Raw genomic sequence first — 42,757 nt, 5'->3', positions numbered from 1 at the left:
ACCGGGCCCGAGCCCGCGGCCACGACCACCCGCACGCCGTCCGCATCCTCGCCCGCGCCTGGCTGTTCGTGATCTGGCACTGCTGGCAGGACGGCGTCGCCTACGACCCCACCCAGCACAGAGCCCTCCAACGACTCCTCAACCAAGATCAACCGGCTGCTGCTTGACACAGGGCTACTCATGCGTTCACCCCTTCCTGCTCGCACAGCCAGTCCACGATGCCCTCGACCGCGTCGCGGCAGGTGCCGCAGCCGGTCGTGGCCCTGGTGGCCGCGCTGACCGCGGCCAGGTCGCGGGCGCCCGCCTCCCAGCAGGCGCGGATCTGGCCCTTCGTGACGTTGTTGCAATGGCAGACCTTGGCGGCGTCCGGCATCCGGACGGGGCTGTCGGCCACCGCCCCGGCGCCCGCCAGGCCGGGGAACAGCAGTCCTGCACGGTCGCCGGGCAGCGGGCCGCCGCGGTCGTAGAGCTGGGTGAGGGTGCCGACGGCGTCGCTCTCCCCCAGCAGGATCGCGCCGACCAGCCGGCCGTCGCGGACGACGAGCTTGCGGTACGTGCCGCGGGCGCGATGGCTGAACCTGACCACCTCGGCCTGGTCCTCCTCCAGGTGTGTCTCGCCCATGGCGGCCAGTTCCACGCTGCGCGCCTTGAGCCGGGTGACCAGCCGCGAGCCCCGGTAGCGCGACTTGCCGCCGGTGATGACGTCGGCGGCCACCGCGGCCTGCTCCCAGGCGGGGGCGACCAGGCCGTAGACGGTGCCGTCGTGCTCGGCGCACTCGCCGACGGCGAAGATCGACGGGTCGTCGGTGCGCATCTCGTCGTCCACGACGACGGCCCGCCGTACCTCCAGACCGGCGTGCGCGGCGAGTCCGGTGAGCGGACGCACGCCGCAGGCGAGCACCACGAGGTCGGCCTCCACCAAGTCCTCCGCCGCTCCCAGCTGAACGCCGGAATCGGTGATCGCGGTGACGGTGACGCCGGTGCGGATCTCGACGCCCAGCTCGCCCAGCGTCTCGCCGAGCATGAGCCCGGCCTCGGCGTCGAGCTGGCGTTCCATGAGATGGCCCGCCAGGTGCAGGAGCGTGACGGGCAGGCCGCGCCCGGCCAGGCCGCGCGCCGCCTCGACGCCCAGCAGCCCGCCGCCCACGACGACGGCGCGCCGGGCGTGCTCGGCCGCGGCCACGATGCGCTCACAGTCCCCGAGCGTGCGGAACGGCACCGCCCGCGCCACCCCCGGGATGGGCGGCACGACCGCCTCGCTGCCGGTCGCCAGGACCAGCACGTCGTACGGCTCCCGCCGCCCGTCCCGGGTGATGACCGCCTGGGTATCGCGGTCGATCTGGACGACCTCGGCCCCTAGCACCGCCTGGACGCCGTGTTCGGCGTACCAGGCGGCGTCCAGCAGGCGTACCTGGTCGGGCCCCGAGCTCCCGGCCAGGACGTTGGACAGCAGCACCCGGTTGTAGGGCTGCCACGGCTCGGCGCCGAAGACGGTGACCTTGGCCCGCGGGTCGCGCGCCCGTACCTCGCTGACCAGGCGCGAGCCGGCCATGCCGTTGCCGATGACGACGAGCCTCATGCCACCTTCTCCAGTCTCACGGCGCACACCTTGAACTCCGGCATCCGCGAGGCCGGGTCGAGCGCGGGGTTGGTGAGGCGGTTGGCGCCCTCCCAGTGGAACGGCATGAATACGGTGTCGCGCCGGATCGTGTGGGTGATGCTGGCGACGGCCTCCGTGCTGCCGCGGCGGCTGCGCACGCGGACCAGGTCGCCGGCGCCGATGCCGAGCTGGGCGGCGAGGTCGGGGTGGAGTTCGACGAACGGTTCGGGGGCGGCCTCGACGAGGGCGGCGACGCGGCGGGTCTGGGCGCCGCTCTGGTACTGGGCGAGGACCCGGCCGGTGGTCAGGTGCACCGGGTAGTCGTCGTCGGGTTCCTCGGCGGGCGGGCGGTGCTCGACCGGGGTGAAGCGGGCGCGTCCGTCGGGGGTGGCGAAGCGGTCGAGGAAGGGGCGGGGCGTGCCGGGGTGGTTCTCGGCGGGGCAGGGCCAGAACACGCCGGTCTCGGCGGCGATCCGGTCGTAGGTGATGCCGGCGTAGTCGGCGATGCCGCCCGCGCTGGCGCGGCGCAGCTCGTCGAAGACGGCGGGCGGGCTGGCCGTCCAGGTGTGGCCGAGCCCGGCCGCGATGCCCTGGATGATCTCCAGGTCGGTCCTGACCTCGCCGGGCGGCGGGAACGCGCGCCGCCGCAGCAGCACGCGGCCTTCGAGGTTGGTCATGGTGCCGTCCTGCTCGGCCCACTGGGCGGCGGGCAGGACGACGTCGGCCAGCGCGGCGGTCTCCGACAGCACCACGTCGGCGACGACCAGCAGGTCGAGGCGGCGCAGCCGGTCGGCGAGGGTGCCGGAGCGCGGCGCGGACACGACCGGGTTGGAGCCGAACAGCAGCAGCGCCCTGGGCCCTTCGGCGGTGCCGAGCGCGTCGAGCAGTTCCTGGGCGGAGCGGCCGGGTCCGGGCAGCGCCGACGGCTCGACGCCCCACACCGCGGCCACGTGGGCGCGCGCCGCCGGATCGTCGATCTTGCGGTAGCCGGGGAGCTGGTCGGCCTTCTGCCCGTGCTCGCGGCCGCCCTGCCCGTTGCCCTGGCCGGTCAGGCAGCCGTAGCCGCTGCCGGGGGTGCCGGGCAGGCCGAGCGCGAGTGCCAGGTTGACGAAGGCGGAGACGGTGTCGGTCCCCTTGGCGTGCTGCTCGGCGCCACGCCCGGTGAGGATGTACGCGTTATCCGTATTTTTCAGCATGTGTACGGCGGAGCGCATCCGAGCCACCGGCACCCCGGTGATCCGCTCCACCCGCTCCGGCCACCAGGACGCCACCGACGTCCGCACCGCGTCGAACCCGGAGGTCCGCGCCGCCACGTACGCCGCGTCCACCCCGCCCTCGGCGATCAGCAGGTGCAGCAGCCCGAGCGCCAGCGCCAGATCGGTGCCCGGCGCCGGCTGCAGGTGCAGCGCCGCCAGCTTGGCGGTGGGCGTCAGCCTCGGGTCCACCACGATCAGCCTCGGCACGCCCAGGTGGCGGACGAGCGGCGGCATGGTCTCGGCGATGTTGGCCCCGGCCAGCAGGACGACGTCGGCCCCTGCCAGGTCGGTCAGCGGGAACGGCAGGCCCCGGTCCAGCCCGAACGCCTTGTTGGCCGCGGCCGCCGCCGAGGACATGCAGAAGCGGCCGTTGTAGTCGATCTGGCTGGTGCCGAGGGCGACGCGGGCCAGCTTGCCCAGGTGGTAGGCGCTCTCGTTGGTGAGCCCGCCGCCGCCGAACACCGCCACGCCGTCGGGGCCGTGCGCGGCGCGGATCCCGGCCAGGCTTCTGGACACGTGGTCCAGGGCCTTCTCCCAGGTGGCCCGCCGGCCGTACAGGAGGGGGGTGGTGAGCCGGGCGCCCGGTTCGAGCAGTTCACCGGCGGTCCAGCCCTTCTGGCACAGCGCCCCGCCCCCGTGCCCGTTGGCCGGGATGTCGGTCCTGGGGGCGATCGTGACCTCGCCGCCGCGCGCGGTGACGGTCATGCCGCACTGCAGCGCGCAGTACGGGCAGTGCGTCTTCACGGACGCGCCGTCGGGGGGTGAGGTCACGGGTTCGATCGTGCTTTCGGGTGGTTTCACCCCTGGGTCCCTTCTGTTACCTCTGTGCTAACAGCGGCTCACCGCGCGTGTGAGCCTCACACGCGGGCGTGGGCCAGGCTGGGCAGGCGGGCCGCGCCGAGCGTGCGCAGGTAGCACCACCAGGTCAGCACGGTGCAGGCGGCGTAGAAGAGGGCGAAGGCCAGGAAGGCCGAGGCCGGGCTGCCGGTCTGGGCGAACGACATGCCGAAGCCCCGGTTGATGAGGAAGCCGCCGAAGGCCCCGACCGCGGAGATGACGCCGATCGCGGCCGAGGCCTGACGCTTGCCGTACACGAGGGCCTGTTCGCCGTCGCCGCGCTCGGCGCGCGCCTTCGCCTGGAAGATGGCCGGGATCATGCGGTACGTCGAGCCGTTGCCGATGCCCGAGGTCACGAACAGCAGCTGGAAGGCGAGGAAGAACGCCCAGAACCCGCCACCCGCCGCGGCCGCCCACGTCAGCAGCACGCCCGCGCCCATCGCGGCGAACGTCCAGAACGTCACCCGCGCGCCGCCCAGCCGGTCGGCCAGCCACCCGCCCACCGGCCGGATCAGCGAGCCGACCAGCGGCCCGGCGAAGGCCACCGCCGTCCACGGCGCCGCCGGATACAGGCTCTTGGCCAGCAGCGGGAAGGCGGTGGAGTAGCCGATGAACGAGCCGAACGTGCCGATGTAGAGGAACGACATGATCCACGTCTGGCCGCTGCGCGCCACCGCGAGCTGCTCGCGCGGCTCGGCCTTGGCGGTGGCCAGGTTGTCCATGAAGAACCAGGCGCAGACCGCCGACACCACGATGAACGGCACCCAGAACCAGCCCGCCGCCGCCAGCCCCAGCGCGCCGATCACCAGCGGCACCACGAGCTGCACCGAGCTGACCCCGATGTTGCCGCCCGCCGCGTTGAGCCCGAGCGCCGAGCCCTGCTTACTCTGCGGATAGAAGTAGGTGATGTTGGCCATGCTGGAGGCGAAGTTCCCGCCGCCCAGCCCGGCCGTGGCCGCGATCACCAGCAGCACCCAGAACGGCGTGGCCGGATCGCTCACCGCGAACCCCAGCGCGATCGCCGGGATGAGCAGCAGCAGCGCGCTGACCACCGTGAACGTCCGCCCGCCGAACCTGGCGGGCCCGAAGGTGTACGGCAGGCGCAGCGCCGAGCCGATCAGGTTCGGCAGCGCCACCAGCCAGAACAGCTCGTCGGTCGACAGGTCGAGGCGGCCCGTCTTGGCCGCCACCACGCTCCACAACGTCCAGACGGTGAAGCCGAGGTGCTCGGCCAGGATGGAGAAGACGAGGTTGCGCCGGGCGACCTTCTTGCCGGTGCGCTCCCAGAAGGCGGGGTCGTCGGGGTGCCATTCGGCGATCCATCGGGTCATGGCCGTGACCGTAGGCAGCGCTCGTTACGCACGCTGACGGTCTGTGACGGTGCGGCGGTTACAGCGGACTCACCGCCGTAACCCCGGCAACACGGATGTAACGCCCGGCTCCAGGTTGGCGGCGATCATTGCTGGGAAACTGTTCCCTGACATCGCGCGAGATCTCGGGGAGTTGCGTGTGAGGGTCCAGGCGATCCGGCTGTTCGGCGATCCGGTGCTGCGTTCGGTGGCGGAGCCGGTCAAGGATTTCGACCGGGAGCTTCGGGGACTGGTGAAGTCCCTGACCATCACGATGCGGTCGGGAGCCGGCCGCGCCGGGCTGGCGGCGCCGCAGATCGGGGTGCCGTCGCGGGTGATCGTCTACGACTACGACGGCAAGGCCGGGCACCTGATCAATCCCCGGCTGGAGCTGTCGGAGCGAAAGGTGACCGCGGACGAGGCCTGCCTGTCGGCGCCGAGTGCCTGGTGGCCGCTGGAGCGTTCCTACATGGTGGTGGCGCGCGGGCGGGACATGTTCGGCAAGGCGGTCTCGGTCCGGGCGCTGGGGGTGCTGGCCAGGGTGCTGCAACACGAGTGCGACCACCTGGACGGGGTGCTGTTCAGCGACCACCTCCCGGCCGACGAACGCGAGCGCTTCCTGGCCACCGTCGCCCCATGAGCCCTCTGAGGGTCTTCACCAGCGGTTCCAGCCCACCGTGCGCGCCCAGTCGGCCAGGCCGGCGCCGCGCAGGCCCGCGCCCGCGAGCACGGGTTCACTGAGGACGCGGTCGGCCACGTCGTTGAGGTCGGCGGCGACCTCGTCGGCGGCGTCGATCTCCTCGGGCCTGGTCAGCGGGGTCGGCACCAGGATGCCGCGGGCCCCGGCGGCACGCGCGGTCTGCATGTCCTTGCCGAGGTCGCCCACGACCATACAGTCGCGCGGGCTGACGTCCAGGATGGCCGCCGCCCTGATCACCAGGCCGGGGGCCGGCTTGCGGCAGGTGCAGCCGTCACCGTCGGCGTGCACGCAGATCGCCCACGCGTCGAACGGCCCCAGCAGCGCCTCGACCGTGGAGTTGACCTGGTCCATGTCGTCCGGCGAGAGCACGCCGCTGGCAACGTCCGACTGATTGATGACCACCCCGACCGGCACGTCGGCGCGGCGCAACCGGCTGAGCGCCGCGCCCGCGCCCGGCATGGGCACCACGCGCCCCGGGTCGCCGTTGTGGGGAACATCCCTGATCAGCGTCCCGTCGCGGTCGAACAGGACGGCCGCGGGACGATGATGATCGAACACTTTTCGCACCTCCGTCAGAACGCCGCCCAGCTACCCGCCGGACCACGCCCCAAACGACCACGAGGCGCCCCTCACAGATGGAACCAGTGGATGCGCCGGCACGTGGCGCAGACGAAGCAGGTCGCGTCCCGGTTGGCCCAGTCGAGGTTCATGAAGGTCATCCCCGTGGTCTGCAACTTCCAGCGGTGCTGCTCGAAGGTCGAATTGCCACAGGAGTCGCAGGCGAGCGTCTGGCCGTTGAGGAGGATGACCTCCTGAGGTTCCGACATGCCCGACATCCTAGGCAAACCCCATCAAGCACTTCAGCGGGCCGCGCGCGAAAGGCGACCCGGTTCAGAGGCGCACGCCCAGGAGGGCGTCGGTGAGGGCGCGGACGAGGGCGGGGGCCTCGGGGTCCGGGCCAGGTCCGTCGGCCAGGGCCTGGGTGACCCAGGTGTCCACGGCGGCCAGGGCGCCCGGGGCGTCCAGGTCGTCGGACAGGCGGGCGCGTACCTCTGCCAGCAGGTCGTCGGCGCGCGGGCCCGAGGGCAGCGCGGTCGCCTCGCGCCAGCGGGACAGCCGGGACTCGGCGGCCACCAGCTGGTCGGGGGTGTATTCCCAGTCCGCGCGGTAGTGGTGGGCCAGCAGGACCAGGCGGATGGCCATCGGGTCGTGCTCGGCGCGCAGGCGGGAGACGAAGACCAGGTTGCCCTTCGATTTCGACATCTTCTCGCCGTCGAGGCCGACCATTCCGGCGTGGGTGTAGAAGCGGGCGAAGGGCCACTCGCCGGTGGCCGCGTGGCCTTCGGAGGCCCCGCACTCGTGGTGCGGGAAGATCAGGTCGGTGCCGCCGCCCGCCACGTCGTAACCGGGGCCCAGGCTGGCCAGGGAGATCGCGGTGCACTCGATGTGCCAGCCGGGGCGGCCGCGCCCCAGCGTGGTGTCCCAGGCGGGCTCGCCCGGCCGCTCGGCGCGCCACAGCAGCCAGTCGAGCGGGTCGCGCTTGCCCGGCCGGTCGGGGTCGCCGCCACGTTCGGCGAACAGCGTCAGCATCTCCTGCTCGGAGTAGCCGGACACCTCGCCGAACTTCGGCGCGGCGGCCCGGCTGAAGTAGATGTCGCCGCCGATCTCGTAGGTGTACGGCCGCAGCCGCCCGATCAGCTCGGCCACCTCGCCCACGACCTCGGTCACGCCCACGTACTCGCGCGGCGGCACGATGCGCAGGGCCTCCATGTCGGTGCGGAACAGCTCGATCTCACGCTCGGCCAGGTCCTGCCAGGCGATGCCGGTCTGCTCGGCCCGCTCCAGCAGCGGATCGTCCACGTCGGTGGCGTTCTGCGTGTAGTGGACCTCGTGCCCGGCGTCCCGCCACAGGCGGCCGACCAGGTCGAAGGCGAGGTAGGTGTTGGCGTGCCCGAGGTGGGTGGCGTCGTAGGGCGTGATGCCGCACACGTACATGCGGGCCACGGGGCCCGGATCGGTCTGCCTGACCTGCCTCGCGGCGGTGTCGTAAAGCCGCAGCGGGACGCTCTCGCCGGGCAGTTCAGGAATGTTCGGGGCAGACCACGATCTCATGCCTGTGAGCCTATCCGGCCGGTGAGGTCGCCGAACTCGGTGGTCACCGCGTCCGCGGAGAGCGTGACCATGGTCACCGAGAGCGAGGCGAAGACCCGGCCGTCCGGCAGGACGTGGCGCAGGATCAGCGCGCCCGGCTCGGCGGAGTGCGGGTCGGCGGTGAGGGGCCACCAGTCGCCGGTGGCGGCGAAGCGGGGCCGCTGGGCGATGACCCGCGGGTCGTCGGGGTCCAGGCCGCTGTTGACGATGACGCTGACGCCTTCGGGCAGGGTGGTGGCGGCCTGCCGTACGCCGTCCCAGCTCCACAGGCGTGCGCCGGACGGGTCGGCGAGCACCAGGTGGAAGGGGTCGTAGACGGACAGGTCGCCCGCGGGCAGGCCGCCCTCGGCCAGGGTCCTGAGCGGCAGGTCGCCGCGGGAGACGCGGATCGTGTCGGGGGCCGGGACGCCGCGGCCGTTGAGCAGGGCGGCGGCGCGGCGGGTGGCGGGATCGACGGCGAGCCAGGTGCCGCCCGCCTTGAGGTCACGGCCGCCGACGACGCCGGGATGGTCGGGCCAGTGCTCGCCCGGCCCCTCCCAGGGGCGGTCGGCGAACTCGTCACGCACGCCCATCAAGGTCAGGGGGTCGCCGGTTCTCACGATCACCGTGCACATGGGGCACAGCGTAGTAAACGCTCTACTACCGGATCAGATGGGGGGCCAGGGTATGGCGGGCCAGTCCTCCGACGGATAGGGGTGTACGCCGGTGTCCAGCAGGCGGCGCACGCGGTTCCAGGTGGCCTCCACCTCGGCCAGCGTCAGCAGCTGGCGCAGGCGGCGCCCCAGCGCGCCCGACTCGATGTCGCGTTCGAGCTTGGCCAGGACCGCCACCGCGTCGCGGGCCAGCGGCTTGCCCCGCCACTGCCACAGCACGGTGCGCAGCTTGTCCTCGGCGGCGAAGCAGACGCCGTGGTCGACGCCGTAGACGTGCCCGTCGGGCAGTGGCAGCAGGTGACCGCCCTTGCGGTCGGCGTTGTTGACCACCGCGTCGAACACCGACATCCGGCGCAGCCCGGGGTGGCGGCTGCGGACCAGGCGCATGAGGTCGATCTCGTGCTCGGAGTCGATCCACAACTGGCACATGCCGGGTCCGAACGGCCCGTCCCGGTAGACGGTCGGCGGCACGATGCCCCACCCGGTGGCCTGCGAGACCTCGAAGGCCGCGACCTCACGGGCGGCGAGCGTGCCGTCGGGGAAGTCCCACAGGGGACGCTCCCCGCGCACCGGTTTGTAGACACAGGCCGCCGTGCGCCCGCCCAGGGTCAGCGAGCAGTACAGCGTCATGTTGGTGGCCTCGACCAGGCGTCCGGCCACCTCCAGGCGGCCGTCGCGCAGCAGCCTCAGTGCCCCCTCGTCCTGCACGGCCGAGGGCTGGGCGTTTCTGAGTACCGGCTCGCTCTCCTGGGCACTGCTCACGACGCTGCCTCACCCCCGCGGTATCCGTTCAGGCGCACGCACACATGTCCTTCGGCGTCGAGCGGCTGCCCGCACAGCGGGCACGGCGGCCGCCCGGCGGCGACGATCTGCAGGGCCCGCGCGGTGAAGGCGCGGGCGGCCCCCGCGCTCATCCGCACCCTCAGCATGGCGGGCTCGGGAGCCGCCTCGTCCTCCTCGTCGACGATCTCCTGGGCCTCGATGACCACCTGGGAGGTGTCGGGATCCCAGGCGAGTGCCATCGTGCCCACCTTGAAGTCCTCGTCGAGAGGGGTGTCGAGCGGGCCGTCGTCGGTCAGGTCGGTCGGAGCCAGGGCGGGAATCTGGGCGGTGCCTCCACTGCGCCGCAGCACCTCGTCGAGCAGCTCGTCCAGCCTGCCCGCGAGCGCCGCCACCTGGAGCTTCTCCAGCGCGACCGTGGTCAGCCGACCTTCGGCACGGGCCTGAAGGAAGAAGGCTCGCGCCCCCGGCTGCCCCAAGGCACCGGCCACGAACCGCTCGGGTGGGTCGTAGTCGAAGACCGGCATAGCCTGACCTTACGTGGTCCCGGATCCGCCGCCGACGGCGGCATCGCTCCCGGTGAGTTTTTCTCCCCCGTCTTTCTCCTCCGAATCCTCGGGAAGCCGCAATTCCCCCATATCGTTAACTCTGCTAACAAAGGGACGCAAGGGTGTATAGCGAATCACGGTGATCGCCGCCGGATCCGACGTAATGCGCTGAAACTGATCGAGATGGAGCCCCAGAGCGTCCGCCACGATCGCCTTGATCACGTCGCCGTGGCTGCAGACGAGGTAGACACCCTTCCCCCCGAGCCGCTCGTTCCAGTCCCGCACCGCCGCCACCGCGCGCCGCTGGACCTCGGCCATGGCCTCGCCGCCCGGGAAGACGACCGCGCTCGGATGCGCCTGCACGACCTTCCACAGCGGCTCCTCGGCGAGCTCCTTGAGCTCGCGCCCGGTCCACTCGCCGTAGCCGCACTCGATGAAGCGCTCATCGGTCTGTACGGCCAGCCCCCGCCCCTCGGAAACCGCGGCCGCGGTCTCCTGGCAGCGCTCCAGCGGACTGGAGACGATCGCGTCCAGGCGCACCTGGGAGATCCGCCCCGCCAGGGCCGCGGCCTGAGCCCGCCCGGCCTCGCTCAGATGCACGCCCGGAGTGCGCCCTGCCAGCACCGGACCGGTCAAATCGGTCAGCCCGTGACGGGCCAGGAGAAGCGTGGTCACCTGGCAAGTGTCGCAGGCGTCGATCCCCGTGTTGGACGCGGCTGGGCGGTACCCTGGCGGGATCATGGAGCAGCGTTATGTCGGCCGCAGCGGCCTGTCGGTATCCCGGCTCGGACTCGGCACGATGACCTGGGGACGCGACACCGACGCCGACGACGCGGCGGTGCAGCTGCGCACCTTCCTGGACGCCGGGGGCAACCTGGTCGACACCGCCGACGTCTACACCGGCGGCGACGCCGAACGCCTGCTCGGCCGGATGCTGCGCGACGCGGTGCCGCGCTCCGAACTGGTCATCTCCACCAAGGCCGTGGTCACCCCGACCGGCCGCCGGCCCCGCGACGCCTCGCGCCGCCACCTGATCGCCGCCTGTGACGCCTCGCTCAACCGCCTCGGGCTCGACTACGTCGACCTGTGGCAGCTCCACACCTTCGACCCGGAGGTGCCGCTGGAGGAGACGCTCGCCGCGCTGGACGCCATCGTCACCTCCGGCCGCGCCGTCTACGCCGGCGTCTGCGACTACTCCGGCTGGCAGCTGGCCGCCGCCGCGGTCGCCCAGCGCGCGGTCCCGGGCCGTATCCCGATCACCTCGGCCCAGGCCGAGTATTCGCTGCTGGCCCGCGAGCCCGAGCGGGAGCTGCTGCCGGCCGCCGAGCACGTGGGCGCTGGCGTGCTGGCCTGGTCGCCGCTGGGCAGGGGGGTGCTGACCGGCAAGTACCGCACCGGCATCCCGTCCGACTCGCGCGCCGCCACCCCGCACTTCTCCGACTTCGTCCGGCCCTATCTCGACGAGCGTTCGCGCAGTGTGGTCGAGTCGGTCATGACCGCCGCCGACGGCCTGGGCGTCTCGCCGCTGGCCGTCGCGCTGTCCTGGGTGCGCGACCAGCCCGGAGTGGCCTCGGCGATCGTCGGCGCGCGCACGACCGGGCAGCTCAAAGCCGTCCTGCTGGCCGAGGACGTGATCCTGCCGCGGGAGATCAGGGAGGCGCTCGACGACGTGTCGTCGCTCGACTGAACAAGGAATGAGAGCGCCACTCGCGTATCACTAGTCGATACCGAATCGCAACTTTCGCCGAGAAACACCTGCCTCTCGGCGGTGATGTCCATAAAGATTTCCTCCGAGGCGAAGTAGGAGGGCGCATGGGGAGCAGGGCCGCAATCACGACGGGTGTACTCGCCGTGGCGTTGGCCGCCATCCCGGGAGCGGCGCCGGCCGTCGCGGCCGTCCAGGACTGCGCCAAGGGCGGCGGGCTGCTCTCCGGAGTGACCAACAGCCTGTGCGACGTGGTGAACGCCGTCACCGACACCGTGGACGGGTTAACGGGCAAGGCCGCCGAGCCGGTGACCAACGGGCTGAACGAGACCACGGACGAGGTCCTGGGCACCGTCGGCGAGGCGGTGCCGACCGGCAAGCCCGCCCCGGCGCCGTCGAGCACCCGTCCCAGCTCGGCCAAGACCCCCGAACTGCTGCCCGAGACGCTGGGCGACGTGTGCCTGCCCGTGCTGGCCTGCGACGACCAGAGCGTGCTGGACGTCCTGACGCCCACACCCACCCAGACCAGCCGCGAACCCCGCCCGGCCCCGTCCACCCGACCCACCCACCGCCGCGAGGAGACCGAGGTCCTGCCCACGCAGGCGCCGACTCCGCCGCAGAGCGAGCCGTACATGATGGACAACGCGGTGCCGGTCGAGGAGCGCAGGACCGCGGACACCGAGGAGCCGCGCATCGACCTGCTGTGGCCCAACCCTTACGCCGACGAGCTCACGGTCCCGCTGCAGGACCGCCGCCAGGTGGTCCGCCCGAGCACCCCGGCCTCCGACGCGCTGGGCACCGCCCTGACCGCCGCCCTGCTCGCCTCCGCCATCCTCGCCACCCGCGTCGCCCACCAACGCAAACGCCGCGACGAGCACACCATCCCCTTCGAGCCCGCCCCCACGTCAGGCCGCCACCGGCTGGCTTGATCTTTGGCTTCTGGCCGTTCTCGCGTTTCTGGCCTTTTCCGTTACGGCCAGCCGCCCCACCCGCACCGCCGCCGTGGGTGGCCGCCCGTCGAGCGCTGGTCGTGAGGGCTCACGTGGTCCCCGCCGTTACAACGCCCTCTTGGCCGGTTGAGCGCAACCCAATCCCGGGGCCCCCGCCATGACGGCGGAGGCCCGGAAAGTCAGGCGCCGATCGCGTGGACTCCGCCGTCGACGTGGAGGATTTCGCCGGTGGTGGCGGGGAACCAGTCGGACATCAGGGCGACGCAGGCGCGGGCGGCCGGGGCGGTGTCGGACAGGTCCCAGCCCAGGGGGGCCTTGTCCGGCCAGCTGTCCTCGAACTCCTTGAAACCCGGGATCGACTTGGCGGCCATCGTGCGCAGCGGGCCGGCGGCGACCAGGTTCACGCGGATGCCCTGCTTGCCGAGGTCGCGGGCGAGGTAGCGGTTGGCGGACTCCAGGCCGGCCTTGGCCACGCCCATCCAGTCGTAGACCGGCCAGGCCTTGGAGGCGTCGAAGTCGAGGCCGACGACCGAGCCGCCCTCCTTCATGAGGGGCAGGCAGGCCACGGCCAGCGACTTGTAGGAGAAGGTGGAGATGTGCAGGGCGGTGGCGACGTCCTCCCACGTGGTGTTGAGGAAGTTGCCGCCGAGGGCGGTCTGGGGGGCGAAGCCGATGGAGTGGACGACGCCGTCGAGGCCGTCGACGTGCTCGCCGACGCGGGAGGCCAGGGTGTCGAGGTGCTCGGTGTTCTGGACGTCGAGCTCCAGCACGGGCGCGGGCTGCGGGAGCCGCTTGGCGATGCGCTCGACGAGGCTGAGCCGGCCGAAGCCGGTCAGCACGACCTGGGCGCCCTCCTCCTGAGCGATCTTCGCCACGGCGAAGCCGATGGAGGCGTCGGTCAGCACGCCCGTCACCAGGATGCGCTTGCCTTCGAGAATGCCCATGTCAGTGCCCCATTCCGAGTCCGCCGTCGACGGGGATCACGGCCCCGGTGATGTAGGAGGCGTCGTCGCTCGCCAGGAAGCGGACGACGCGCGCGATCTCCTGGGGCGCGGCCTGGCGGCCCAGGGGGATGTTCTTGACGATGGCCTCGCCGTCGAGGTCGGCCGTCATGTCGGTCTCGACGAAGCCGGGGGCGACGACGTTGACGGTGATGCCGCGCGAGCCGTACTCGCGGGCGAGGGAACGGCCGAAGCCGACCAGACCGGCCTTGGAGGCGGCGTAGTTGGCCTGGCCCGCCTGGCCGGACAGGCCCACGACCGAGGAGATGAGGATGATGCGGCCGCGCTTGAGCTTCATCATCGGGCGGATGGCCCGTTTGGCGACGCGGTAGGCGCCGGTCAGGTTGGCGTCGATGACGTCGGTGAAGGTCTCCTCCTTCATCATGGCCAGGAGGGTGTCCTTGGTGATGCCCGCGTTGGAGACGAGCACCTCCACCGGGCCCTGCTCGGCTTCGACCTTGGCGAAGGCGGCCTCGACGTCCTCGGTGCTGGTCACGTCGCAGCGGACGCCGAACAATCCCTGTGGGGGCTCGCCCGATCGGTAGGTGACGGCGACGGCGTCGCCCGCCGCTTCGAGTTCGCGGGCGATCGCGAGGCCGATGCCCCGGTTGCCGCCGGTGACGAGTACTGAGCGTGCCATGGGACCTGACGCTATCTGCTACCCGCTGGTATGCGCTTGTCCAGGGGGCACAAGATCACGGGGTTAGGATCGTTGACATGCGTCAAATCGACCCTGATTTCCTCGCGCTGCCACTTGGGCAGCTCGCGGACGCCGCCCTGCAACGTGCCCGTGACCTGGGTGCCGAGCACGCGGACTTCCGCCTCGAACGCATCAGGGGCGAGTCCCTGAGCCTCTACGACACGCGGCTCGAAGGCGCCGTCGACGCCGACGACCTCGGCTTCGCGGTGCGTGTGGTCAAGGGCGGCACATGGGGCTTCGCCTCCGGCATCGACCTGACCCCCGAGGCCGCGGCCAGGGTGGCCGAGCAGGCGGTGCGGGTGGCCGAGGTGAGCGCCCCCATCAACAGGGAGCCGATCGAGCTGGCTCCCGAACCGGTCTACTCCGGCCTCACCTGGGTCTCGCCGTATGAGGTGGACCCGTTCGAGGTGCCCCAGGCCGACAAGGTCGCGCTGCTGGCCGAGTGGTCGGCAGGGCTGCTCAAGGGCGCCGACCACGTCTCGGCCCGGCTGCTGCAGGTGAAGGAGCAGAAGTTCTACGCCGACAGCTCCGGCACCTCCACCACGCAGCAGCGGGTGCGCCTGCACCCGAGCCTCAACGCCATGAAGGCGTCCGAGCAGGGCTTCGACGACATGTCGACGATCGCGCCGCCGGTGGGACGCGGCTACGAGTACCTGACGGGCACGTTCTGGGACTGGGCGGGCGAGCTGGCCCAGCTTCCCGAGCTGCTGGCCGAGAAGCTGGCCGCGCCGTCGGTCGAGGCGGGCGACCACGACCTGGTCGTCCACCCGTCCAACCTGTGGCTGACGATCCACGAGTCGATCGGGCACGCCACCGAGCTGGACCGCGCGCTCGGTTACGAGGCCGCGTACGCCGGAACGAGCTTCGCCACCTTCGACCAGCTCGGCGAGCTCGTCTACGGCTCCCCGATCATGAACGTCACCGGCGACCGCACGGTCGAGCACGGCCTGGCCACGATCGGCTACGACGACGAGGGCGTGGCCGGCCAGAGCTTCGACATCGTGCGCGACGGCATCCTGGTCGGCTACCAGCTCGACCGGCGCATGGCGCTGATGAAGGGCTTCGGCCGCTCCAACGGCTGCGGCTTCGCCGACTCCCCCGGCCACATGCCGATCCAGCGCATGGCCAACGTCTCGCTGAAGCCCGCTCCTGACGGCCCGGCGACCGACGAGCTGATCTCGCGGGTGGAGCGCGGCCTGTACATCGTCGGCGACAAGAGCTGGTCGATCGACATGCAGCGCTACAACTTCCAGTTCACCGGCCAGCGGGCCTACCGGATCGAGAACGGCGCCCTCGCCGGACAGGTGCGGGACTTCGCCTACCAGGCGACGACGACGGACTTCTGGCGCTCGATGGAGGCCGTCGGCGGCCCCCAGACCTACGTGCTCGGCGGCGCCTTCAACTGCGGCAAGGGCCAGCCTGGACAGGTCGCGCCGGTCAGCCACGGCTGCCCGTCCGCGCTGTTCCGCGGCGTCCGCATCCTCAACACGGTCCAGGAGGGTGGCAAGTGATGACTCCCCAGGAGATGGTTGAGCGGGCGCTGGAGCTCTCCACGGCCGACGACTGCATGGTGGTCGTGGACGACAGTTCGACGGCCAACCTGCGCTTCGCGGGCAACACCCTGACCACGAACGGCGTGGCCCGCTCCGCCCAGCTGACCGTGATCTCGATCGCGGGCCAGGGCGTGGGCGTGGTGTCGCGCGCGGCCGTACGTGCCGAGCAGCTCGCCGATGTGGTGGCCGCGGCCGACGCCGCGGCGCGCGAGGCACAGCCGGCCGAGGACGCCCGCCCGCTGGTGTCGGGCGTGCCGGCCAGCGCGAACTGGGCCGATCCGGTCGTGCCGACCGAGATCGGGGTGTTCGGCGAGTTCGCGCCCGCGCTGGGCGAGGCGTTCTCGGCCGCCGAGGCGGGCGGCAGGAGGCTGTACGGCTTCGCCGAGCACACGCTGACCTCGACCTTCCTCGGCTCCTCCACGGGCCTGCGGCTGCGCCACGACCAGCCCACGGGCAGACTGGAGCTCAACGCCAAGTCGGCCGACCTCAAGCGCTCGGCCTGGACGGGCGTGGCCACGCGCGACTTCGCCGACGTGGACGTCGCCGCGCTCGACGCCTCCCTGGCCATGCGGCTGGAGTGGGCGAAGAACCGCGTCGACCTGCCCGCGGGCCGCTACGAGACGCTGCTGCCCCCGAGCGCGGTCGCCGACCTCATGATCTACGCCTACTGGTCGTCGGGCGCCAGGGACGCGCTGGACGGCCGGACGGTCTACTCCAAGCGCGGCGGCGGCACCCGGGTGGGCGAACGGCTCGCGCCGCTGCCGCTCACTCTGGCCAGCGATCCGGCGGCGGCGGGCATCGGCTGCGCGCCGTTCGTCGTGACCCGTTCGGCCGGGCGCGAGAGCTCGGTGTTCGACAACGGGCTGCCGCTGGAGGCGACCGAGTGGATCTCCGGCGGCACGCTCGCGGCGCTGCGCCAGACCCGCTACTCGGCGGAGCTGAGCGGCCTGGCCGTCACGCCCGACATCGACAACCTGATCATGCGCGGTGACGGCGGCAGGTCGCTGACCGAGATGATCGCCTCGACCGAGCGCGGCCTGCTGCTGACCTGCCTGTGGTACATCCGCACGGTGGACCCGCAGACGCTCCTGGTCACCGGCCTGACCCGCGACGGCGTCTACCTGGTCGAGAACGGCGAGGTCGTCGGCGAGGTGAACAACTTCCGCTTCAACGAGAGCCCGGTGGACCTGCTGGGCCGCATCAGCGAGGTGGGCGCCGCCGAGCAGACGCTGCCGCGCGAGTGGAACGACTACTTCACGCGGGCGGTCATGCCGCCGGTGCGGGTGCCGGACTTCAACATGTCGACGGTCAGCCAGGCGAGCTGAGCGTGAAGGCGAGCACGCGTCGCCACCGTTTCGCGGTGACGACGCGTGCGCTCCCCCCGGGCAGGCCGGCGGTGGGCACCGTGGCCAGGCCCTTCTCGTTGACGCCGTCGAAGGGCGTCAGCGCCGCGCGCGCCGGCCGCCGCCGGTCGGCGAGCGGGCCCAGCCGGAGTCCTTCCTGGCCAGTTCCTCGTCGGTGAGCGTGGCTTCGGGGTCGTAGGAGCCCCGGTAGGTCATCTCGTACAACGGCAGGTCGTCCACCTGGCGCAGGCTGGCGACCGTGCGGGCGATCTCGTCGGCGCTCTGCCGTAACGGCGGCCTCGCCTCAGGCGCGCCGCTCACGGGTCCGTCCCCGCGCACGGCGCTTTCCTCCCGTACGGCGCGGCCCCCCACCGGAAGGGTCCCCGGCACGCGGACCGGCGCCACGGCACGGCGGTGCATCGCGCCCCCCTTCGCTCCGGAGTCTCCGACGCACCGCCGGGAACATCACCCATTACCGCGATGGTCAGCCGTCTTCCAGGCGGAAGCCGACCTTCATCCCCACCTGGAAGTGCGCGACCTCGCCCTGGTCGATGTGACCCCGGACCTCCGTCACCTCGAACCAGTCCAGGTGGCGCAGGGTCTGCGCGGCCCGCCTGATGCCGTTGCGGATGGCCTGGTCGACACTCTCCCCCGAAGTTCCGACTATCTCGGTCACCCGATACGTTCGATCCGTCATCTCCGCCTCCTCTTACTCGAAAGCCATGATCGCATGACCCTCGTTCCGGCACCGGCGCCCCATCGCGTCCTTCACCTCCGAGGTCTACCGTGGGAGGCATGAGGGGGTGGCGTACGCGCAAGCAGGTCCACCAGGTGACGGACGCGCAGCCGTCGCTCTCCGACGACGTGCGCAAGCGCGAGATCAGCTACTTCATCAAGATGGGCATTCGCACGCTCTGCCTCATCCTGGCCGTCGTGGTGCCCGTGCCCTGGCCCTACCGGCTGCTCTTCATCGCCGGCGCGGTCTTTTTGCCGTACATAGCCGTAATCGGGGCCAATGAGAGGTCGAAGGACTCCCCGCCTCCTACCTTTCACACACCGGAGGCTAACCAAAGCGAGATACCCCTGCACCGACGCGAGATCGGGTCGTGACTAAGTCTTGACGCATCCCACGGGTTGTAGGTGTACGCTTTAGCCAAGCGCTCCGGTCCCCCGTCGGAGTGCTGGTGCCGGCGTTCCGGGCCCCCGTCGGAACGCCGATGAAGCGAAGCCGGGTGGTTTGCCCCCGTAACCACCCGGCTTCGCCCTTTTCTGAGAAGACCTCATTACCCCCGCTCAGCGGGTAGGTCTGCTTTCCCGAAATCGTTTACACCTCATCGGTGCGCGAAATTCACAGGAAACCTTCAGGTTCGGTCACGGGTTGACACGGGGAGTTCGCAGGAGTGTCACTCGCCGGTCAGGTTCTCCCTGCTCGCCTCGGTCCAGCTGCCGGCCAGCGCGGTCAGCCGGGCCACGGCGTCCTCCGGCGCGGTGCCCGCTCCCTGGGCCAGTCCGAGCAGGTAGGCGGTGAGCGGCGCGGCCGGTCTGGCCACCCCGTGCGCCACCTCCTTGGTGAGGTCCAGGATCAGGTCCCGGTCCACCCTGGCCGGATCGATGCCGAGTTCCTCGCAGACCAGGGCCGTCCACTCGCTGAGCACGTTCATGTGAGCCTCCTCCAGATCGTCCATAGTGTCGCAGTCGAACCAGGGCCGGCCGGGCAACGCCACCCGCACCGGCTCCAGCGGCCCCAGCAGCCCACGCAAAGACCGCCCCTCATAGCCGCGGAGCGCCTCCCGCAGCACATCGGCTCGCCACACCCCGGCCAGCCACTGCTCCCGCCCCCCGTCATCCACGAGAACCGCCCCGGCCCCGGAGGCCGCGTGATGGAGGGCGGCGACGTGGGCGGGGCGCAGAAGGGGCATGTCGCCCGCCAGAAGCGCCACCCAGGGCGCGCGAACCTCGGCCAGGCCCACGCGCAGCGCCGGCACCGGCCCCCCGCCACGCGGCTCCTCAAGGACGTAGAGGGCACGGGGAGCGCGACGCTCCGGGCCCACGACGATCAACCGCCCGGCATCGGGTACGGCGGCGGCCACGATCTCCAGGAGCGAGCGCCCGCCCACGCTGAGGCCGGGCTTGTCCACGCCGCCCAGCCGCCGGGCAGCACCTCCGGCGAGAACCACCGCGTCATACACCACCCAGCCAAGGTAACCGCCGAGATCACCACCAACCGCCGCGGGTCCGCCCCGGGAGGGCCTGCCCAGGTGGTCTGCTTGCGCTGTGACGGCGCGCGACCACGTCAGACTGCCGGCCATCGGTCGAGCCGCGAGCCCACGACGGCGGGCGGGGGTAGGGCGGCTTGCCGTAACGGATGGAAAGCCCGGAAAGAAAGCCCGAAAGATCAGCCGCCGATGGCGGACATGGGACGGGCGGGCTGGAGGAAGGCCGGGTCGTCGATGCCGTGGCCGGGGCGTTTGGCGGCGACGGCGGCGAGCCAGCGGGCGGCGAGGTCGTCGTCCGAGGCGCCGGCGCGCATCGCCGTCTTCAGGTCGGATTCCTCCCGCGCGAACAGGCAGTTGCGCACCTGCCCGTCGGCCGTCAGCCGCACCCGGTCGCACGCGCCGCAGAACGGCCGCGTCACCGACCCGATCACGCCCACCCGCGCGGGCCCGCCGTCGACCAGGAACCTCTCGGCCGGCGCGCTGCCGCGCTCCTCGCGGTCGTCGGGGGTCAGGTCGAAGGCCGGCGCCAGCATCGCGAGGATCTCGTCGGCGGTGATCATGTTGTCGCGGGTCCAGCCGTGCTGGGCGTCCAGCGGCATCTGCTCGATGAAGCGCAGTTCGTAGCCGCGCTCCAGGCAGTGGCGCAGCAGCGCGGGCGCCTCGTGGTCGTTGACGCCGCGCATGAGCACGGCGTTGACCTTCACCGGCCGCAGCCCGGCGTCGTTAGCGGCGGCCAGACCGGCCAGGACGTCGTCGAGGCGGTCGCGGTGCGCCAGGCGCTTGAACGTCTCGGGCTCCAGCGTGTCCAGCGAGACGTTCACCCGGTCGAGCCCCGCCTCGGCGAGGGCCGGGGCCATGCGGGCGAGCCCGATGCCGTTGGTGGTCAGCGAGACCTGCGGGCGCGGGCGCAGCCGGGTGGTGCGGGCGACGATGTCGGGCAGTTCGCGGCGCAGCAGCGGCTCGCCGCCGGTGTAGCGGACCTCGGTGATGCCGAGGCGTTCGACCCCGATGGTGACGAGCCTGACGATCTCGTCGGCGGTCAGCAACTGGGCGTTGGGCAGCCAGTCGAGGCCTTCGGGCGGCATGCAGTACGTGCAGCGCAGGTTGCACTTGTCCGTCAGGGACACCCGAAGGTCGGTAGCCACCCTCCCGTAGGAGTCGTTGAGCATCGGGGTCATGTGGCACACCCTACGGCACGTCCGCCGGCGCATCGGCGTTCAGGGTCTTCTCAAACCAATGGTGGGCATAGGGCTCCTCGTTGAAGCGGCTCACCTCGGTGTATCCGGCCGTCTGGTAGAGCCGCTTGGCCTCGGCGAGGGCGGCGTGCGTCTCCAGCCGGACCGTCGCCGCGCCGTGCTCGGCCGCGCGCGCCTCCAGCTCGGCCAGCAGCCTCCGTCCCAGCCCCAGCCCGCGTACGGCCGGCGCCACCCACATCCGCTTGAGGTGCGCGCTGTCGCCATGGAACTTCAGCGCCCCGCAGCCGACCGGATCGGCGTGGAGCGTGGCCACCAGGATCAGCCCCCTGGGCAGCGTGAGCTCCCGCTCCCCCGCCGCGATCCCGCGGGCGGGATCGAACCCCTCGGGGAAGCGCCTGCCCAGTTCGGCGAAGTACTCGCCCAGGCTGTGGCGGGCGTCGGGGTGGCGCGGGTCGGTCACGGCCACCTCGACCATGGAGGCGATCAGCAGCCGTTCGACCTCGGTCATGGCGGCGACGAGCCGCGTGCGCTGGCCGTGGTCGAGCGGCCGCAGGATCGACTCGGCCTGCTCGTCGGAGCGCCGGTCGAGCTCGGCCCGCTCGGCTCGCCCCCGCTCGGTGAGCCGGGCCCGGCGTACCCGCGCGTCGCCCGCGTCGCTCTCGACGACCACCAGCCCGTCGCTCTCCAGGGCGCGCAGGATCCGGCTCAGGTATCCGGAGTCGAGGTCGAGGCGGGCGCGCAGCAGGCGTACCTCACTGCCCGCCGCCCCGATCTCCCACAGCACCCTGGCCTGCCCGAGCGGACGCCCTCTGGTGAGGAAGGCGTCCTCCAGGGCGCCGACGCGCTGGGTGACGGTGCGGTTGAAGCGCCGCACGCGCTCGACGAGCATCCCATCCATTCTCTGACTTTAGTCAGAGAATTTCGGATCGTCACCCCTTGACGCAGATGAGCTGACGCAGGTGCGCGACCACCTGCACCAGGTCGGTCTGGGCCGCCATGACCGCCTCCAGGTCCTTGTAGGCCCCCGGGATCTCGTCCACGATGCCCGCGTCCTTGCGGCACTCCACCCCGAACGTCTGCTCCTGAAGGTCCTTCACGGTGAAGGTCTTCTTCGCCTTGGTCCGGCTCATCTTGCGCCCCGCGCCGTGCGAGGCCGAGTTGAACGCCGCCGCGTTCCCGAGCCCCTTCACGATGTAGGTGCCCGTGGCCATCGAACCGGGGATGATGCCCAGGTCTCCGCTGCCCGCCCGGATCGCGCCCTTGCGGGTGACCAGCACGTCCACCCCGTCGTACCTCTCCTCGGCCACGTAGTTGTGGTGGCAGGAGATGGGCTGGTCGTAGGTGATGTCCGGCAGGTGGCGGGAGAGGACGTCGCAGACCAGGCCCATCATGACCGCGCGGTTGCGGCGGGCGTAGTCCTGGGCCCAGAACAGGTCACGGCGGTAGGCGTCCATCTCCGGCGTGCTGCCGAGGAAGACCGCCAGGTCGCGGTCGACCAGGCCCTGGTTGTGCGACAGGCCGCGGGCGACGCCGATGTGGTGCTCGGCCAGTTCCTTGCCGATGTTGCGCGAGCCGGAGTGCAGCACCACCCAGACGTACTGCTCGTCGTCCGCGCAGACCTCCAGGAAGTGGTTGCCGCCGCCGAGCGTGCCCATCTGCACCTCGGCGCGCTCCCTGCGGGCGCGCACCTGCGTCGCGAGCTCGTCGAAGCCCTTCCAGAAGGCCTCCCACCCGGACGTCTTCAGCCCCCGGACCTTGTCCGGGTCGACCGGCAGCTTGTGGTGGCCGAAGCCGACGGGCACCGCCCGCTCCAGCTTCCCGCGCAGGTACGCCAGGTTGTCGGGCAGCTGCGAGCTCTTGTAGGACGTCTTGACCGCGGTCATCCCGCAGCCGATGTCCACCCCGACCGCGGCCGGGGAGACGGCGTCCTTCATCGCGACGACCGAGCCCACCGTCGCGCCCTTGCCGTGGTGCACGTCCGGCATGACGGCGACACCGTGGACCCACTCCAGGTTCGCCACGTTGCGCAGCTGCTGCATGGCCTGCGGGTCGACGGACTCGGGCTCCGCCCACATCCTGATCGGCCGACGGGTGCCGGTCACCTCGTTGTACGTCATCTCGTATCGCCTCCTCCCGGGCACATCCCGAACGTGATCAATGACGCCAGAAGGACACCACCCCGGGCAACCCATTTAACGCCTCCTAGGAGCGCTGAAACTGGAGGCGGCTGGAGAAGTTCACGCTGACGCGGGGGCCGGACGGGGTGGTCTGCTTGGGGACGCTGTGCCGCCAGTCGCGCTGGCAGCGGCCGCCCATCACGATCAGGTCGCCGGCGGCGGGGGTCAGCGCGACGCTGCGTCCTCCGGTGCGCGGCTTCAGGAGGAAGCGCCTGGTCGCGCCCAGGCTCAGGACCGGGACCACGCAGAGTTCGCGCCGGCACGTGGCCCAGTCGCCGTGCCAGCCGGTGCTGTCGTGGTGGTCGCGGTAGAAGTTGATCCACAGGCCGTCGTACGGCACGCCGTAATGGGCCGACAGGACGGCGGCGGCCGTACGCAGGAGCTCGTGGGGGGCGTCGGCGAGGTCGGGGTACTCGGCGGTCAGCCGGGGCTCCACCATCATGCGGTCGGCGATGCGCCGCAGCCGCTGCTCCCACGCCGCGCCCGCGATGAGCGCCCGCAGCAACTGGTCGCTGCCGGTCAGCCAGGCGGGCACGTGCTCCACCCAGGAGGTCTCGTCCAGCCGGACGCGGCGGGCGGTCGCGAACGCGCGGTCGAGGCTCGGCGCCTGCTGCGCGAAGAGGTCGAGCTGGTCCATGCCTCATGGTGTACGGCACGCGCGGCCGGCCTCTCCGGTCATATTCGGCCATCCCCCGGGGGATGATGTCCGAATCCGGCCGGTGAGCGGCCACGCCTCCCGCGTACTGTCGGCCTCATGACGAGTTCCAAGGCTGAGATCTTCGCCGCCCTGCACCGTCCGGGCGATCCGCTGCTGCTGCCCAACGCCTGGGACGTGGGCTCGGCCGTGGCGATCGCCGCGGCGGGGGCCCGGGCCATCGCGACGACGAGCGCCGGGGTGGCCTGGTCGCTCGGGTTCGCCGACGGCGCGGACCTGGGCGCCGACCGGGTGGCCGCGGTGGTCGAGCGGATCGTGGCGGCGGTCGAGGTGCCGGTGTCGGCCGACATCGAGGCCGGGTACGACTCGGTCGAGGCGACCGTGACCGCCGTCGTGCAGGCCGGGGCGGTCGGGGTGAACATCGAGGACCGCCTGGCCAGCGGGATGCTCGACCCCGCCGAGCAGGCCGGACGGCTGGCCGCCGCCCGTGCCGCCGCCGACCGGCTGGGCGTGCCGGTGTGGATCAACGCGCGGACGGACGTCTATCTCGCGGGCAGCGGGCAGCTCGACGAGGTGAAGCGGCGCGCGGAGGCCTATGCGGCGGCCGGGGCCGACAGCCTGTTCGTCCCCGGGCTGGTCGATCTGGCGGCGCTCGCCGAGCTGTCGGCCGGGCCGCTGCCGGTCGCGGTGATGGCGTGGGCGGGGGCGCCGGGGGTGCCGGAGTTCGCCTCGGCCGGGGTGGTGCGGGTGAGCCTGGGCTCGGCGATCGCGCAGGCCGCGTACGCGCTGGCCGCGAGGGCGGCCACGGAACTGCTGGAGAAGGGCGGGTACGACGCCACCGGGGACGGCCTGCCGTACGACAAGATGAATGCTCTCTACAAATAGACGGTGTACTCTCATTTAGGAGTTGGCTCCTAAAGGAGGTGTGCCGTGGGTCTGCATCACGTGGGGCATGTCGTCGGCGACATGGAGGGGGCGGCGCGGCTTTACCGGCGGCTCGGGTTCACGGTGGCGCCGCCCGCCTATCCCGTGCTGCCCGGTGTCGAGCAGCCGTTCGGGGTGGCGAACGCGCACGTCTACCTCGGCGACGGGTTCGTGGAGCTGGTGGCGGTGCTCGACGGCGTGCCCGGTGAGGCGCGGCCGATCCCGCTGCGGGTGCCGGAGGACAGGCTGCCCGCCCTGGTGGCGGCCATCCGCGCCACGTCCGCGGCCATCGCCGGTTTCCTGGAGCGGTTCGAGGGGTTGCACATCGTGATCGCCGACACCTCCGACCTGGACGCGGTCGCCGCGCGGCTGACCGCCGACGGTGTCGGGCACGGTGGGGTGCACGCCATCCAGCGCCCGGTCGAGACCGCCACGGGCACCGCGATGGAGCCCGCCCGCTACCTGGAGATCTCCGGGCCGCTGCCGGAGGGCAGGATCGGGTTCGCCGAGAACACCCCTGACTCCGCCGCCCTGCCCGTCGAGCATGCCAACGGCGCGATCGGGCTGGTGGAGTGCGTCCTGTGCGTCCCCGACGAAGAAACCGACCAAGAAGCCGACCAAGAAGGCGACCGTGAAGCCGACCAGGCAGCCAGCCAGGGAGGCGGCCAGGGCGGCGCCCAGGGAGCAGACTTGGAAGGCGACCAGGAAGGCGATCAGGGAGCGGACCCGGGAGGCGACCGGGAAGGCGGCCAGGAAGCGGACCAGGAGGTGGGCTCGGTGCGGCGTCGTTACGACGGCTGGGCGGGTGTCAGGATCGTGCCCGCTTCGGCGCTCCCCGGGCTGCTGCCCGGCGAGCGCCCACCGGCTCTCCCGGCGTTCGTCGCCTACGCGGTGTCGGTACGCGACCTCGCCGCCACCGAGCGGTTCCTGAGCGGCAACGGCGTCCCCATCGGCAAGACCGGATCCGGCGAGATCTTCGTGCCCGCCGAGGCCGCGCTGGGCACCGCGATCATCTTCCGCCAGCAGGGCTAAGGCACCGCCAGGAGGATCGCGCAAGGAGGACTAAAGCACCACCAGGAGAGCCAAAGCGCCAACTAGGGCCCCTCCACCCGCAGCCCCGAGGGCAGGCCCGTGACCTGGGCCGTGCCCGAGCGGTCGACGGTCACGTCCACAGGGGCCCCGGCCACCCGGAGCCCCCGTACGGCCAGCGCCCCCAACGGCGCCCCCGGCCGGACCAGCACCCGCCCACCCGGCACATCCGGATAAAGCCCGACCGCGGCATGGACGATCGCCAGGGCGGACGCCGCCGACCAGGCCTGCGGGCGGCAGGCGGCCGGGTACGGCACCGCCCGCCCCATCAGCGAGCGCTCGTCCCCGGCGTGCAACTCGGGCAGCCGGTAGTCAAAGGTCTCCGCGGCGGCCAGCAGCCCCTCGGCCAGATGCGCGGCGAGCGCCCCATGACCGCCCCGGGCCAGACCGGCGATGACGATAGCGGTGTCATGCGTCCAGATGGAGCCGCAGTGGTAGGACAACGGACTGAACCCCCCGTCCGCCGCCGACATCGTACGCAGGCCGAACCCACCCGACATGGCGGGATCGGCAAGCGTCCGCGCGATCCGCAGCTCTTCGCCGGGCGTCAGGATGCCGGTGCCGAGGAGGTGCCCGATGTTGCTGGTCAACGCGTCGACCGGGCGCTTGTCGCGGTCGAGGGCGAGCGCAGGATAGCCGCCCTCCACCCAGAACCGCTCGCGGAACCGCCCGGCCAGCCGCCCGGCGTAGTCCCGCCACCGCTCGGCGCCGGGCCGTCCGAACGCCTCCAGCAGCGCCGCCCCGGCCAGGGCCGCCTCGTGCGCGTACCCCTGGACCTCGGCGAGGGCGATCGGCGGCTCGGCCCGCGCGCCGTCGCGGAAGCGGACGGCGTCGCCGGAGTCCTTCCATCCCTGGTTGGCCAGGCCGCGGCCACCGCTGTCCAGGTACTCCAGGAACCCGTCGCCGTCGGCGTCACCGTCGTCGGCCAGCCAGCCGAGCGCGGCCTCCAGGGCGGGCAGCAGGTCGGCCACCTCGGCCTCCGGCAGGCCCCAGCGCCAGGCGTCGTGCAGCAGGGCGATCCAGAGCGGGGTGGCGTCGATGGTGCCGTAGTAGGTGGGCGGCAGGCGCAGTCCGCTGTCGAGGACGAACGCGTGCCTGCGCAGCTCGTGCATGATCTTGCCGGGCGCCTCGCCGGTGGCGGGGTCGGTCTTGGCTCCCTGGAGGCGGGCCAGGACGCGCAGCGTGCCCGCCGCCAGGGAGGTGCCCAGGGGCAGCATCATGCGCGCGGCCCAGATGCTGTCCCTGCCGAACAGCGTCAGGAACCACGGCACGCCCGCGCCCAGGAACGTCTCGCCGGGCGCCCCGGTCACGGTGAGCCGCAGCGACTCCAGGTCGTCGAGCGACTGGCGGGCCAGCCGTACCAGCCGGGCGTCGTCGGCCTCGATCTCCGGCCTGCTCCACTCGCGCGGGCCCGCCGGGGCGGCCACGACCGCTCGCGGGTCGGTGACGGCGGCGTTCCACCGCAGCGTGCGCCGCTCGCCGGGCGCGAGCGTCACCTCCCACCGCGGTCCCGCCTCGGTCCGCTCGCCGTCCGCAGAGGTGACGGTGACGTGGGCGTCGCCGGCGCGCCAGAGCAGTTCGCCGCCGTTGGTCTCGGGTTTCAGGGGTACGGCGCCGCCGCCCGACTTCACCACCTCGATGGGAGCGAAGTCGCTGGCCAAGGTGACGGTGACCGTACAGGTGAAGGGGACGGACGCCGTGGAGGCGATCGTGATCTCCTCGGCCATCGCGCCCGGCGTGACCCGGCGCACGCGCTCGACCCGCACGGTGGGGTCGGCTTCGCGGTCGCCCAGCCATCGGGCCAGGGAGACGAAGCGGGCGAGCCCGGAGGCCGGTACGGCGTGGCCGATCGGCTCCGGTTCGCGCCCGTCGATCTCCAGCGTGACCCGCGAGAGCACGCGGGCGTCGGCGTGGAAGAGCCCCTGCACTCCGGCGGGCCGGATCTGGCCGTCCGCCCCGCTGAGCGCGCTCGTCGGGGCCAGGACGGTGCTGACGAGGTCGTGCAGTAGCGGTTGCAGGCGGTGGTCGTGCACGGTGATGACCCCTTGACACTCCGTTTACTTGAACGATCTAATCCTGTCACACAGCTTTTAGATCGATCAAACCCTTAGAAAGGTCGTAAATGGCGGAAAAGGTGACGATCGCCGACGTGGCCCGTCATGCCAACGTGTCCCGCCAGACGGTGTCGAACGTGCTCAACTCCCCCGAAGTGGTCAAGGAGGGGACACGGCAGCGGGTGCTCGCCGCCGTGGAGACCCTCGGCTACCGGGTGAGCGCGGCGGCCCGGCAGATGCGGACCGGACGCTCGCGGCTGCTGGCCGTGCGGATCGAGACGACGCAGGATGGCATGAACGTCTTCGACCGTTTCCTGCACGGCCTCACCGAGTCGGCGGCCAGATCCGGCTACCGCGTGCTGCTCTACGCCGCCGGCGACGACCGCGCCGAGATCGCCACGATCGATCAGCTGCTGGGCGAGTTCGAGCCCGACGGGTTCGTGCTGACCAGCACCCACCACGGCGACCCGCGTGCCTCCTGGCTGGCCGAGCGCGACCTGCCGTTCGTCACCTTCGGCCGGCCGTGGGGCGCGCCGGCGGCCGGCCACCCCTGGGTGGACGTGGACGGCGCCGCCGGGACCGAGTCCGCCACCCGCCACCTGCTCGGCGAGGGCCACCGCCGGATCGGCTTCATCGGCTGGGAGGCGGGCTCGGGCGTCGGCGACGACCGGAAGGCCGGCTGGTCCAGGACGCTGGCCGCCGAAGGGCTCGACGCCGGCCTCACGCTGGAGACCGACGGCTCCAGCGCCCAGGGCCAGGCGGCGGCGCGGGAGCTGACCGGGCGCGGCGCGACCGCCCTGGTCTGCGTCAGCGACTCCGTGGCGCTCGGCGCCCTTCAGGTCCTGCCGGCCGTGGTCGGCTTCGACGACACCCCGGTCGCCGCCGCCGTCGGCCTCACCAGCCTCGGCCAGCCACTCGCCGAGGCGGCCGCGCACTGCGTCGACCTGCTCACCGGCCGCCTGTCCGGCCGGCCGGCCGCGGCGCACGTGCTGCTCACCCCCTCCCTGGTCATCCGAAAGGAACCCCGCTCATGAAACGCCTCGCGATCCCCGCGGCGGCAGCCGTACTCCTGTCGGCCACGGCCTGCGGCAGTGGCTTCGACGACCAGCAGGCGGCGCCCGCGCAGCAGAGCAGCGGCCCGGCCGCGCTCCAGGTCCTCATGGCCTCCTCCGGCGACGCCGAGACGAACGCGGTCAAGCAGGCGGCCGAGTCCTGGGCCAAGGCCAGCGGCAACACCGCCGCCGTCACCCCGGCGCAGGACATCCACCAGCAGCTCGGCCAGGCGTTCGCGGGCAGCAATCCGCCGGACGTCTTCTACGTCGACGCCGCCCGCTTCGGCGACTACGCCGGCGTGGGCGCCCTGGAGCCCTACGGCGACAAGATCTCCGACGCCCAGGACTTCTACCCGAGCCTGCGCGAGACCTTCACCTACGACGGCAGGTTCTACTGCGCGCCCAAGGACTTCTCCACGCTCGCCCTGGTCGTCAACGACGAGCTGTGGAAGAAGAACGGGCTCACCGCCGATGACATCCCCACCACCTGGGAAGAGCTCACCGCCGTCACCAAGAAGATCAAGGGCGTGGCGCCGCTGACGTTCAGCGACACCCGCGACCGGCTCGGCGTCTTCATGGTGCAGTCCGGCGGGTGGATCACCAGCAAGGACGGCAAGCAGGCCACCGGCGACACCCCGGAGAACCTGGCCGCGCTGGAGTACGTCAAGGGCCTGATGGCGGACAAGCGGGCCCAGTTCGCCAAGGCGCTCGACGCCGAGTGGGGCGGCGAGGCGTTCGGCAAGGGCAGGGCCGCGATGACGATCGAGGGCAACTGGATCAAGGGCGCGATGCGGGCCGACTACCCCGGCGTCGCCTACTCGGCGCACGAGCTGCCCGCCGGGCCCAAGGGCAAGGGCACGCTGTCGTTCACCAACTGCTGGGGCATCGCCGCCAAGTCGAAGAACAAGGCGGCGGCGATCTCGTTCGTGGAGGCGATGACCAAGGCCGAGCAGCAGATGGTCTTCGCCAAGGCCTTCGGCGTCATGCCCTCACGGCAGTCGGCCAAGGACGCCTACCTCAAGGAGTTCCCCGGCGACGGCGCGTTCGTCAACGGCGCCGAGTACGCGCAGGGGCCGGTGACCGTGCCCAAGATGGACAGCGTCCTGCAGGACTACGACACCTCGCTGCAGCAGCTCGCCACCCAGGATCCCAAGGCGATCCTGGCCAGGCTCCAGAAGAACACCGAAAGCGCGCTCGGCTGACGTCATGCGCAGCCGTACCAGGGAGAATCTCGCGGGGTGGCTGTTCGTGGCGCCGGTGGTGGCGATCCTCGGGCTGTTCATGCTGCTGCCGATCCTCATGGCGCTCTGGGTGAGCCTGACCGGGTGGAACGGGCAGGGCAGCCCGTTCCGGGCGGGCGTGCCGTACGTGGGCGGGGAGAACTACGCGCGGCTGTTCACCGAGGACGGCCTGGCCCGCGAGAACTTCATGACCAGCATCCGCAACAACATCTACTACGTCGCCGTGGTCGTGCCGCTGCAGACGGCGCTGGCGCTGGGCCTCGCGCTGGCGGTGAACAAGCGCAAGACGTTCTTCCGCACCGCGTTCTACTTCCCCTCGGTGACCAGCTCGGTGGCGATCAGCGTGGTGTTCCTGTTCATCTTCAGCAACTCCGGGGCGGTCAACCAGGTCCTGGCGTTCCTGGGGGCGGACGGGCCGCAGTGGTTCACCGACCCGCGCGGGGTTATCCACCTGCTCATCGGCGACCCGCCGGCCGCGCTCACCGGGCACGGCATGCTGGGCCTGAGCTGGTGGGAGTGGCTGTCGGGGCCGAGCGTGGCGATGTGCGCGATCATCGCGCTGGTGGTGTGGACGACGTCGGGCACGTTCATGCTCATGTTCCTCGCGGCGCTGCAGAACATCCCGCGCACGCTCGACGAGGCGGCCATGATCGACGGGGCCTCGCGCGCGCAGCGCTTCCGCAAGGTGACGCTGCCGCTGCTGAAGCCGACGATGTTCCTCGTGCTGACGCTCGGGCTGATCGGCACCTGGCAGGTGTTCGACCAGATCTACGTGATGAGCCAGGGCGATCCCGCCAAGACCACGCTGACGCCCGCGTTCCTGTCGTACCGGACGGCCTTCCGCGACTTCGACTACGGCGCGGGCACGGCGATCTCGTTCGTGCTCTTCCTGATCATCGTCCTCCTGACGCTGCTCCAGCGCTGGATCATGAGGGAGCGCAAGGCATGAGGCGCGTCATCCTGATCGTCTTCTCGATCGCCTTCGTCTACCCGTTCGTCATCCAGATCGCCAACTCGTTCAAGACCGGTCCCGACGCCACCGCGCACCCGCTCTCGCCCATCCCCGACCCGGCCACGCTGTCGGCGTTCGAGCGGGTGTTCTTCGGCACGGGCATGCCGGTCTGGCTGGCGAACTCGCTGCTGGTCACCGTGGTGCTCACGCTGGGGCGGGTGCTGCTGGACTCGATGGCCGGGTACGCGCTGGCGAGGCTGCGGTTCCGGGGGCGGCGCGGGCTGTTCGCGGCGATCATCGCGGTGATGGCGGTGCCGGGCGTCGTGCTGTTTATCCCGAAATTTCTGGTCTTGAACCAGCTGGGGATGTACGACTCCTACCTCGCCCTGATCCTGCCGATCATCGCCGACGCCGCCGGGGTGTTCGTGATGAAGCAATTCTTCGAATCCGTGCCGCGCAGCGTCGAGGAGGCGGCCCGCATGGACGGCGCGGGGACCTTCCGCGTCTTCTGGTCCGTGGTCCTGCCGATGTCGCGGCCCGCGCTGATCACGCTGACGATCCTGTCGTTCCAGAGCGCGTGGAACGAGTTCCCGCACACGCTGGTCGCCGTGCAGAACCCGTCGCTGTTCACGCTGCCGCGCGGGCTGGCCGACCTGGTCAGCGGCTCGCTCGGCGTCGGCACCCAGTTCCCGCTCAAGCTCGCCGCCGCGCTGCTGGCGACGATCCCGGTCGCCGTCATCTTCGTCGTCTTCCAGCGCCACTTCGTCCGCGACCAGAACCAGGGGGCCGAGAAGGGTTAGCCGTCGGGGCGGACGCCGCGGGCCAGGGGTGCGCGCCAGCCGTACCTCATGGCGGCGATGCGCAGGACGAAGGCGATCACGGCTGCCGCCAGCGTCGCGGGCCAGCCGTGCAGGTCGTAGACGTAGAGGGCGGCCATCACGGCGGAGCCGACCATCGCGGGCACGGCGTAGAGCTGGCGGTCGTACAACAAGGTCGGGATCTCGCCGGCCAGCAGGTCGCGCAGCATGCCGCCGCCGACCGCCGTGGTCACGCCGAGCAGGGTCGCGTGCAGGGGGTTCAGGCCGTATTCGAGGGCCTTCTCGGTGCCGACCGCGCAGAACAGCCCGAGGCCCGCCGCGTCGAGGATCATGATGGCGGGCATCACCCTGGCCACGTGCGGATGCCAGAAGGCGACGATGACCGTGGCGACGAGCGGCACCAGGACGTAGCCGAGGCTCTGGAAGGCGGCGGGCCGTACGTTGAGGATGAGGTCGCGGACGATGCCTCCGCCCAGCGCGGTCATCGAGGCGAGCACCGCCATCCCGACCACGTCCAGCCGTTTGCGCACGCCCATGAGCGCCCCGGTGAGGGCGAAGACAAAGATTCCGGCCAGGTCGAGAATTTCGGACACGGTGGAAGTTTTACCGGATCGGGGGCATCGTCGGCGTGTCGTGCTCGGCCATCATCTCCCTCAGCTTGCGCACGAACATGAACAGCGCCACCCCCGCGACGATCGCCATCGCGGCGAGGACCAGGTAGTACGTGGTGTCGGACATGACGCTGCTCAGCCTGCCGGTCTGGCCGCCCACGGCGTCGCCGACCGAGACGGCGATGAACCACACGCCGAGCATCTGGCCCTTGAAGGCCGCGGGCGCGAGCTTGGTCGTGACCGAAAGCCCGACCGGGCTCAGCGCCAGCTCGCCGAAAACCTGGATGAGGTAGACGAGCACCAGCCACCACACGCTGACCTTGCCGCTCTCGGCGAGTTTGGCGGCCAGCGCCATGACGACGAAGCTCAGGCCGACCATGATCAGCGCGAACGCGAACTTCTGCGGCGTGCTGACCCGGTTGCCGAGCTTGAGCCAGAGCGCCGCGAACACCGGTACGAAGATCATGATGAACAGCGGGTTGAACGACTGCGTGGTGGCCGCCTGGATTGGCACGCCCAGCAGGCTGAGGTCGGTGTTGTTCTGGGCGAAGAACAGCAGCTTGCTCGGCGCCAGGTCGTAGATCATCCAGAAGATGGCCGCGGCGATGAACAACCAGATGTAGGCCTTCATCTTGGAGCGTTCGTCGGCGGTCAGCTCGTGGGGGCCGCGCAGCACGTAGAGGAAGTAGACGATCGGCACGGCCAGGATGACGACGGTCACGACCAGCGTGAAGCGGTCGAGGTCGAAGGTGCCGCTGGCGATCCAGACGGCCAGGACGGCCAGCACGACGACGACGCTGACCAGCGTCAGCCGCAGGACCTTGGTGCGCTCGGCCGGGGTCAGCGGCTCGCCGGGCCGGTCGCCGACGCCGCGCAGCTGCTTGCGGCCGATGGTGTATTGCACCAGGCCGAGCGCCATGCCGACCGCCGCCGCGCCGAAGCCCAGGTGCCAGCGGTCGTCGGCGGCCAGCCAGCCCACGACCAGCGGGGCGAAGAAGGCGCCGAGGTTGATGCCCAGGTAGAACAGCGAGAAGCCGGAGTCGCGGCGGCCGTCGTCGCCCTCGGGGTAGAGCTTGCCGACCATCACCGAGATGTTGGGCTTGAGCAGGCCGGTGCCGGTGATGATGAGCAGCAGGCCGACCGCGATGAAGACGGGGCCCTGGACCGGGATGGCCATGCTGATGTGGCCCAGCATGATGATGAAGCCGCCCCAGAACACCGACCTGCGGGCGCCCAGGATGCGGTCGGCGACCCAGCCGCCGGGCAATGCGACGAGGTAGATGAGCGCGCCGTAGACGCCGACGACGGCTTGGGCGGTCTCCTCGGTCAGGCCGAGGCCGCCGGTCGCCGGGGAGGCGGCCAGGAAGGTGGCCAGGATGGCGCGCAGGCCGTACCAGCTGAAACGTTCCCACATCTCGGTGCCGAAGAGCGTGGCCAGACCCCAGGGATGGCCGAAGAACGTCCTGCCGCTGCTGCTCATGCGCGCCCCCCGAACGACACGTTGTGCATGTGATCCAACACTCTACGTGACCGGCCTGATGAAGCTGTCCCACAGGGTCTTGCCGCTGCCCCCGGCGTGTGGTGCGATGCATCCCACTCGTGCAAGTGAATACTGACTGGGAGGCGGGCGCATGGCCGAAGTCCTTGAGGTACGGGCCGAGATCGAGTCGCAGATCGCCGGCCGTACCGTGTGCGAGCAGCTGAGGCAGGTCGCCGCCGATCATCCCGACTCCCCCGCCTATTCCGATCCCGAGGGCGAGGGCTGGCGCACGCTCACCTACGCCGAGGCGCGCGAGCGGGTGCTGACGATCGCGGCGGCGTTCGCGGAGCTCGGGCTGGAGCCCGGCGAGGCCGTGGCGCTGATGATGGTCAACCGGGGCGAGCACGTGCTCGCCGACCTCGGGGCGGTGCACGCCGGCGGCGTGGGCTGCACTATCTACTCGACGTTCGCCGCCGAGCAGATCGCCTTCGTGGCCGCCGACGTCGGCGCCCGCTACGTCGTGCTGGGCGGCCCCGCCGACGTGGACCGCTGGATGCCGGTGCTGGACCAGCTCACGGAGCTGCGGCGGATCATCGTGCTGGACGGCGCGCCCGAAGGCGACGACCGTTTCCTGCCGTGGGCGGACTTCCTGGCGCTGGGCGAGCGCGCGCTGGCCGCCGACCGCGCCGCCGTGGACGCCCGCTGGCAGGCCGTCGGCGCCGACGACACCGTCACCGTCCTCTACACCTCGGGCACCACCGGCATGCCCAAGGGGGTGCCGCTCACCCACCGCAACGTCTTCTACGAGGTGGCCTCCACCGACCGCCTCACCACGCTGCCCGTCCAGGGCACGCAGATCAGCTACCTGACTTATGCGCACATCGCCGAGCGCGTCCTCAGCCTCTACCTGCCGCTGATGAAGGTCTCGCACGTCTACTTCTGCACCGACCTGGCCAACCTCGGCGCCACGCTGGGGCAGGTCCGGCCGATGATGTTCTTCGGCGTGCCGCGCGTGTGGGAGAAGATGATGGCGCGCCTGCAGGCCGTCCTCGCCACCCAGCCCGAACAACAGCAGCAGCAGGTACGGCAGGCCATGGCGGCCGGCGTCGCCTACGTCGAGGCGGGCCAGCACGGCGGCACGATCACCCCGGAGATCCAGGCCGCCTACGACCAGGCCGACAAGGCGCTGCTGTCGGTGGTCCGCGCGATGATCGGCTTCGACCAGGCCCAGTGGACCGCGACCGGCGCCGCGCCACTGCCCGGCGAGGTGCAGCGCTTCTTCGCCGGACTCGGGCTGAAGGTCATCGACGTGTACGGCATGACGGAGACGACCGGCGCCTTCACCGGCAACAGCCCGGCCGACTACAAGCTCGGCACCGTCGGCAGGGCCGAGCCGGGCGTCGAGATCCGCATCGCCGAGGACGGCGAGATCCTCACCCGCAGTCCGCTCAACACCGGCGGCTACCTGAACCGGCCCGACGAGAGCGCCGCCCTGATCGACGAAGACGGCTGGCTGCACACCGGCGACATCGGCTCGATCGACGAGGACGGCTTCGTACGCGTCGTGGACCGCAAGAAGGAGCTCATCATCACCGCCGGCGGCGAGAACATCTCGCCCGCCAACATCGAGAGCCACCTGAAGGAGCACCCGCTCATCGGCCAGGCGCTCGCCTACGGCGACGGCCGCCCGCACCCGGTGGCGGTCCTCACGCTCGACGCCGAGCTCGCGCCCGGCTGGGCGCAGGCCCGCGGGATCACCTTCTCCTCCCTGGCCGAACTGGCCCAGAACGGCGAGGTCCTCAAGGAGGTCGAACTGGCCGTGGAGGCGGCCAACGCCAAGCTGGCACGGGTGCAGCAGGTCAAGCGCTGGGCCCTGATCGGCAGCGAGTGGACGGCCGAGACGGCGGAGCTCACACCGAGCCTGAAGCTGAAGCGGCGGGTCATCCACGCCAAGTACGCCGACGTCATCGAGGGGCTTTACGTAGACTGACGGCTTTTGCCGTTGGGGGCGTGTGTCCTACCCCTGGCCATTACCGGATGGTTCCTACCGTCTTGATCATGACCAGTAGAGTCCTTCTGGCTTCGCTCGCGGCGGGGGCCCTCGCGGTACCCGTGCCGGTGGCCAATGCGGCGAGCGAGCCCGCCATCAGAGAGATCACGATACGTCCGGCCGATCCGGTGGTCGGGCCCACCGGATCGGTCCGCCTCATCATCGAGGTCGTCGCCCAGGGGGTGGACGGCCGCGAAGGGGTCACTGTCAAGGTGGACCCGGGCGCGCCACCGGACGGGGCGCCCGCGCCTCCGGTCGACCCGGTGGACCCGCCGCCGCTGCCCACGCCCCCGCTGCCCACGCCCACCGCCGTTCCGTCCGCTGTCCCGTCCGTCGCGCCGTCCGCCGTCCCGTCCGCTCTGCCCTCTGTCGCGCCGTCCGCGGTGCCGTCGGCGCTGCCGTCGGTGGCCCCGTCTGCTGTTCCGTCGGCCCTGCCGTCCGTGGCGCCGTCCGTGCTGCCGTCGGTCGCGCCCTCCCAGGTCCCGCCGCTGCCGGCGCCGCTGCCGCCCGCACCGCTGGCTCCCGCGCCGCTGCCCGCACCCGGGCTGGCCGTACCCGGGCAGGCGCCGCAGTGGCACGAGGAGCAGGGCCGGCCGATGCGCCGCGGCGACGGCTGGCAGACCTGGCGCTTCCTGCCCGAGAAGGGCCTCACCCGCTACTACCCGTCGGGCACCTGGACGATCGCCGCCACGGCGACGAGCCCCGACGGCCGGAGCGTGACCGCCTACAAGACGTTCAAGCTGCGCAAGGAGACCCGCCTCACCTCGGTGCAGGCCACCAAGGTGCCCGGCACGAAGGCCGTGCGGCTGCGCGGCGTGCTGACCCGGGTGGACCCGATGGGCTTCACCGACTACTCGCCGTTCGGCAACCAGCGCATGGAGATCCTCCACCGCCGCGACGACGACGCGCCATGGAAGCAGGAGGCCGTGGCGACCACCACGGAGCTGGGCAAGTTCGGCAAGACCGTGCTGGGCTCCCCGAAGGGACAGTGGCGGGCCCGCTTCCCTGGAACCGGTCACTACGCCGCGGAACTCTCCTCAGTCGAACAAATCGGAGATCGTCCTTGACCTCCGCCTTAACGGTCGTTGCCGAATCGTGATCGTTCTTGAGGCAACCTTTCCCTGCCTTTGCGCGTCATTGGCGTAGACGCGTTCTGTCCCGGAGCACGTCTCGACGGGGAAGGAAGTTTTTAGATGATGCGACGTCTCGCGGCCGCGGCAGCTGCTGCCGCGCTCGGCACCGCCGTGCTGGCGACCGCCACTCCCGCCATGGCCGAACCTCCCGGCCTGGGCTTCGACACCGGCGACTACGGCGACGGCGGCAACACCCGCCTGTCGTTCGACGCCAACCCGGAGCCGGTCTGGAAGGGCTCGAGGCTGACCCTTGAGGGCAAGCTCTCGGTGCAGTGCGACGATGACTACATCAACGGCTACGTGCAGGTGTTCAACGCCGACCACTGCCGTGAGGGCAGCTGGTACTGGCTCGGCGGCAAGCGGATCACGATCCTCTTCAAGCCGAACTACTCCGGCCGCTGGCACTACGTCGACACGGTCCGCACGGACCAGGGCGGCTACTTCCAGACCGACGCCCGCGCCTGGGCCTCCGGCACGTGGAAGGCGGTCTTCGAGGGCAGCAGGTACCTCGAGGGCTCGGCCGCGACCGACTGGGTGAAGGTCATTCGCCACTAGTCACAGCGCAAGCGGAACGCCCGGCCCTCCTGTCCCGAGGGGCCGGGCGTTTCGCTGTCCGCACGCCAGTAATCGTTTCGTCGGTCACGCGCCAGTAATCGTTTCGTCGGTCACGCGCCAGGACTCAGACCATCGGGACGAGCGTCTCGGCCGGGCGGGGGCCGACCGGGCCGCGGGCGTCGGCGGCCGCGAGCATGCGGGCCGCCTCGGCCAGCACCGCCGGAGGCTGCGTGAACGGCAGCCGGACGTACGACTCCAGGGTGCCCTCCAGGCCGAACCAGGGGCCCGGCGCCAGCCGTAGCCCATGGGTGGCGGCGGCCTCGGCGAAGGCGATGGCGTTGCCGCGCGGCAGCCGTATCCACAGGGTGCCGCCGCCGCGCGGGACGGTGAAGCTCCACTCGGGCAGGTGCTCGCGCACCGCGGCGACGAGCGCGTCACGCGAGGCGCGCAACGTGCGGCGGCGCTCGGCCCGCGTCTCCTCCATCCGATCGAACAGCCGCGCCACGATCAGCTGCTCCATCACCGGGCTGGCGATGTCGACGGCCGCGCGGTGCAGGGCCAGGCGGCGGGTGAGCGCCTCGGTGCTGCGGATCCAGCCGATACGCAGCCCGCCCCACCACAGCTTGGACGCCGATCCGATCGTGATCACGCGGCTGTCGGTGTCGAAGGCGGCCATCGGCGCGGTGCCCGGCACCTCCTCCATCGCGAGCTCCGCCCAGGTCTCGTCGATGAGCAGCATGGTGTCGGTACGGCGGGCAGCCCCCACTACCGCCGCCCGGGTGGCGTCGTCCATGAGCGCCCCGGTGGGGTTCTGGAAGTCGGGCATCAGGTAGGCGAGCCTGGCAGCCGACTGCCGCATCGCGCCCGCTACCAGGTCGGCCTGCCAGCCCGCGTGGGTGATGCCGACCGGCGCGATCCTGGCGCCGCGCTGGCGGGCGGCGTCGATGGCGTGCGGATAGGTGGGCGACTCGACGAGCACGGTGTCGCCCGAGCTGACGAGCAGTCCCATGACGAGCTGGATGGCGTGCTGGGAGCCGGTGGTGACGAGGATCTGCTCGGGCCGGGTGGCCAGGCCGCGCGCGCCGTAGTGGGCGGCGATGCGCTCGCGCAGCACGGCCAGGCCCATCGGGTCGTAGCCGTTGCCCATGCCGTAGCGGGCCACGTCGTCGACCGCCTCCAGCATGGCCTCGCGCAGGTGCGAGGAGGCGGCGGGGGCGGCGCAGTGCAGTTGCAGCAGCCCGTCGTCGCCGGTGGACAGCCACGGGTTGTCGACGGTGGTGGCCGGGTCGGGCAGCTCCGTCCAGCTCCCCGAGCCCTGGCGGCTGTCGAGGTAGCCCTGCTCGCGCAGCAGGTCGTAGGCGGAGGTCACGGTGGTGCGGCTGACGCGGAGCTGCTCGGCCAGGTGGCGCTCGGCTGGCATGCGCACGCGGACCGGGATCTGGCCGTCCTGGATGCGCGCCCGCACCGCCCCGGCCAGCGCGCGGTAGTAGGGCCGGGCGTCCCGCGGCACCGCGACGAGCCTCGCGACCTGCGCCGCACTCAAGAACCTCATAAGGCCACTTTTCACGATTGGCCCTTTTGATGCAACCTAAACCCCTGCCACCATAAGACCACTATGAGCGAAATGTCCGTCCCAGCCGTGGGTTCCCTTCCGATCCGTCTCCTGCGCCTCTACGGCGGCCTGGCCCTGTACGGCCTCGGCATCGGCCTCCAGGTCGAGTCCGGCGTGGGCAACAGCCCGTGGGACGTCTTCCACCAAGGCGTGGCACTCAGGACGGGCCTGACCATCGGCACGATCATCATTGCCGTCGGCGCGCTGGTGATGCTGCTGTGGATCCCGCTGAAGCAGAAGCCCGGCATCGGCACGATCAGCAACGTCGTCTTCCTCGGCCTGTTCGCCGACGCCGCGATCTGGCTGCTGCCCACCCCGGGCCACTGGGCGCTCAGCTGGACGTACCTGCTGATCGCCGTCGTCGCCATCGCCCTTGCCACCGCGCTCTACATCAGCGCGGGCATGGGCCCGGGCCCGCGCGACGGCATCATGACCGGCCTCATGCGCCTCGGCCTGTCGGTACGGCTCGGCCGCTTCCTCATCGAGATCACCGCGCTGGGCGTCGGCTGGCTGCTCGGCGGCACGCTAGGCCTCGGCACCCTCGTCTTCGCCCTGGCCATCGGCCCGCTCACGCAGCTGTTCACCCGCTGGTTCCCCCTGACGACAGAGACACCCTGACCTCCCGTGGAAGCTGACGGACATGACGCGACATGATCGATAGCTTCCACGGGACCACCCCGCAGGCGGGTAGCGTCGGTCCCATGCGGATCGAGGACTACGCGATGATCGGGGACATGCAGTCGGCGGCCCTGGTGGGCAGAGACGGCTCCATCGACTGGCTGTGCCTACCGAGGTTCGACTCACCGTCGTGCTTCTCGGCCTTGCTCGGCGGCGACCGCAACGGGCACTGGTGGCTCGGCCCCACCGGCAGGCACCCGGCGACCAGACGCCGCTACCGCCCCGACACGCTCATCCTGGAAAGCGAGTGGGACACGCCCACAGGCACCGTCCGCGTGATCGACTTCATGCCGCCGCGTGACAAGAACCCCGACGTCGTCCGTATCGTCGAGGGCGTCTCCGGCGAGGTCGAGATGTCCACCCACCTGCGCGTCCGCTTCGACTACGGCCGCATCGTGCCGTGGGTGCGCCGCAGCGACGGCCACCTGCAGGCTATCGGCGGGCCCGACTCGGTCTGGCTGCACTCCCCCGTCCCGCTCAAGGGCGGTGACTACGCCCACCGGGCCACGTTCACCGTCCGCGAGGGCCAGCGGCTGCCGTTCGTGTTCACCTGGCACCCCTCGCACGAGCCGATGCCGCCCCAGATCTCCGCCGAGGGCCAGCTCAACGAGACCGAGGCCATGTGGACGGAATGGGTGGCCAGGTGCGCCCACGAGGGCCCGCACCGCGAGGCCGTCGTCCGCTCACTGATCACGCTGAAGGCGCTCACCTACGCCCCCACCGGCGGCATCGTCGCCGCCCCCACCACGTCGCTGCCCGAGGACATCGGCGGCGTGCGCAACTGGGACTACCGCTTCTGCTGGCTGCGCGACGCCACCCTCGCCCTCGAGGCCATGATCAGTTCGGGCTACATCGAGGAGGCGGGCGCGTGGCGCGCGTGGCTGCTGCGCGCGATCGCCGGCCGCCCGCAGGACCTCCAGATCATGTACGGCGTGGCCGGCGAGCGCCGCCTGCCCGAGCTGGAGCTCACCTGGCTGGACGGCTACGAGGACTCCCGCCCGGTGCGCATCGGCAACGGCGCCGTCAACCAGCTCCAGCTCGACGTCTACGGCGAGGTGATGAACTGCCTGTTCGTCGCCAGGAAGATGGGCCTGGGCGCCGACGACCGGGCCTGGGCCATCCAGCGCGAACTCCTGGCCTACGTCGAGGAACACTGGGACGAGCCGGACGAGGGCCTGTGGGAGGTACGCGGCCCGCGCCGCCACTTCACCCACTCCAAGATCATGTGCTGGGTCGCCCTGGACCGCGCCGTCCGCTACTGCGAGGAGTTCGGCCGCGTCGGCCCGCTCGAACGCTGGCAGCGGCTACGCGACACGATCCACGCGGAGATCTGCGACAAGGGCTACGACCCCGTGCGCAACACCTTCACCCAGTCCTACGGCTCGACCGAGCTGGACGCCGCGCTGCTGCTCATGCCGCTCGTCGGCTTCCTGCCCATCGACGACCCGCGGGTGACCGGCACCGTGGCCGCCATCGAGAAGGAACTGCTGTCCGACGGGTTCGTCCTGCGCTACCCGGTGGCCGCCGACAACGACGTCGACGGCCTGGCCGGAGCCGAAGGCGCCTTCCTGGCCTGCAGCTTCTGGCTGGTCGAGGTCATGGCGCTGCAGGGCCGCAAGCAGGAGGCCGAAGAGCTGTTCGGCCGCCTGCTCGGGCTGCGCAACGACCTCGGGCTGCTGGCCGAGGAGTACGACCCCCGCTACGCCCGGCTCGTCGGCAACTTCCCGCAGGCCTTCAGCCACGTGCCCCTGGTCCACGCCGCCCGCGCCCTGTCGTGACCCGTCCCACCGCGGCCCGTCCCGCCCTGGCCCGTCCCGCCCTGGCCCGCGCCGCCGTGGCCTGTCCCGCCGCCGAGCTAACGGCACGGCCGCCGCGGCGGCGCGGCCGTACCGGATCATGAGGCCCGCGCTCGACCTGCGGGCCGGCGCGGGGATGGGCGGCGGGCGCGGGCTCACGCCGGGCCCCGGTGGTGGGGCTCGTCCCAGTCGGCCGTGCCGGGGGCGACGTCGATGCGTTTGACGTCCGGGTTGTCCTCGGGCGGGCGGTGGCCGAACGTGGTGAAGTCGGTGGTGTCGCGGAAGGCCGGGCGCTGGTAGAGGTCGCGGGCGTAGGCCCACAGGTGCGGGTAGCCGGACAGGGGGCGCTCGCTGATCCGGTTGGCCGGGTTGTAGCCGAGGTCGAAACGGGCCAGCGTCACCCACAGCCGGACGTCGGTCTCGGTGAGCTGCTCGCCGATCAGGTAGCGGTGCCCGGCCAGGTGCGCGTCCAGGCGCTCCAGGGCGGCGACCACGCGATGGCGCAGGTCGTCGTACGCCTCCTGGGTACGCGCCTGGCCCACCAGGGAGACGCCGCGGTTGACCTGGTGGAAGATCTCGTCGTTGCGCGCGTCGATGCGGGCCCGCAGCTCGCTCGGGTACAGCCGCTCCGGGGAGTCCGACCAGCGCGCGAAGCGGGTGGCCAGGTCGAGCGTGATGTCCGGGTAGTGGTTGCTGACGATCCTGCCGGCCACCCGGTCCCACAGCACCGGCACCGAGATGTGCCCGGCGTATCCGGGCTCGGTGGCCTCGTACGCCTGCTCAAGGAAGGCGAAGCCGTTCACCGGGTCGGGGCCGCGGCGCTCGCGGAAGGCCCAGCCACGGCCGTCGCGCACGTCGTCGACGTAGCTCAGGCCGACCACGTGCTCCAGCCCGGCCAGCGTGCGCACGATCGTCGCGCGCTGCGCCCACGGGCACAGGTGCGCGGCGTACAGGTGATAGCGGCCCGACGCCGCCGGGAACTGGTCGGTGCCGACGCGGCCCTGGAAGGGATAGATCGGGCGGTTCCACTCCGGCGAGGTGTGCAGCCGCCCGGGGCCGTAGGGACCGTAGGCGGCCAGGTCGGCGGGCGGGGCGAAGACGGTCATCGGAGCTCCTCTGTCAATGCAAGAAAGCCGGGGACGGTATCGCCGGGAACGGATTGTCGGGCGTCAGGATGACCCGGCGGGTCTCGCCCTCCTGCTCGGCCGCGTCCAGATGCAGCAGCGCCGCCCCGATGCCCGCCGCCCCGACCATGTAGCCGGTGTCCGCGCTCACCTCGCCCGGCCGCAGCCGCCGATATGCCTGGTACCACCGGTGCCCCCGCCCGTCGTGCCCGGTCGCC

The 42,757-nt window shown here is 71.5% G+C and carries 42 protein-coding genes (1 of these 42 cut by a window edge); 17 read left to right on the top strand and 25 right to left on the bottom strand.

The window, feature by feature from the left end; genetic code table 11:
• Positions 1-178: 178 nt before the first annotated feature.
• The 3 genes from HNR40_RS48885 to HNR40_RS48875 form a co-directional block, all read right to left on the bottom strand.
• On the bottom strand, positions 179-1,579 hold the full coding sequence (locus HNR40_RS48885) for an FAD-dependent oxidoreductase (RefSeq protein ID WP_184974298.1): 1,401 nt from the start codon (positions 1,577-1,579) through the stop codon (positions 179-181).
• Positions 1,576-3,627: a molybdopterin oxidoreductase family protein gene (locus HNR40_RS48880; protein WP_312896822.1), complete on the bottom strand. Its 2,052-nt coding sequence runs from the start codon at positions 3,625-3,627 to the stop codon at positions 1,576-1,578. The genes HNR40_RS48885 and HNR40_RS48880 overlap by 4 nt, the downstream gene beginning before the upstream one ends.
• Positions 3,628-3,713: 86 nt before the next feature.
• On the bottom strand, positions 3,714-5,024 hold the full coding sequence (locus tag HNR40_RS48875) for an MFS transporter (protein ID WP_184974296.1): 1,311 nt from the start codon (positions 5,022-5,024) through the stop codon (positions 3,714-3,716).
• A 178-nt stretch (positions 5,025-5,202) separates the two neighbouring features.
• Here HNR40_RS48875 and HNR40_RS48870 point away from each other — a divergent pair, with 178 nt between their 5' ends.
• Positions 5,203-5,682 (top strand): peptide deformylase, encoded by a 480-nt coding sequence (locus tag HNR40_RS48870; protein ID WP_184974294.1) that lies wholly within the window; start codon positions 5,203-5,205, stop codon positions 5,680-5,682.
• 15 nt (positions 5,683-5,697) lie between these two features.
• On the opposite strand, the gene HNR40_RS48865 is transcribed toward HNR40_RS48870, so the two are convergent.
• The 7 genes from HNR40_RS48865 to HNR40_RS48835 form a co-directional block, all read right to left on the bottom strand.
• Complete coding sequence (locus HNR40_RS48865; protein WP_184974292.1) at positions 5,698-6,300, bottom strand: D-glycero-alpha-D-manno-heptose-1,7-bisphosphate 7-phosphatase; 603 nt, start codon at positions 6,298-6,300, stop codon at positions 5,698-5,700.
• 71 nt (positions 6,301-6,371) lie between these two features.
• The gene (locus HNR40_RS48860) at positions 6,372-6,569 is read right to left on the bottom strand and encodes a hypothetical protein (RefSeq protein WP_184974290.1); all 198 of its coding nucleotides are present in this window, start codon (positions 6,567-6,569) and stop codon (positions 6,372-6,374) included.
• A 64-nt stretch (positions 6,570-6,633) separates the two neighbouring features.
• Complete coding sequence (gene mshC, locus HNR40_RS48855; protein ID WP_184974288.1) at positions 6,634-7,854, bottom strand: cysteine--1-D-myo-inosityl 2-amino-2-deoxy-alpha-D-glucopyranoside ligase; 1,221 nt, start codon at positions 7,852-7,854, stop codon at positions 6,634-6,636.
• Positions 7,851-8,507, bottom strand: a complete 657-nt coding sequence (locus HNR40_RS48850) for an NRDE family protein (RefSeq protein WP_184974286.1) — start codon at positions 8,505-8,507, stop codon at positions 7,851-7,853. Before HNR40_RS48850 ends, mshC begins: the two co-directional genes overlap by 4 nt.
• A 33-nt stretch (positions 8,508-8,540) precedes the next feature.
• Positions 8,541-9,308, bottom strand: coding sequence for an Rv2133c family protein (locus HNR40_RS48845; protein WP_184974284.1), 768 nt, complete (start codon positions 9,306-9,308; stop codon positions 8,541-8,543).
• Positions 9,305-9,853 (bottom strand): Rv2134c family protein, encoded by a 549-nt coding sequence (locus tag HNR40_RS48840; RefSeq protein ID WP_184974283.1) that lies wholly within the window; start codon positions 9,851-9,853, stop codon positions 9,305-9,307. The genes HNR40_RS48845 and HNR40_RS48840 overlap by 4 nt, the downstream gene beginning before the upstream one ends.
• 9 nt (positions 9,854-9,862) lie before the next feature.
• The gene (locus HNR40_RS48835) at positions 9,863-10,549 is read right to left on the bottom strand and encodes an Rv2135c family putative phosphatase (protein WP_312896821.1); all 687 of its coding nucleotides are present in this window, start codon (positions 10,547-10,549) and stop codon (positions 9,863-9,865) included.
• Between the two features lie 64 nt (positions 10,550-10,613).
• Here HNR40_RS48835 and HNR40_RS48830 point away from each other — a divergent pair, with 64 nt between their 5' ends.
• Together HNR40_RS48830 and HNR40_RS48825 are read left to right on the top strand one after the other, a co-directional pair.
• Positions 10,614-11,561, top strand: a complete 948-nt coding sequence (locus HNR40_RS48830) for an aldo/keto reductase (protein WP_184974279.1) — start codon at positions 10,614-10,616, stop codon at positions 11,559-11,561.
• Between the two features lie 125 nt (positions 11,562-11,686).
• On the top strand, positions 11,687-12,508 hold the full coding sequence (locus HNR40_RS48825; RefSeq protein WP_184974276.1) for a hypothetical protein: 822 nt from the start codon (positions 11,687-11,689) through the stop codon (positions 12,506-12,508).
• Between the two features lie 200 nt (positions 12,509-12,708).
• Here the strand turns inward: HNR40_RS48825 and fabI are convergent, their stop codons facing one another.
• Together fabI and HNR40_RS48815 are read right to left on the bottom strand one after the other, a co-directional pair.
• On the bottom strand, positions 12,709-13,473 hold the full coding sequence (fabI, locus tag HNR40_RS48820) for an enoyl-ACP reductase FabI (RefSeq protein ID WP_184974273.1): 765 nt from the start codon (positions 13,471-13,473) through the stop codon (positions 12,709-12,711).
• A gap of 1 nt (position 13,474) precedes the next feature.
• Positions 13,475-14,170, bottom strand: coding sequence for a beta-ketoacyl-ACP reductase (locus tag HNR40_RS48815; RefSeq protein WP_184974271.1), 696 nt, complete (start codon positions 14,168-14,170; stop codon positions 13,475-13,477).
• A gap of 77 nt (positions 14,171-14,247) precedes the next feature.
• Here HNR40_RS48815 and HNR40_RS48810 point away from each other — a divergent pair, with 77 nt between their 5' ends.
• Positions 14,248-15,741: a TldD/PmbA family protein gene (locus HNR40_RS48810; protein ID WP_184974269.1), complete on the top strand. Its 1,494-nt coding sequence runs from the start codon at positions 14,248-14,250 to the stop codon at positions 15,739-15,741.
• Positions 15,741-17,108, top strand: coding sequence for a metallopeptidase TldD-related protein (locus HNR40_RS48805; RefSeq protein WP_184974267.1), 1,368 nt, complete (start codon positions 15,741-15,743; stop codon positions 17,106-17,108). Before HNR40_RS48810 ends, HNR40_RS48805 begins: the two co-directional genes overlap by 1 nt.
• A 117-nt stretch (positions 17,109-17,225) precedes the next feature.
• On the opposite strand, the gene HNR40_RS48800 is transcribed toward HNR40_RS48805, so the two are convergent.
• A complete protein-coding gene (locus tag HNR40_RS48800) occupies positions 17,226-17,546 on the bottom strand; it encodes a hypothetical protein (protein WP_184974265.1) in 321 nt (106 codons plus the stop codon).
• A 64-nt stretch (positions 17,547-17,610) separates the two neighbouring features.
• Positions 17,611-17,823, bottom strand: a complete 213-nt coding sequence (locus HNR40_RS48795; RefSeq protein WP_184974263.1) for a dodecin — start codon at positions 17,821-17,823, stop codon at positions 17,611-17,613.
• 98 nt (positions 17,824-17,921) lie between these two features.
• On the opposite strand from HNR40_RS48795, the gene HNR40_RS48790 reads away from it, so the two are divergent.
• Positions 17,922-18,236: a DUF3099 domain-containing protein gene (locus HNR40_RS48790; protein ID WP_184974260.1), complete on the top strand. Its 315-nt coding sequence runs from the start codon at positions 17,922-17,924 to the stop codon at positions 18,234-18,236.
• Positions 18,237-18,529: 293 nt separating this feature from the next.
• On the opposite strand, the gene HNR40_RS57690 is transcribed toward HNR40_RS48790, so the two are convergent.
• From HNR40_RS57690 to HNR40_RS48765, 5 genes are all read right to left on the bottom strand, one after another.
• The gene (locus HNR40_RS57690; RefSeq protein ID WP_312896820.1) at positions 18,530-19,318 is read right to left on the bottom strand and encodes an NTP transferase domain-containing protein; all 789 of its coding nucleotides are present in this window, start codon (positions 19,316-19,318) and stop codon (positions 18,530-18,532) included.
• 203 nt (positions 19,319-19,521) lie between these two features.
• Positions 19,522-20,511, bottom strand: coding sequence for a GTP 3',8-cyclase MoaA (gene moaA, locus HNR40_RS48780; RefSeq protein ID WP_221341752.1), 990 nt, complete (start codon positions 20,509-20,511; stop codon positions 19,522-19,524).
• 19 nt (positions 20,512-20,530) lie between these two features.
• Positions 20,531-21,436: a MarR family winged helix-turn-helix transcriptional regulator gene (locus HNR40_RS48775; RefSeq protein ID WP_184974254.1), complete on the bottom strand. Its 906-nt coding sequence runs from the start codon at positions 21,434-21,436 to the stop codon at positions 20,531-20,533.
• Positions 21,437-21,467: 31 nt separating this feature from the next.
• Entirely contained in the window at positions 21,468-22,655 is a 1,188-nt protein-coding gene (locus HNR40_RS48770; protein WP_184974252.1) for an RtcB family protein, read from the bottom strand.
• 85 nt (positions 22,656-22,740) lie between these two features.
• Positions 22,741-23,352 (bottom strand): alpha-ketoglutarate-dependent dioxygenase AlkB, encoded by a 612-nt coding sequence (locus tag HNR40_RS48765; RefSeq protein WP_184974250.1) that lies wholly within the window; start codon positions 23,350-23,352, stop codon positions 22,741-22,743.
• A gap of 117 nt (positions 23,353-23,469) precedes the next feature.
• Here HNR40_RS48765 and HNR40_RS48760 point away from each other — a divergent pair, with 117 nt between their 5' ends.
• Together HNR40_RS48760 and HNR40_RS55760 are read left to right on the top strand one after the other, a co-directional pair.
• On the top strand, positions 23,470-24,255 hold the full coding sequence (locus HNR40_RS48760) for an isocitrate lyase/PEP mutase family protein (RefSeq protein WP_184974248.1): 786 nt from the start codon (positions 23,470-23,472) through the stop codon (positions 24,253-24,255).
• 45 nt (positions 24,256-24,300) lie between these two features.
• Positions 24,301-25,326 (top strand): VOC family protein, encoded by a 1,026-nt coding sequence (locus tag HNR40_RS55760; RefSeq protein WP_312896819.1) that lies wholly within the window; start codon positions 24,301-24,303, stop codon positions 25,324-25,326.
• 62 nt (positions 25,327-25,388) lie between these two features.
• Here HNR40_RS55760 and HNR40_RS48750 read toward each other — a convergent pair whose 3' ends face one another.
• Positions 25,389-27,416, bottom strand: a complete 2,028-nt coding sequence (locus tag HNR40_RS48750) for an amylo-alpha-1,6-glucosidase (RefSeq protein ID WP_184974247.1) — start codon at positions 27,414-27,416, stop codon at positions 25,389-25,391.
• Positions 27,417-27,505: 89 nt separating this feature from the next.
• Here HNR40_RS48750 and HNR40_RS48745 point away from each other — a divergent pair, with 89 nt between their 5' ends.
• From HNR40_RS48745 to HNR40_RS48730, 4 genes are read left to right on the top strand one after another with little or no spacing between them, the layout of a single operon-like run.
• Positions 27,506-28,471 (top strand): LacI family DNA-binding transcriptional regulator, encoded by a 966-nt coding sequence (locus HNR40_RS48745; RefSeq protein ID WP_184974245.1) that lies wholly within the window; start codon positions 27,506-27,508, stop codon positions 28,469-28,471.
• Positions 28,468-29,691 (top strand): sugar ABC transporter substrate-binding protein, encoded by a 1,224-nt coding sequence (locus tag HNR40_RS48740; protein ID WP_184974243.1) that lies wholly within the window; start codon positions 28,468-28,470, stop codon positions 29,689-29,691. The genes HNR40_RS48745 and HNR40_RS48740 overlap by 4 nt, the downstream gene beginning before the upstream one ends.
• A gap of 4 nt (positions 29,692-29,695) precedes the next feature.
• Entirely contained in the window at positions 29,696-30,679 is a 984-nt protein-coding gene (locus HNR40_RS48735; RefSeq protein ID WP_184974241.1) for a carbohydrate ABC transporter permease, read from the top strand.
• On the top strand, positions 30,676-31,482 hold the full coding sequence (locus tag HNR40_RS48730; RefSeq protein ID WP_184974239.1) for a carbohydrate ABC transporter permease: 807 nt from the start codon (positions 30,676-30,678) through the stop codon (positions 31,480-31,482). Before HNR40_RS48735 ends, HNR40_RS48730 begins: the two co-directional genes overlap by 4 nt.
• Here the strand turns inward: HNR40_RS48730 and HNR40_RS48725 are convergent.
• The gene (locus HNR40_RS48725) at positions 31,479-32,093 is read right to left on the bottom strand and encodes a trimeric intracellular cation channel family protein (protein WP_184974236.1); all 615 of its coding nucleotides are present in this window, start codon (positions 32,091-32,093) and stop codon (positions 31,479-31,481) included. The two genes, HNR40_RS48730 and HNR40_RS48725, sit on opposite strands and share 4 nt — an antisense overlap.
• A gap of 10 nt (positions 32,094-32,103) precedes the next feature.
• Entirely contained in the window at positions 32,104-33,591 is a 1,488-nt protein-coding gene (locus HNR40_RS48720) for a peptide MFS transporter (RefSeq protein WP_184974234.1), read from the bottom strand.
• Positions 33,592-33,742: 151 nt separating this feature from the next.
• On the opposite strand from HNR40_RS48720, the gene HNR40_RS48715 reads away from it, so the two are divergent.
• The 3 genes from HNR40_RS48715 to HNR40_RS48705 all read left to right on the top strand — a co-directional run bounded on the left by HNR40_RS48715 (position 33,743) and on the right by HNR40_RS48705 (position 37,329).
• Positions 33,743-35,581 carry an AMP-dependent synthetase/ligase gene (locus HNR40_RS48715; protein ID WP_184974232.1) on the top strand — a complete coding sequence of 613 codons (1,839 nt, stop codon included), beginning with the start codon at positions 33,743-33,745 and terminating at the stop codon, positions 35,579-35,581.
• A 68-nt stretch (positions 35,582-35,649) separates the two neighbouring features.
• The gene (locus HNR40_RS48710; protein ID WP_184974230.1) at positions 35,650-36,708 is read left to right on the top strand and encodes a hypothetical protein; all 1,059 of its coding nucleotides are present in this window, start codon (positions 35,650-35,652) and stop codon (positions 36,706-36,708) included.
• A 126-nt stretch (positions 36,709-36,834) separates the two neighbouring features.
• A complete protein-coding gene (locus HNR40_RS48705) occupies positions 36,835-37,329 on the top strand; it encodes a hypothetical protein (RefSeq protein ID WP_184974228.1) in 495 nt (164 codons plus the stop codon).
• 124 nt (positions 37,330-37,453) lie between these two features.
• Here the strand turns inward: HNR40_RS48705 and yczR are convergent, their stop codons facing one another.
• Complete coding sequence (gene yczR / locus HNR40_RS48700) at positions 37,454-38,881, bottom strand: MocR-like transcription factor YczR (protein WP_184974226.1); 1,428 nt, start codon at positions 38,879-38,881, stop codon at positions 37,454-37,456.
• Between the two features lie 72 nt (positions 38,882-38,953).
• Here yczR and yczE point away from each other — a divergent pair, with 72 nt between their 5' ends.
• On the top strand, positions 38,954-39,559 hold the full coding sequence (gene yczE, locus HNR40_RS48695) for a membrane protein YczE (protein ID WP_246510740.1): 606 nt from the start codon (positions 38,954-38,956) through the stop codon (positions 39,557-39,559).
• 83 nt (positions 39,560-39,642) lie between these two features.
• Positions 39,643-41,397, top strand: a complete 1,755-nt coding sequence (locus HNR40_RS48690; protein ID WP_184974222.1) for a glycoside hydrolase family 15 protein — start codon at positions 39,643-39,645, stop codon at positions 41,395-41,397.
• A gap of 173 nt (positions 41,398-41,570) precedes the next feature.
• Here HNR40_RS48690 and HNR40_RS48685 read toward each other — a convergent pair whose 3' ends face one another.
• Together HNR40_RS48685 and HNR40_RS48680 are read right to left on the bottom strand one after the other, a co-directional pair.
• A complete protein-coding gene (locus HNR40_RS48685) occupies positions 41,571-42,521 on the bottom strand; it encodes a glutathione S-transferase C-terminal domain-containing protein (RefSeq protein ID WP_184974220.1) in 951 nt (316 codons plus the stop codon).
• Positions 42,522-42,534: 13 nt separating this feature from the next.
• A protein-coding gene (locus HNR40_RS48680; protein WP_312896818.1) for a lanthionine synthetase LanC family protein crosses the window boundary here: on the bottom strand, positions 42,535-42,757 show its 3' end. The gene runs 1,079 nt beyond the window's last position; 223 of the gene's 1,302 nt are visible here — the last part of the coding sequence; its start codon lies beyond the right edge, outside the window — the gene reads right to left on this strand; its stop codon occupies positions 42,535-42,537.

Origin of the sequence: Nonomuraea endophytica, from assembly GCF_014203235.1 — a bacterium.
GTDB lineage: Bacteria > Actinomycetota > Actinomycetes > Streptosporangiales > Streptosporangiaceae > Nonomuraea > Nonomuraea endophytica.
This window is presented reverse-complemented; position numbering and strand designations above follow the sequence as displayed.

What these genes read in the sequence shown, in the direction of transcription:
- HNR40_RS48885 (WP_184974298.1), bottom strand. Translation starts at nt 1,579, where the DNA reads ATGAGGCTCGTCGTCATCGGCAACGGCATGGCCGGCTCGCGCCTGGTC.
- HNR40_RS48875 (WP_184974296.1), bottom strand. Translation starts at nt 5,024, where the DNA reads ATGACCCGATGGATCGCCGAATGGCACCCCGACGACCCCGCCTTCTGG.
- HNR40_RS48860 (WP_184974290.1), bottom strand. Translation starts at nt 6,569, where the DNA reads ATGTCGGAACCTCAGGAGGTCATCCTCCTCAACGGCCAGACGCTCGCC.
- mshC (WP_184974288.1), bottom strand. Translation starts at nt 7,854, where the DNA reads ATGAGATCGTGGTCTGCCCCGAACATTCCTGAACTGCCCGGCGAGAGC.
- HNR40_RS48850 (WP_184974286.1), bottom strand. Translation starts at nt 8,507, where the DNA reads ATGTGCACGGTGATCGTGAGAACCGGCGACCCCCTGACCTTGATGGGC.
- HNR40_RS48840 (WP_184974283.1), bottom strand. Translation starts at nt 9,853, where the DNA reads ATGCCGGTCTTCGACTACGACCCACCCGAGCGGTTCGTGGCCGGTGCC.
- HNR40_RS48830 (WP_184974279.1), top strand. Translation starts at nt 10,614, where the DNA reads ATGGAGCAGCGTTATGTCGGCCGCAGCGGCCTGTCGGTATCCCGGCTC.
- HNR40_RS48825 (WP_184974276.1), top strand. Translation starts at nt 11,687, where the DNA reads ATGGGGAGCAGGGCCGCAATCACGACGGGTGTACTCGCCGTGGCGTTG.
- fabI (WP_184974273.1), bottom strand. Translation starts at nt 13,473, where the DNA reads ATGGGCATTCTCGAAGGCAAGCGCATCCTGGTGACGGGCGTGCTGACC.
- HNR40_RS48815 (WP_184974271.1), bottom strand. Translation starts at nt 14,170, where the DNA reads ATGGCACGCTCAGTACTCGTCACCGGCGGCAACCGGGGCATCGGCCTC.
- HNR40_RS48810 (WP_184974269.1), top strand. Translation starts at nt 14,248, where the DNA reads ATGCGTCAAATCGACCCTGATTTCCTCGCGCTGCCACTTGGGCAGCTC.
- HNR40_RS48805 (WP_184974267.1), top strand. Translation starts at nt 15,741, where the DNA reads ATGACTCCCCAGGAGATGGTTGAGCGGGCGCTGGAGCTCTCCACGGCC.
- HNR40_RS48800 (WP_184974265.1), bottom strand. Translation starts at nt 17,546, where the DNA reads ATGCACCGCCGTGCCGTGGCGCCGGTCCGCGTGCCGGGGACCCTTCCG.
- HNR40_RS48795 (WP_184974263.1), bottom strand. Translation starts at nt 17,823, where the DNA reads ATGACGGATCGAACGTATCGGGTGACCGAGATAGTCGGAACTTCGGGG.
- HNR40_RS48790 (WP_184974260.1), top strand. Translation starts at nt 17,922, where the DNA reads ATGAGGGGGTGGCGTACGCGCAAGCAGGTCCACCAGGTGACGGACGCG.
- moaA (WP_221341752.1), bottom strand. Translation starts at nt 20,511, where the DNA reads ATGCTCAACGACTCCTACGGGAGGGTGGCTACCGACCTTCGGGTGTCC.
- HNR40_RS48775 (WP_184974254.1), bottom strand. Translation starts at nt 21,436, where the DNA reads ATGGATGGGATGCTCGTCGAGCGCGTGCGGCGCTTCAACCGCACCGTC.
- HNR40_RS48770 (WP_184974252.1), bottom strand. Translation starts at nt 22,655, where the DNA reads ATGACGTACAACGAGGTGACCGGCACCCGTCGGCCGATCAGGATGTGG.
- HNR40_RS48765 (WP_184974250.1), bottom strand. Translation starts at nt 23,352, where the DNA reads ATGGACCAGCTCGACCTCTTCGCGCAGCAGGCGCCGAGCCTCGACCGC.
- HNR40_RS48760 (WP_184974248.1), top strand. Translation starts at nt 23,470, where the DNA reads ATGACGAGTTCCAAGGCTGAGATCTTCGCCGCCCTGCACCGTCCGGGC.
- HNR40_RS48745 (WP_184974245.1), top strand. Translation starts at nt 27,506, where the DNA reads ATGGCGGAAAAGGTGACGATCGCCGACGTGGCCCGTCATGCCAACGTG.
- HNR40_RS48740 (WP_184974243.1), top strand. Translation starts at nt 28,468, where the DNA reads ATGAAACGCCTCGCGATCCCCGCGGCGGCAGCCGTACTCCTGTCGGCC.
- HNR40_RS48735 (WP_184974241.1), top strand. Translation starts at nt 29,696, where the DNA reads ATGCGCAGCCGTACCAGGGAGAATCTCGCGGGGTGGCTGTTCGTGGCG.
- HNR40_RS48730 (WP_184974239.1), top strand. Translation starts at nt 30,676, where the DNA reads ATGAGGCGCGTCATCCTGATCGTCTTCTCGATCGCCTTCGTCTACCCG.
- HNR40_RS48720 (WP_184974234.1), bottom strand. Translation starts at nt 33,591, where the DNA reads ATGAGCAGCAGCGGCAGGACGTTCTTCGGCCATCCCTGGGGTCTGGCC.
- HNR40_RS48715 (WP_184974232.1), top strand. Translation starts at nt 33,743, where the DNA reads ATGGCCGAAGTCCTTGAGGTACGGGCCGAGATCGAGTCGCAGATCGCC.
- HNR40_RS48710 (WP_184974230.1), top strand. Translation starts at nt 35,650, where the DNA reads ATGACCAGTAGAGTCCTTCTGGCTTCGCTCGCGGCGGGGGCCCTCGCG.
- HNR40_RS48705 (WP_184974228.1), top strand. Translation starts at nt 36,835, where the DNA reads ATGATGCGACGTCTCGCGGCCGCGGCAGCTGCTGCCGCGCTCGGCACC.
- yczR (WP_184974226.1), bottom strand. Translation starts at nt 38,881, where the DNA reads ATGAGGTTCTTGAGTGCGGCGCAGGTCGCGAGGCTCGTCGCGGTGCCG.
- yczE (WP_246510740.1), top strand. Translation starts at nt 38,954, where the DNA reads ATGTCCGTCCCAGCCGTGGGTTCCCTTCCGATCCGTCTCCTGCGCCTC.
- HNR40_RS48690 (WP_184974222.1), top strand. Translation starts at nt 39,643, where the DNA reads ATGCGGATCGAGGACTACGCGATGATCGGGGACATGCAGTCGGCGGCC.
- HNR40_RS48685 (WP_184974220.1), bottom strand. Translation starts at nt 42,521, where the DNA reads ATGACCGTCTTCGCCCCGCCCGCCGACCTGGCCGCCTACGGTCCCTAC.